Origin of the sequence: Microbacterium sp. NPDC090281 (assembly GCF_044769635.1) — a bacterium.
Lineage (GTDB): Bacteria > Actinomycetota > Actinomycetes > Actinomycetales > Microbacteriaceae > Microbacterium.
On the sequence record NZ_JBIVYH010000002.1, the window covers coordinates 504,928 to 560,298 of the forward strand.

General features: G+C 68.3%; 57 protein-coding genes (2 of these 57 cut by a window edge). 25 read left to right on the forward strand and 32 right to left on the reverse strand.

Annotated elements, in window-relative coordinates:
* Positions 1-83, reverse strand: partial view of a DUF2071 domain-containing protein gene (locus ACIQTX_RS16635; protein ID WP_402974147.1) — the beginning only. The gene continues 628 nt to the left of window position 1, outside the view; 83 of the gene's 711 nt are visible here — the first part of the coding sequence; the start codon lies at positions 81-83; its stop codon lies beyond the left edge, outside the window.
* Between the two features lie 71 nt (positions 84-154).
* Positions 155-571 (reverse strand): helix-turn-helix transcriptional regulator, encoded by a 417-nt coding sequence (locus ACIQTX_RS16640; RefSeq protein ID WP_028502160.1) that lies wholly within the window; start codon positions 569-571, stop codon positions 155-157.
* A 107-nt stretch (positions 572-678) separates the two neighbouring features.
* Between ACIQTX_RS16640 and ACIQTX_RS16645 the strand changes: the two genes are divergently transcribed.
* The 4 genes from ACIQTX_RS16645 (at position 679) to ACIQTX_RS16660 (ending at position 5,199) form a co-directional block, all read left to right on the forward strand.
* Positions 679-2,109, forward strand: coding sequence for a TrkH family potassium uptake protein (locus ACIQTX_RS16645; RefSeq protein WP_402974150.1), 1,431 nt, complete (start codon positions 679-681; stop codon positions 2,107-2,109).
* Positions 2,102-2,773 (forward strand): TrkA family potassium uptake protein, encoded by a 672-nt coding sequence (locus ACIQTX_RS16650; protein ID WP_028502158.1) that lies wholly within the window; start codon positions 2,102-2,104, stop codon positions 2,771-2,773. The genes ACIQTX_RS16645 and ACIQTX_RS16650 overlap by 8 nt, the downstream gene beginning before the upstream one ends.
* A 75-nt stretch (positions 2,774-2,848) precedes the next feature.
* Positions 2,849-3,625: an ABC transporter ATP-binding protein gene (locus tag ACIQTX_RS16655; protein ID WP_402974154.1), complete on the forward strand. Its 777-nt coding sequence runs from the start codon at positions 2,849-2,851 to the stop codon at positions 3,623-3,625.
* Positions 3,607-5,199 carry a hypothetical protein gene (locus ACIQTX_RS16660; RefSeq protein WP_402974157.1) on the forward strand — a complete coding sequence of 531 codons (1,593 nt, stop codon included), beginning with the start codon at positions 3,607-3,609 and terminating at the stop codon, positions 5,197-5,199. Before ACIQTX_RS16655 ends, ACIQTX_RS16660 begins: the two co-directional genes overlap by 19 nt.
* 30 nt (positions 5,200-5,229) lie before the next feature.
* Here ACIQTX_RS16660 and ACIQTX_RS16665 read toward each other — a convergent pair whose 3' ends face one another.
* A complete protein-coding gene (locus tag ACIQTX_RS16665; RefSeq protein WP_028502155.1) occupies positions 5,230-5,517 on the reverse strand; it encodes a DUF1905 domain-containing protein in 288 nt (95 codons plus the stop codon).
* A 4-nt stretch (positions 5,518-5,521) separates the two neighbouring features.
* Positions 5,522-6,361, reverse strand: coding sequence for a pyrroline-5-carboxylate reductase (gene proC, locus ACIQTX_RS16670; RefSeq protein WP_402974160.1), 840 nt, complete (start codon positions 6,359-6,361; stop codon positions 5,522-5,524).
* A 59-nt stretch (positions 6,362-6,420) separates the two neighbouring features.
* Here proC and ACIQTX_RS16675 point away from each other — a divergent pair, with 59 nt between their 5' ends.
* On the forward strand, positions 6,421-7,392 hold the full coding sequence (locus ACIQTX_RS16675) for a cation diffusion facilitator family transporter (protein ID WP_028502153.1): 972 nt from the start codon (positions 6,421-6,423) through the stop codon (positions 7,390-7,392).
* Between the two features lie 16 nt (positions 7,393-7,408).
* Here ACIQTX_RS16675 and tadA read toward each other — a convergent pair whose 3' ends face one another.
* Positions 7,409-7,864, reverse strand: a complete 456-nt coding sequence (tadA, locus tag ACIQTX_RS16680) for a tRNA adenosine(34) deaminase TadA (RefSeq protein ID WP_402974163.1) — start codon at positions 7,862-7,864, stop codon at positions 7,409-7,411.
* An 81-nt stretch (positions 7,865-7,945) separates the two neighbouring features.
* Between tadA and upp the strand changes: the two genes are divergently transcribed.
* Positions 7,946-8,578: a uracil phosphoribosyltransferase gene (upp, locus tag ACIQTX_RS16685; RefSeq protein ID WP_028502151.1), complete on the forward strand. Its 633-nt coding sequence runs from the start codon at positions 7,946-7,948 to the stop codon at positions 8,576-8,578.
* A 7-nt stretch (positions 8,579-8,585) separates the two neighbouring features.
* Here the strand turns inward: upp and ACIQTX_RS16690 are convergent, their stop codons facing one another.
* The 3 genes from ACIQTX_RS16690 to nadE form a co-directional block, all read right to left on the reverse strand.
* Positions 8,586-9,365, reverse strand: a complete 780-nt coding sequence (locus tag ACIQTX_RS16690; RefSeq protein ID WP_402974166.1) for a hypothetical protein — start codon at positions 9,363-9,365, stop codon at positions 8,586-8,588.
* The gene (locus ACIQTX_RS16695; protein ID WP_402974169.1) at positions 9,362-12,832 is read right to left on the reverse strand and encodes a TM0106 family RecB-like putative nuclease; all 3,471 of its coding nucleotides are present in this window, start codon (positions 12,830-12,832) and stop codon (positions 9,362-9,364) included. The genes ACIQTX_RS16690 and ACIQTX_RS16695 overlap by 4 nt, the downstream gene beginning before the upstream one ends.
* 83 nt (positions 12,833-12,915) lie before the next feature.
* Complete coding sequence (gene nadE / locus ACIQTX_RS16700; protein ID WP_402974172.1) at positions 12,916-13,734, reverse strand: ammonia-dependent NAD(+) synthetase; 819 nt, start codon at positions 13,732-13,734, stop codon at positions 12,916-12,918.
* A gap of 108 nt (positions 13,735-13,842) precedes the next feature.
* On the opposite strand from nadE, the gene ACIQTX_RS16705 reads away from it, so the two are divergent.
* Complete coding sequence (locus tag ACIQTX_RS16705) at positions 13,843-14,400, forward strand: nucleoside phosphorylase (protein ID WP_402974175.1); 558 nt, start codon at positions 13,843-13,845, stop codon at positions 14,398-14,400.
* 33 nt (positions 14,401-14,433) lie between these two features.
* Here the strand turns inward: ACIQTX_RS16705 and ACIQTX_RS16710 are convergent, their stop codons facing one another.
* From ACIQTX_RS16710 to ACIQTX_RS16730, 5 genes are all read right to left on the reverse strand, one after another.
* The gene (locus ACIQTX_RS16710) at positions 14,434-17,427 is read right to left on the reverse strand and encodes an AAA family ATPase (protein WP_402974178.1); all 2,994 of its coding nucleotides are present in this window, start codon (positions 17,425-17,427) and stop codon (positions 14,434-14,436) included.
* The gene (locus ACIQTX_RS16715) at positions 17,428-18,597 is read right to left on the reverse strand and encodes an exonuclease SbcCD subunit D (protein ID WP_402974181.1); all 1,170 of its coding nucleotides are present in this window, start codon (positions 18,595-18,597) and stop codon (positions 17,428-17,430) included.
* Positions 18,598-18,709: 112 nt separating this feature from the next.
* Positions 18,710-20,155, reverse strand: a complete 1,446-nt coding sequence (locus ACIQTX_RS16720; RefSeq protein ID WP_028502145.1) for a DHA2 family efflux MFS transporter permease subunit — start codon at positions 20,153-20,155, stop codon at positions 18,710-18,712.
* 309 nt (positions 20,156-20,464) lie between these two features.
* Positions 20,465-20,947 carry a DIP1984 family protein gene (locus ACIQTX_RS16725; RefSeq protein WP_028502144.1) on the reverse strand — a complete coding sequence of 161 codons (483 nt, stop codon included), beginning with the start codon at positions 20,945-20,947 and terminating at the stop codon, positions 20,465-20,467.
* A 52-nt stretch (positions 20,948-20,999) separates the two neighbouring features.
* Complete coding sequence (locus ACIQTX_RS16730; protein ID WP_402974185.1) at positions 21,000-21,308, reverse strand: GNAT family N-acetyltransferase; 309 nt, start codon at positions 21,306-21,308, stop codon at positions 21,000-21,002.
* A 331-nt stretch (positions 21,309-21,639) separates the two neighbouring features.
* On the opposite strand from ACIQTX_RS16730, the gene ACIQTX_RS16735 reads away from it, so the two are divergent.
* Genes ACIQTX_RS16735 through ACIQTX_RS16745 form a run of 3 tightly spaced genes read left to right on the forward strand, consistent with a single transcriptional unit; the run spans position 21,640 to position 23,568 of the window.
* The gene (locus ACIQTX_RS16735; protein ID WP_028502142.1) at positions 21,640-22,347 is read left to right on the forward strand and encodes a winged helix-turn-helix domain-containing protein; all 708 of its coding nucleotides are present in this window, start codon (positions 21,640-21,642) and stop codon (positions 22,345-22,347) included.
* Between the two features lie 43 nt (positions 22,348-22,390).
* Complete coding sequence (locus tag ACIQTX_RS16740) at positions 22,391-23,350, forward strand: DNA-3-methyladenine glycosylase family protein (protein WP_402974188.1); 960 nt, start codon at positions 22,391-22,393, stop codon at positions 23,348-23,350.
* Between the two features lie 20 nt (positions 23,351-23,370).
* A complete protein-coding gene (locus ACIQTX_RS16745; RefSeq protein ID WP_028502140.1) occupies positions 23,371-23,568 on the forward strand; it encodes a hypothetical protein in 198 nt (65 codons plus the stop codon).
* Between the two features lie 12 nt (positions 23,569-23,580).
* On the opposite strand, the gene ACIQTX_RS16750 is transcribed toward ACIQTX_RS16745, so the two are convergent.
* The 4 genes from ACIQTX_RS16750 to ACIQTX_RS16765 are packed head-to-tail and all read right to left on the reverse strand — an operon-like array spanning position 23,581 to position 27,396.
* Positions 23,581-24,336: an ABC transporter ATP-binding protein gene (locus ACIQTX_RS16750; protein ID WP_402974191.1), complete on the reverse strand. Its 756-nt coding sequence runs from the start codon at positions 24,334-24,336 to the stop codon at positions 23,581-23,583.
* Positions 24,333-25,361, reverse strand: coding sequence for an iron chelate uptake ABC transporter family permease subunit (locus ACIQTX_RS16755; RefSeq protein ID WP_402974194.1), 1,029 nt, complete (start codon positions 25,359-25,361; stop codon positions 24,333-24,335). The genes ACIQTX_RS16750 and ACIQTX_RS16755 overlap by 4 nt, the downstream gene beginning before the upstream one ends.
* Before the next feature lie 4 nt (positions 25,362-25,365).
* The gene (locus tag ACIQTX_RS16760; protein ID WP_402974197.1) at positions 25,366-26,352 is read right to left on the reverse strand and encodes an ABC transporter permease; all 987 of its coding nucleotides are present in this window, start codon (positions 26,350-26,352) and stop codon (positions 25,366-25,368) included.
* A 48-nt stretch (positions 26,353-26,400) separates the two neighbouring features.
* A complete protein-coding gene (locus ACIQTX_RS16765; protein WP_402974200.1) occupies positions 26,401-27,396 on the reverse strand; it encodes a siderophore ABC transporter substrate-binding protein in 996 nt (331 codons plus the stop codon).
* A 101-nt stretch (positions 27,397-27,497) separates the two neighbouring features.
* Here ACIQTX_RS16765 and ACIQTX_RS16770 point away from each other — a divergent pair, with 101 nt between their 5' ends.
* The 5 genes from ACIQTX_RS16770 to ACIQTX_RS16790 all read left to right on the forward strand — a co-directional run bounded on the left by ACIQTX_RS16770 (position 27,498) and on the right by ACIQTX_RS16790 (position 31,440).
* Complete coding sequence (locus tag ACIQTX_RS16770; RefSeq protein WP_105527780.1) at positions 27,498-28,265, forward strand: siderophore-interacting protein; 768 nt, start codon at positions 27,498-27,500, stop codon at positions 28,263-28,265.
* A gap of 33 nt (positions 28,266-28,298) precedes the next feature.
* On the forward strand, positions 28,299-28,703 hold the full coding sequence (locus ACIQTX_RS16775) for a VOC family protein (protein WP_402974203.1): 405 nt from the start codon (positions 28,299-28,301) through the stop codon (positions 28,701-28,703).
* 274 nt (positions 28,704-28,977) lie between these two features.
* Entirely contained in the window at positions 28,978-30,147 is a 1,170-nt protein-coding gene (locus tag ACIQTX_RS16780) for an RtcB family protein (RefSeq protein WP_402974206.1), read from the forward strand.
* Between the two features lie 208 nt (positions 30,148-30,355).
* Positions 30,356-30,613: a hypothetical protein gene (locus ACIQTX_RS16785; RefSeq protein ID WP_258131470.1), complete on the forward strand. Its 258-nt coding sequence runs from the start codon at positions 30,356-30,358 to the stop codon at positions 30,611-30,613.
* Complete coding sequence (locus ACIQTX_RS16790) at positions 30,610-31,440, forward strand: acyl-CoA thioester hydrolase/BAAT C-terminal domain-containing protein (RefSeq protein ID WP_402974209.1); 831 nt, start codon at positions 30,610-30,612, stop codon at positions 31,438-31,440. Before ACIQTX_RS16785 ends, ACIQTX_RS16790 begins: the two co-directional genes overlap by 4 nt.
* A 3-nt stretch (positions 31,441-31,443) precedes the next feature.
* Here ACIQTX_RS16790 and ACIQTX_RS16795 read toward each other — a convergent pair whose 3' ends face one another.
* The gene (locus tag ACIQTX_RS16795) at positions 31,444-32,904 is read right to left on the reverse strand and encodes an MFS transporter (RefSeq protein ID WP_402974212.1); all 1,461 of its coding nucleotides are present in this window, start codon (positions 32,902-32,904) and stop codon (positions 31,444-31,446) included.
* 55 nt (positions 32,905-32,959) lie between these two features.
* Complete coding sequence (locus tag ACIQTX_RS16800; protein ID WP_402974215.1) at positions 32,960-34,309, reverse strand: M20/M25/M40 family metallo-hydrolase; 1,350 nt, start codon at positions 34,307-34,309, stop codon at positions 32,960-32,962.
* 150 nt (positions 34,310-34,459) lie between these two features.
* Between ACIQTX_RS16800 and ACIQTX_RS16805 the strand changes: the two genes are divergently transcribed.
* From ACIQTX_RS16805 to ACIQTX_RS16820, 4 genes are all read left to right on the forward strand, one after another.
* On the forward strand, positions 34,460-35,200 hold the full coding sequence (locus tag ACIQTX_RS16805) for an SDR family oxidoreductase (protein WP_402974218.1): 741 nt from the start codon (positions 34,460-34,462) through the stop codon (positions 35,198-35,200).
* A 124-nt stretch (positions 35,201-35,324) separates the two neighbouring features.
* Positions 35,325-35,666, forward strand: a complete 342-nt coding sequence (locus ACIQTX_RS16810) for a hypothetical protein (protein WP_402975571.1) — start codon at positions 35,325-35,327, stop codon at positions 35,664-35,666.
* 132 nt (positions 35,667-35,798) lie between these two features.
* Positions 35,799-36,065 carry a glutaredoxin domain-containing protein gene (locus ACIQTX_RS16815; RefSeq protein ID WP_028502126.1) on the forward strand — a complete coding sequence of 89 codons (267 nt, stop codon included), beginning with the start codon at positions 35,799-35,801 and terminating at the stop codon, positions 36,063-36,065.
* Positions 36,066-36,182: 117 nt separating this feature from the next.
* Positions 36,183-36,596: a VOC family protein gene (locus tag ACIQTX_RS16820; protein WP_402974221.1), complete on the forward strand. Its 414-nt coding sequence runs from the start codon at positions 36,183-36,185 to the stop codon at positions 36,594-36,596.
* A 12-nt stretch (positions 36,597-36,608) separates the two neighbouring features.
* Here ACIQTX_RS16820 and ACIQTX_RS16825 read toward each other — a convergent pair whose 3' ends face one another.
* The 9 genes from ACIQTX_RS16825 to ACIQTX_RS16865 all read right to left on the reverse strand — a co-directional run bounded on the left by ACIQTX_RS16825 (position 36,609) and on the right by ACIQTX_RS16865 (position 47,483).
* Positions 36,609-38,123 (reverse strand): PucR family transcriptional regulator, encoded by a 1,515-nt coding sequence (locus ACIQTX_RS16825; RefSeq protein WP_402974224.1) that lies wholly within the window; start codon positions 38,121-38,123, stop codon positions 36,609-36,611.
* The gene (locus ACIQTX_RS16830) at positions 38,120-39,154 is read right to left on the reverse strand and encodes a DUF917 family protein (RefSeq protein ID WP_105527792.1); all 1,035 of its coding nucleotides are present in this window, start codon (positions 39,152-39,154) and stop codon (positions 38,120-38,122) included. Before ACIQTX_RS16830 ends, ACIQTX_RS16825 begins: the two co-directional genes overlap by 4 nt.
* Positions 39,155-39,164: 10 nt before the next feature.
* Positions 39,165-40,283, reverse strand: a complete 1,119-nt coding sequence (locus tag ACIQTX_RS16835) for a DUF917 domain-containing protein (protein WP_402974228.1) — start codon at positions 40,281-40,283, stop codon at positions 39,165-39,167.
* The gene (locus ACIQTX_RS16840; RefSeq protein WP_402974231.1) at positions 40,280-41,380 is read right to left on the reverse strand and encodes a DUF917 domain-containing protein; all 1,101 of its coding nucleotides are present in this window, start codon (positions 41,378-41,380) and stop codon (positions 40,280-40,282) included. Before ACIQTX_RS16840 ends, ACIQTX_RS16835 begins: the two co-directional genes overlap by 4 nt.
* 1 nt (position 41,381) lies before the next feature.
* Positions 41,382-42,929, reverse strand: coding sequence for a hydantoinase/oxoprolinase N-terminal domain-containing protein (locus ACIQTX_RS16845; protein WP_105527795.1), 1,548 nt, complete (start codon positions 42,927-42,929; stop codon positions 41,382-41,384).
* A gap of 39 nt (positions 42,930-42,968) precedes the next feature.
* The gene (locus tag ACIQTX_RS16850) at positions 42,969-44,306 is read right to left on the reverse strand and encodes a cytosine permease (protein WP_105527796.1); all 1,338 of its coding nucleotides are present in this window, start codon (positions 44,304-44,306) and stop codon (positions 42,969-42,971) included.
* Between the two features lie 213 nt (positions 44,307-44,519).
* Positions 44,520-45,923 carry a threonine synthase gene (gene thrC / locus ACIQTX_RS16855; RefSeq protein WP_402974236.1) on the reverse strand — a complete coding sequence of 468 codons (1,404 nt, stop codon included), beginning with the start codon at positions 45,921-45,923 and terminating at the stop codon, positions 44,520-44,522.
* A gap of 91 nt (positions 45,924-46,014) precedes the next feature.
* Positions 46,015-46,509 (reverse strand): methylated-DNA--[protein]-cysteine S-methyltransferase, encoded by a 495-nt coding sequence (locus ACIQTX_RS16860; RefSeq protein WP_402974239.1) that lies wholly within the window; start codon positions 46,507-46,509, stop codon positions 46,015-46,017.
* A gap of 35 nt (positions 46,510-46,544) precedes the next feature.
* Positions 46,545-47,483 (reverse strand): LysR family transcriptional regulator, encoded by a 939-nt coding sequence (locus tag ACIQTX_RS16865; protein ID WP_402974242.1) that lies wholly within the window; start codon positions 47,481-47,483, stop codon positions 46,545-46,547.
* Between the two features lie 141 nt (positions 47,484-47,624).
* Here ACIQTX_RS16865 and ACIQTX_RS16870 point away from each other — a divergent pair, with 141 nt between their 5' ends.
* A complete protein-coding gene (locus tag ACIQTX_RS16870) occupies positions 47,625-48,437 on the forward strand; it encodes an alpha/beta fold hydrolase (RefSeq protein ID WP_402974245.1) in 813 nt (270 codons plus the stop codon).
* A gap of 68 nt (positions 48,438-48,505) precedes the next feature.
* On the opposite strand, the gene erm is transcribed toward ACIQTX_RS16870, so the two are convergent.
* The 3 genes from erm to ACIQTX_RS16885 form a co-directional block, all read right to left on the reverse strand.
* A complete protein-coding gene (gene erm / locus ACIQTX_RS16875; protein ID WP_402974248.1) occupies positions 48,506-49,270 on the reverse strand; it encodes a 23S ribosomal RNA methyltransferase Erm in 765 nt (254 codons plus the stop codon).
* Positions 49,271-49,495: 225 nt separating this feature from the next.
* Positions 49,496-50,098, reverse strand: coding sequence for a response regulator transcription factor (locus ACIQTX_RS16880; RefSeq protein WP_105526483.1), 603 nt, complete (start codon positions 50,096-50,098; stop codon positions 49,496-49,498).
* Complete coding sequence (locus ACIQTX_RS16885) at positions 50,095-51,294, reverse strand: sensor histidine kinase (RefSeq protein WP_402974252.1); 1,200 nt, start codon at positions 51,292-51,294, stop codon at positions 50,095-50,097. Before ACIQTX_RS16885 ends, ACIQTX_RS16880 begins: the two co-directional genes overlap by 4 nt.
* Before the next feature lie 155 nt (positions 51,295-51,449).
* Here ACIQTX_RS16885 and ACIQTX_RS16890 point away from each other — a divergent pair, with 155 nt between their 5' ends.
* The 5 genes from ACIQTX_RS16890 (at position 51,450) to ACIQTX_RS16910 (ending at position 54,958) form a co-directional block, all read left to right on the forward strand.
* Positions 51,450-51,992 carry a small multidrug efflux protein gene (locus ACIQTX_RS16890; RefSeq protein ID WP_402974254.1) on the forward strand — a complete coding sequence of 181 codons (543 nt, stop codon included), beginning with the start codon at positions 51,450-51,452 and terminating at the stop codon, positions 51,990-51,992.
* Positions 51,993-52,056: 64 nt separating this feature from the next.
* The gene (locus ACIQTX_RS16895; RefSeq protein ID WP_028502111.1) at positions 52,057-52,392 is read left to right on the forward strand and encodes a helix-turn-helix transcriptional regulator; all 336 of its coding nucleotides are present in this window, start codon (positions 52,057-52,059) and stop codon (positions 52,390-52,392) included.
* Entirely contained in the window at positions 52,392-53,069 is a 678-nt protein-coding gene (locus ACIQTX_RS16900; RefSeq protein WP_402974257.1) for a cation transporter, read from the forward strand. The genes ACIQTX_RS16895 and ACIQTX_RS16900 overlap by 1 nt, the downstream gene beginning before the upstream one ends.
* Before the next feature lie 34 nt (positions 53,070-53,103).
* On the forward strand, positions 53,104-54,012 hold the full coding sequence (locus tag ACIQTX_RS16905; protein WP_402974259.1) for an SDR family NAD(P)-dependent oxidoreductase: 909 nt from the start codon (positions 53,104-53,106) through the stop codon (positions 54,010-54,012).
* 40 nt (positions 54,013-54,052) lie between these two features.
* Positions 54,053-54,958, forward strand: a complete 906-nt coding sequence (locus ACIQTX_RS16910) for an arginase family protein (RefSeq protein WP_402974262.1) — start codon at positions 54,053-54,055, stop codon at positions 54,956-54,958.
* A 39-nt stretch (positions 54,959-54,997) separates the two neighbouring features.
* Here the strand turns inward: ACIQTX_RS16910 and ACIQTX_RS16915 are convergent, their stop codons facing one another.
* Positions 54,998-55,371, reverse strand: the final stretch of a protein-coding gene (locus ACIQTX_RS16915) for a hemolysin family protein (protein WP_105526477.1). The gene runs 910 nt beyond the window's last position; the window shows 374 of its 1,284 coding nt (coding positions 911-1,284); the start codon falls outside the window, past its right edge; the stop codon is at positions 54,998-55,000.

Genomic DNA, 55,371 nt, shown 5'->3' on the forward strand with positions numbered 1-55,371 from the left:
CGCGCCACTGTTGGATCCACTCGATACGTCAACAGCAGTCGACGCCGCATGCGGCCACGGATCGTGCTCATCGAAATGCTCATGAGCTCAATTTAACAGTTTCGCTAAATAGCTACAAGCCTCTGCGAGTGCTGCTCTCCGACATTGCGATGGGTCAGGCGCCCAGCCTCTTGAGGGCGGTCGCGACCACATGTTTGGCCGAGGCTGCCGCACGACCGACGACCTCAGCGGCATGCGCCGCGCTGTCGGGGAGCGGGATGCCCGGGTAGTCGATGTCCGGCGCACCGTTGCCGAACGCGTCGACCAGGAACGGCACCAGCCAGTCGTCGACGACCTCGAGCGGCTCGACGGCGAGACTGTAGAACCGGCGCTGCCCGTCTTCGCGGACGGTGACCAGCTCGGCATCGCGCAGCACCTTCAGATGCTTCGACACCGTGGGCTGACTGATGCCGAGGTCGGCCACGATCTGGCTGACGCTGGTGCCGGTCTCGCCTTCGGCCGTGCGTCGCAGCAGGAGCTGGAGGATGTCTCGCCTCGTACCGTCTGCGATCACGTCGAAGATGTCCGTCATGAGATCAGGGTAGTCGTCCCCGGCACGGAGTACCATGACGAAGGCTCGGCGACAGACGTCGCGAGACCGCTTGCGCGGATGAGGCAGGAACGAAAAGGGGGGAAGCGATGTCGGGCATCGTTTCGGCGTCGTCCCCGCGGCAGAGCCTCAAGAGTGCCGCCGGCTGGGTGAAGCACCTCGTCACCTCGTCGCCCTCGCGCTTCGCGATCGTCATCTTCGCTCTGCTCATCCTCGTCTTCACAGTGCTGCTTTCGCTGCCGATCGCCTCCGCCAGCGGCACGGTCACCCCGCTGAGCGACGCGCTCTTCACAGCCGTCTCCACCATCTGCGTCACCGGGCTCGCGACGGTCGACATGGCGAACTACTGGTCACCGTTCGGGCATGTCCTCATCTTCCTCGGCGTGAACATCGGCGCTCTCGGCGTCCTCACACTCGCCTCCCTCATGGGCATGCTGATCTCGAAGCGCCTCGGGTTGCGCGCCAAGCTGATGGCAGCCGGCGACACCAATCCGATGCGCGCGCACGGCGGCGTGGTCAACGAGAGTCAGACCGTGCGGCTGGGCGAAGTCGGCCAGCTGCTGACAACGGTCGCCGTCTCCGCGCTGATCATCGAAGCCTCGCTGGCGATCCTCCTGTACCCCGCGCTCGTGATGGCGAATGTCCACCCGATCGCGGCGCTCTGGGAGGCCCCCTACTTCGCCGCGATGGCTTTCACGAACACGGGCTTCGCCCCGAACGACGGCGGCGTCGCCGTGTTCGCCGACGACTATCTCGTGCTCTCCCTCCTCATGGTGGGCGTCTTCCTCGGCAGCATCGGCTTCCCCGTCATCTACACCCTCGCCAAGCACGTCTGGCACGTGAAGCGCTGGTCGCTGCATACCAAGCTCACCCTCGTCACGACCGTGCTGCTGTTCTTCCTCGGCGCCGTGGTGTTCGTCGTCCTCGAGTTCAACAACCCGAAGACCTTCGGCTCCATGGATGCCGCCGACACCACGTTCCAAGCGTTCTTCCTCTCGGCGATGACCAGATCCGGTGGCTTCAACGTGATCGAGATGGACGACCTGAACGGCTCGTCCCTGCTCGCCGCCAGCATGCTGATGTTCGTCGGCGGCGGTTCCGCCTCGACCGCCGGCGGCATCAAGGTCACAACCCTGGCCGTGCTGGCGATCGCCGTCTGGTCGGAGGCGAAGGGCCGCCAGTCGGTCGAGGCCTTCGGTCGCCGCATCCCGAGCGACGTACAGCGCGTGGCCCTCAGCGTCGTCGCATGGGGTGCGACCATCGTCGCGCTCTCGACGATCGTGATCGCCCAGATCACGAAAGCCGACATCAGTCATGTCCTTTTCGATGTGATCTCGGCATTCGGCACGGTCGGTCTGTCGACCGGGCTCACAGCGGAGCTCCCCGATTCGGCGTCGTACGTCATGGCCGCGACCATCTTCATGGGGCGCGTTGGTACAGTGACACTCGCCGCGGCAGTCGCCGCGACATCACGAACGCAGTACTACTCACTGCCCGTGGAAAGGCCGATCGTTGGTTGAAGTCCTCCGGGGCGATGCGCCCGTCCTCGTCATCGGCCTCGGTCGGTTCGGTGCTGCCTGCGCCGGAGAGCTCGATCGCCTCGAGCGCGAGGTGCTCGCGATCGACGACAACCTCGAGCTCGTGCAGAAGTGGTCCGATCGGGTCACGCACACCGTGCAGGGTGACGCGAAGAACATCGATGCACTGCGGCAGATCGGTGCGCAGGACTTCCAGGTCGCCGTGGTCGCGGTCGGCTCCTCGATCGAGGCCTCTGTGCTCATCACCGCGAACCTGGTCGACCTCAAGGTCCCCCAGATCTGGGCCAAGGCCGTCTCGCAGTCGCACGGCAAGATCCTCGCCCGTGTCGGGGCGAACCACGTCATCTACCCCGAGCGCGAAGCCGGCGAACGCGTGGCGCACCTCGTGAGCGGACGGATGCTCGACTTCATCCGCTTCGACGACGACTTCGTGCTGGCCAAGATGTACCCGCCGAAGTTCATCCGCGGCGTCGGTCTGAACGAGTCCGGCGTGCGCTCGAAGTACAAGGTCACCGTCGTGGGTGTGAAGAGCCCGGGCAAGCCGTTCCGCTACGCCGAGGCGAACACCATCGTCACGAACCACGACCTCATCATCGTGTCGGGCACCAACAGCGACATCGAGCGCTTCGCCGGGCTCGACCGCTGACACCGCACCGCCGGTTTCCGCCCTCCCCCTCGCGGCGGATGTGCCGGCTTCCGCCGTCGTGGTGGGATGGGAGCCATGACCGACCCCACAGCGGCCCCGCCCGTCCTCGCCCTTCGCGGGCTTCACAAGCAGTACGGGCAGAAGGTCGCCGTCGACAATCTCTCCCTCGACGTGCCGGCCGGATCCATGTTGGGCCTGCTCGGTCCCAACGGTGCGGGCAAGACGACGACGCTCGCCATGACGACGGGCCTGCTGCGCCCTGATGCCGGCACAGCCTGGGTGCTCGGCGCGGATGTCTGGCACGACCCCGCACAGGCGAAGGCGCGCATGGGCGTGCTTCCCGACGGCATCCGCATGCTCGACCGGCTCACGGGAGCCGAGCTGCTGCGGTACACCGGCCTGCTGCGAGGTATGGCCGAGGCCGAGGTCGTCTCCCGGAGCGGTGACCTCCTCGAAGCGCTGGGGCTCGCCGACGCGCGGGACACGCTCGTCGTCGACTACTCCGCCGGCATGCGCAAGAAGATCGGTCTCGCCTGTGCGCTGATCCACGCACCCCGGCTGCTCATCCTCGACGAGCCGCTCGAGGCCGTCGATCCGGTGTCGGGAGAGACGATCCGCCAGATCCTGCGATCGTTCGTCGACGGCGGTGGCACCGTGGTCCTCTCCAGCCATGTGATGGAGCTCGTTGAATCGCTGTGCGATCGGGTCGCCATCGTCGCCGAAGGGCGCTTGCTCGCGCACGGCACCCTCGACGAAGTGCGCGCCGGGCTGTCGTTGCAGCAGCGCTTCCTCACGCTCGTGGGAGCACACGACCTCGGAACGGAGACGCTCGCGTGGTTGCGCTCCTCGTAGGCCTGCGCTGGCGCCAGCTGCGCCATCAGCTGTCACGGAACCCCTGGATGCTCGTCACCCTGATCATCACCGGGATGGTCGCTCTGGGATTCCTCGCCGGTCTGACGGCGGGTCTCGTCGCCCTGCGATTCGCGGCGCCGGATGGCGCGGTCACCGCCATCGTGCTCGCAGGGTCCGTGATCGTGCTCGCGTGGTGGGTCGGCTCGATCCTGGTCAGCGCAGACGATTCACTCGCCCCCGAGCGCTTCGCGCTGCTGCCGGTGACCGCACGATCGCTGCTGCCGGGATTCGTGGTGGCCGGGGCGACGACCATCGGCGGCATCGGCACGGCGTCCGCTCTGGTGCTGATGCTCCTCGGCTGGTCGGTGAGTCTGCCGGCGATGCTCACCGCTCTGATCATGATCCCCGTCACCGTCGTCACCTGTGTGCTCGGCGCCCGCGTCGTGAGTGGCGTCCTCGCGGGGTGGCTGGCCCGACGCAGCACCCGCGACCTGGTGGTGACGCTCGGCATCGTGCTCTTGGCATCCTCGGGGCTTCTGCTCAATCTCGGAATCGGGGCGCTGTCCAGAGTGGGCGACATCGGCGAAGCGCTCACCAGGATCGCCGACGTCGTCGGCTGGACACCGGTCGGTGCGGTGTTCGGCGTTTCGGCATCCGTCGCGCAGGGCGACCTCCTCGCCGCCGCGTTGCGTCTGCTGGTCACCCTCGCCACGGTCGTCGCCCTGTGGTTCGCAGCGCAGGCGCTGCTCGCCGCACGTCTCGTCTCGCCGATCCAGAGCAGCGGTGGTGGACGAGTGCGATCGGGCGGTCTGCTCGATCGCATGCTGCCGGCCAGCCGGACGGGGGCGATCGCCGCCCGGACCCTCCGATACTTCCGGCGAGACCCCCGCCAGGTGGTGAACATCGTGATGCTTCTGCTGCTGCCGGCGATCTTCATCGGACTCGCCCTCATGAACGGGTTGCAGGAGCCGTCGGTCGGCCTCGGCCCCGCCATCGTCCTGATCCCGGCCATCAACGCTCTGCTCACCGGAACGATCATGCAGATGGCGATCGCCTACGACAACGACGCGATCGCAGCCCACATCCTGGCCGGCGTGAGCGGCGCAGCAGACCGTGCCGGGCGCCTGCTCGGCTTCGGGTTGGTGGCCGTGCCGGTGACCATCGCGCTGTGCGTGGCGACCTGCCTCATCGCCGGACGGCCGGATCTGCTGCCGGGCAGCCTGGGCGCAGGGCTCGGCATGACCGCGATCGCGGCAGCCGCCGGAGTCTGGGTGGGCAGCTTCCTTCCCGGCCGTGCACCCGCACCGGAGGCCAATCCGCTCGGTCGCGGTTCATCCGGCGGAGTGCAGTCGCTGCTCGCGATGATCATCGTGGGACCGATCACGCTCGTGCTCGGTGCTCCGGCACTCGGATTCGCGATCGCCTCGATCTGGAATCCCGCCCTCGGATGGGTCAGCCTCGCGTGCGGTGTCGTCTTCGGCGCGCTCGCTCTGTGGGGCGGCACGGTACTCGGGGGAAGCATCCTCGACCGTCGCTGGCCCGAGGTGCTCGCCGAAGTGTCCAGCGAGAGCTGACCGCCAAGCCGGGCGCGACAGGGCGTGCGCTCAGGCGTCGATGTCGAGGAGAAGGTCCACGACATCATCGACGCCGAGGCCCTCGCGATCCTGGAGCGCCTTCTTGATCGGCACGATGTACCCGCCGTCCTTGGGCCAGAGGGCCGTGGTCACGGTGGTGGAGCCGATCGTGACGGATGCCGGGATCATCCCCCAGCCGTAGGTGACGACCGAGGCGATGTCGTGGATCATGTCGCTCTCGACCGGCGGCACGGTCACGAAGTGGAACGGCGCGGGGCCGCGCCAGAACCAGATCGCCCCTTCGATGCGCAACTGCATGGGCTCAGGATCCGGCGGCGAGTTCCTTCGCCCTGGCGAGGGCGGCGGCTGCGGCGTCGGCGAACGTGCGGTCGAGGTGAGCGTCCTGAAGCACGGCGACCGCGCGCTCCGTCGTGCCCTTCGGACTCGTGACACGGCGGCGCAGTTCGGCGGGGTCCTCGCCCGAGGCATCGAGCAGTGCGGTCGCGCCGATGAAGGTCTGCTCCACCATCAGCCGGGCGTCTGCATCAGTGAACCCCATGCCGACAGCGGCCTTCGTGAACTCCTCGATCAGCAGGTACACATACGCAGGGCCGGATCCCGAGATCGTGGAGAGTGCGTCGATCTGCGACTCCGGAACCTCGACGACCGCGCCGACGGTCTCGAACAGGCGGCGGACGAGAGCGAGGTCTTCAGCCGTCGTCGCGGCACCGGCGGCGAGACCGGTGACGCCCTTGCGCACGGTCGACGGAGTGTTCGGCATGGAACGGATGACACGGGCCTCCGCCCCGAGCACATCGGCGAAGGTCTGCAGAGTGACGCCGGCCGCGACACTCACCACGATCGCATCGGTCGCCAGGTGCGGGGCGATCTCGCGGAGCAGGTCGGGCACCATCGCCGGCTTCACACCGACCAGCACGATATGTGCCCCCGCGGCCGCTTCGACGTTGCCCTCCGGCTGCTCGGCGAGCGCGATGCTCGTGACGCCGTCGAGGTCGGAAAACGCCTCGGCCTTCTCCGCGGTGCGGTTGGTCGCGGTGATCCCGCCATCGATCCGAATGCCGGACGCGAGGACTCCGCGGAGGATCGCACCGCCCATGGAGCCTGCACCGAGGAAAGCGAGAGAAGGAAGCGAGTCAGCCATGTCGTCATCCTACGGCGGGCACTCCCGCATCCTCGGGCACGCGGTTCTAGACTCGTTCCATGAGTGCATCCGGAGGCAACAAGGCCATCGTCGCGGCGTTCCTGGCGAACATGGGCATCGCGCTCGCGAAGCTCGTCGCCTGGGCGCTCTCCGGGTCAGCATCGATGCTCGCTGAGGCGATCCACTCCATCGCCGACTCCGGCAACCAGCTGCTGCTGATGCTCGGCGGACGCAAGGCCCGCCGTGAAGCCGACCGCGCACACCCGTTCGGATACGGCCGTGAGCGCTACGTGTACGCGTTCGTCGTCTCGATCATCCTCTTCTCCGTCGGTGGTCTCTTCGCGATCTACGAGGGCGTCGAGAAGCTCACCAACCCGCATGAGCTCGACAAGACCTGGTGGTGGCTGCCGCTCGTCGTGCTCGTCGTCGCGATCGGACTCGAATCGTTCTCGCTGCGCACGGCCGTGCGCGAGAGCAACCTCGTGCGCGAGAAGGGCCAGTCGTGGGTGTCGTTCGTGCGTCGCGCGAAGGCTCCTGAGCTTCCGGTGGTGCTGCTCGAAGACGTCGGCGCGCTGACCGGCCTCACCTTCGCTCTGCTCGGCGTCGGTCTCACCCTGATCACCGGAAACCCGATGTTCGATGCCCTCGGAACCGTGATGATCGGTGTGCTGCTGGTGCTGATCGCGATCGTGCTGGGCGTCGAGACGAAGAGCCTCCTGGTCGGTGAGGGCGCTACCCAGGCCGACCACGACCGGATCGTCGACGCCATCAATGCGGGGGACGAGATCGAGAAGATCATCCACATGAAGACCCTCTACCTCGGACCCGACGAGCTCATGGTCGCCGCGAAGATCGCCCTCAACGCCGACAAGCCGCTGCGCGAAGCGGCCGACGACATCGACGCCATCGAGGCGCGGATCCGTGAGGCCGTACCTGTCGCGCGGGTCGTCTACATCGAGCCGGACATCTATCGCCCGGCGATCGACCCCGAGCCCTCGACCGACGTGTTCGTGCTCAAGTCTTCGGACTGACCTTCAGCCGGCGGGCTCAGCGGCGCTGTTCGAAGAACGTGCGCAGCAGCGCCGTCGATGCATCGACCTCGACGCCACCGATCACCTCGGCGCGATAGGGCAGCCGTCGGTCGCGCAGCACGTCGTACATCGACCCCGCGGCCCCCGCCTTGTCGTCCCACGCGCCGAACACCACACGGCCGATGCGCGCCTGCAGGATCGCTCCCGCGCACATGATGCACGGCTCGAGGGTCACGACGAGCGTGTGCCCCTCGAGGTTCCAGGAACCTACGGATGCCGCGGCACGACGCAGCGCCTCGATCTCGGCGTGACCGGTCGGATCATGAGTCGCCTCGCGGGTGTTGCGCCCTTCGGCGATGATGTGTCCTTCGCCATCGAGCACCACCGCGCCGACCGGTATCTCGGAGGCCGCTGCAGCCTCAGCAGCGAGAGCGAGCGCACGCTGCATCGCAAGGTCGTCGGCAGCGGTCATGCGTCGAGCCTACGACAGCCGCCGAACGCGGCAGGGGTTTCCGATGTCGTACCAGGCCGCGCCGCGCATTACCCTGTATCCATGCGTGTTCACGTGGCCGACCACCCTCTCATCACTCACAAGCTCTCGGTGTTGCGCGACGTGCGCACCCCGTCGCCGGTCTTCCGGCAACTGACGGAAGAGCTCGTCACGCTGCTCGCGTACGAGGCGACGCGCAACGTGAAGGTCAGCCCGGTCGAGATCACGACGCCGGTGACCAAGACGATGGGCGTGAAGATCTCGGAGCCGCGCCCGATCGTGGTGCCCATCCTCCGTGCCGGCCTCGGCATGCTCGAGGGCCTCGTCAAGTTGCTTCCGACCGCGGAGGTCGGCTTCCTCGGAATGGTCCGCGACGAGACGACCTTCGAGCCGACGACCTACGCCGAGCGTCTCCCGGACGACCTGAGCGACCGCCAGTGCTTCGCGATCGACCCGATGCTCGCCACCGGAGGCTCGCTCGCAGCCGCGATCCAGTTCCTGTTCGACCGCGGCGCGAAAGACGTCACCGCGATCTGCCTGCTCGGCACCCCCGAGGGCGTCGCGGCGATCGAGGCGATGGCGGGTGACCGCGACGTCACGCTCGTGCTCGGCGCGCTCGACGAGCGCCTGAACGAGAAGGGGTACATCGTGCCCGGTCTCGGTGACGCCGGCGATCGGCTGTACGGAACGGTCTGATTCAGACCTACTCCTCGAGAGTCAGGCGGTAGGCGCGCTCGTCTCCGTAGTGGGTGAAGCCGGCGCGCGCCAGGATCGGCGCCGACGTCGAGATGCGTCCTTTGACGAGCGCCGTCTTCGCACCCCAGGCGGCGCTCTGCCGGAGGCGCTCCGCGAGGACGGCGCGGTAGGCCCCGCGCCCACGGTCTCCCTCGAGTGTGGACGCGCCCCAGAGCCGGACGAATCCGTCGTCGATCGTGCACCCTCCCGTGCTGACCGCACGGCCGCCGATCCGCGCGAGAACCCGGAAGCCCTCGCGAGCCTCGAGTGCCGCGCTCACTTCGGCGAACTCGGCCTGCTGCCCTTCCGCATCGAGTGGCTGCTGCTGCCACACCGGCACATTGACGGCGTCGACGTCGAGTACCTGTCCGAGCGTGCGCACGACCTCGACCGTCACATCGTCTGGCACCTCGACCGCTGCGTCGTCGAGAGGACGTGCGAACACCGCCACCGTGTCGATGTGCTCCGCACCACGCCTGCGCAGCTCGTCTTCGAGATCCGGCCGGTCAGCAGAGCTCGTCCAGAACGTGAGTCGAGGCGCGCCCCATGCTTTCGTCCTCGCCAGAGCACGGTCGACCACTCCAGCGGGGTCGAGGCGCGAATCCACCTGAGAACCGCGCACTCCGCCGCCGAACCTCTCCGGGTCTCGCACGAGCAACAGATCTTCACGTTCGTGCTCGCTGTCGCGGGGGAACCATACCCACGCCGCCGCCGCGCGCAGGATCTCGTCGACCGTGTGGGCGCTCACTCCGCCGCTCCGACCAGGCGGGCGAAGGCGCTGAGCCGGGCGACTCCTTCCGGCGTGTACGGCAGATCATCGAGAAGCGCCGGCGAATGGACCAGGTAGGCGACGACCTGGGCTCGGGATATCGCCACGTTGAGCCGATTCTGCAGCAACAGGAACTCCGGGCCGCGAGGTGCATCTCGGCCACTCGACGCCGCGAGCGATGTGATCGAGACGACCGCCTCCTTGCCCTGGAAGTTGTCGACCGTGCCCACGGGCACCTCGGGGAAGCCCGCGTCGGCGAGCGCATCGAGTACCAGTTGACGCTGGGCGTTGTAGGGCGTGACGACGATGATGTCGGACTGCATCAGCGCTCTCGTCGAGGCCTCTGAATCGTTGTCGGTGAAGGCTCGACCGATCAGATCTCGCACGAGATGTACGACCTCGGCTGCCTCTTCCGGTGACTGCGTGGCGTTGCCGCGATGTCGGAGCGGCACGACCTTCAGCCCCGGGTCGATGCCGTCGACGGATCGAAGCTCGGTACCGGGTGCCGATGCGAGCTGTCCGGCGTAGGCGAGCTTCGACACCGGAGCGGCCACGAACGGATGCATCCGCCACGACCGGGCCAGGAAGTAGCCGTACTCGGGGCGCACGACCGGATCGCCGTCCATCACCCAGCCGAGGGCGGAGGTGTCGACCGGCTCCGGGTGGGCGCCCTGGCTCACCTGCGGGAGCTGCTGCGGATCGCCGAGGAGCAGGAGCCGCTTCGCCCCTGCCGCGACGGCGATCGTCGAGGCGAGCGAGAACTGTCCTGCCTCGTCGATCACGAGGAGGTCGAGTCCTGCGCGGGCAACCCTCTGGATGTTGCTGAAGTCCCAGGCCGTGCCGCCGACGACGGCGCCTTCTCCCGGGTGCTCAGCGAGGAAAGACGCCATCCCGTTCTTCGGAATCACCGTGTACGGCGGCTCGGCTTCGGGGTCCTTCGGCGCCTTCGCGACCTGCGCGGGCGCGACACCGTCGGCGACGACGCGCGCGAGGAGCGTCTCGATGATCGCGTGCGACTGCGCGACGACTCCGATCTTGAAGCCATGCTCGTTCACGAGACGTGCGATCACCCGGGAACCCGTGTAGGTCTTCCCCGTCCCCGGAGGACCCTGCACCGCGAGATAACTGCGGTCGAGGTCGAGGATGCCGCGCACGATCGCGTCGATGGTGTCATCTCCGGCATCGGGCAGCGCGCTCCCCGAGACCGTGCGCGGAGGGAGGCGACGCAGGATGTCGGTCGCAGCATCCGCGGGGAAGTCCGGAGCAGCTGCGTGCACGGTATCGGCCCACTCGTCGATCGCGCCCTGCAGCGACACCACGCGCGGAGGGGCAGCCGGCGTGAGGGCGAGCGGCAGCTCGTCCCACGTCTGCCCCTGTACAGCGGACTCGGTGACGAGATAGCCGTCGTCGAGCACCTGGGTCACCGTGACCGTATGCGGAACGTGAACCGCTCGCGACGGCACCTCGGTGTCGAAAGGGGCAGGAACCTCGTAGAGGGCGAAGGGTTGGGCCCCCGGGCCGAAGGTGGTCCCCGGCGACACTTCTCCCCGGATCTCGATATCGCGTGACATCACCCGACGCCCCTCGCCGATGCTCCAGTCACGGCGGACAGTCGACGACGGGCGGTCGATCCGCACCACGTCACGAGTGCCGTCCCACATCGTCACCGGCTCACGGAGTCGCTGGAAGTGCGACACCCAGAAGCTCTTCGCCTCTCGCGGGAAGTAGTCGATCGCAGCGGCGGCGATCCGGTGCACCAGCCCGTCGCTGCCGGCCTCTACAGCACGCTCCGCATCGGCGAGCAGCGCGACCGATCGGGGCGACGGCTCGTAGATGACCTCGTCCGCATCGTCGGGCGGCGCGGGAGCGACACCCTTCGCCCTGGCGATGTCGATGAGCCAGTTGCGCAGCCGCCGTGTCGACACGCAGTCGTACCTGTTGTAGTCCGCGAGGTCGGCGAAGACCGCATCTGCCTCGCTCTGCTCCCCTGCGGCCGCGAGCTCCCGTGCCGCGACGTACTGCACGATCGAGTCGTCGCCCTTCTGCACGTCGCTCGTGCGCACGTCTTCGCCCATGTAGAGCGGCTCGAGCTTCTTGATCGAGTAGGACCGGGAACCGACGCGGACCGTGCGCAGCACCAGCGGGTAGAGGTCGACGAACACTCCTTCTCTCAGGAGCCTGTCGACCTCTCCCTCGCGCACGCCGTGGCGAGCCGCCATCGCCACGAGGTGCGAGGTCTCGTACGGCGCGTAGTGGTAGATGTGCATGCCTGGGTGAGCGGCCCTGCGCACATTCACGAAGTCGAGGAACGTCTCGAGAGCGCGCTTCTCGTCTGCGAAGGTGTGCGCCCACAGCGCCGAGTACTGATCGGCGTTGTCGACCCAGCCGAAGAGGTAATCGATCCCCCAGTGCGCCTCGCCATCGGGGGCGGGCTCGGTGTAGAGGGGATCGCCTTCGAAGTCGAAGAAGATGTCACCGTGACTGGGCAACGGGAGCGTGTGGATCGCCGGGGCGTAGTGCACGTCGTAAGTCGGTACGCCCTCTGCATCAGCGCGCAGCTGCAACCGCGCCTGCGCGCGAAGGGTCTCGAACGTGTCGACGTTCATGCCCTCCGGCGCCTCGGAGGCAGCGGCAAGCCCATCGATCGTCTCGATTCCGGCTGCCCGAAGACGCGCCCTCTGCACCGGACGCATGCGTGCGACCATCAGCAGATCCCGGTGCGCGAGCACCTGCTCCTCGCAGGTCGCGCAACGACCGCAGGCCACCACCTGCAGATCGCCTCGGTCGTCGCCCCAGGCGAGAGGAGCGCCTGCTGCACCATCGGCGATGCGGCGATCTGCGATGAGCGCGCGCAGCCGCGCCCGACGCACCTGGAACAGCGGAAGCAGATCATCGACGGCGTGGGTGCTGAGCGTGCTGTCGCCGAGGATGAGGTCGACCTCATCGGAGCGAGGAATGCCCAGACGGTCGAGCTGATCGACATATGCCGCGAGCTGCATGAGTGCGGTGACTCGGGCCTTGCGTGCGAGCTTCGAGTCCTGAACACGCCACCGCCCGTCGTCGTCCTTACGCAGGAAGTCGGCGAACCCCACGAACTCCTCGGTCGCGAACGCCGCCTGGAAGACCACCTGCACGTCGGAGCGGAGTGCCGCCACCGTCTCGTCGATCGCGGCGGCCAGAGCCTCGGCATCGACGGAGGACACCTTCTCGACGCGATGGACGTTCTCGTCGCCGAGATCTTCGATGTAGCGGGCGAGCACGTTCTGCTCATGCACGTCACCGAGCTGTGCGGCCCGCTTCAGCGTCGCATCTTCGGGTTCTTCGACGGCGGGCACCCTGCCCAGCTTCGCGTCGATCACCCGACACCACGCGAACTCGCATTCCGCGGCCGCCTTGAGGTCGCTCGCGCTCCAGATGACGCGCTGCGCCTGAGTGTCGATCCGCACGATGCTCCCGTTCTGTCGGATGCTTCGACACTATCCGCGGCATCCGACACGGGCGAAAGCGTGTGGCTCTCGAAGGCGCGAGGTCAGCGCCACCAGGTGTCGTCGGGAGTTACAGGGAGGTGGCGCTTGTGCTGCGTCGCCAGGTACCTCGCCTCGATACGACCGGCGACCTCGGGGTCGACCTGACGGCCTTCGAGGAAGTCGTCGATCTGCTCGTAGGTGAGGCCGAGCTCGTCCTCATCAGCCCGGCCGGGCTGACCGTCGAGGAGATCTGCGGTGGGCACCTTGAACGCGAGACGATCCGGCGCGTCGAGGAACTGCAGCAGCGAACGCCCCTGCCGCTTGCTGAGCCCCGACAGCGGGAGGATATCGGCCGCACCGTCGCCGAACTTCGTGTAGAAGCCGGTCACCGCCTCGGCGGCGTGGTCGGTGCCGATCACCAGCATCCCGTCGTGGCCTGCGAGCGCGTACTGCGTGACCATGCGCACGCGTGCCTTGATGTTGCCCCGGTTGAAGTCGCTGATGTCGCTCGTGACCGCGAACTCGATGTCTTCCTCGACACCGTCGACCCCGTTCTGGATGTTGACCTCGACCGAGGAGTCGGGCGCGATGAAATCGAGCGCGGCCTCGGCATCTGCGGCATCGTGCTGCACCCGGTAGGGCAGTCGCACCGCGAGGAACTTCGCCTCTCCTCCCTCGGCTCGCACCCGCTCCACCGCGAGCTGCGCGAGGCGGCCCGCCAGCGTGGAGTCCTGCCCGCCGGAGATGCCGAGCACATAGCCCTTGGCTCCGGTCGTGCGGAGGTAATCGGTGAGGAACCCGACCCGGCGCTCGATCTCGGCCTCGGGGTCGATCTCGGGCCTGACGCCGAGGTCTTCAGAGATCTGCTTCTGCAACGACATGTCATCCTCCGTCTTGTCCTCGAATCAGTATCGCCCTTCCGTGTTACACCCGGGTGACGCCGCGGCGTTCGTATGCTCCTGCCAGCGAAGACCTGAGAGAATGGGGCAGTGAAACTTCTCGTCGCTGCCCTCGAATCCGAACTGACCGCATTTCCGGAGGAGCTCGACGGCTTCGACCGCCTCGTGACCGGGCCGGGGAAGCTGCAGGCGGCGTATGGGCTGACCCGCGCACTCGACGCGAATGTCTACGACGAGATCGTGGTCGTCGGCACCGCCGGAGCGATCGATCCTGACCTCGAGGCGACAGTGCACGAGGTCGGCACCGCGTTCCAGCACGACGTCACCGACCTCGACGGCGTCTCGGGGCAGCACGTGTCTCTGCCGGCGCGCGTCAGCACCGGGCGCGACGGCGTGCTGATCGCGACGGGCGACCACTTCGTCGAGGACGCCGAGGTCACCTCCTTGATCCGTCCGTCAGGCGCGGCCCTGGTCGACATGGAGACCTACGCCTACATCTGGGTGGCTGGGCAGTTCGATGTGCCGATCCGCGTGTTCCGCGCAGTGTCCGACCAGGCCGAGGACGGCGCACTGACGGACTGGCGCGACGCAGTCGCACGCTGCAGCGTTCAGCTGCGCGACTTCATCCTCAGCGAATACGGAGTCTGAGCAGGCGGCACTCCCGCCGCCCTCCCCATGACGTCAGCGGGCCTCGATCACGCTGGGCCCATTCGGCAGCGCTCGCACGGTGAGCTGAGCCGGGATCTGCTCCTGCATGGCTTCGACGTGGCTGATAACGCCGACCGTACGACCGCCCTGCCGCAGTTCATCGAGCGTGCGCATGGCCACGTCGAGCGTGTCACCGTCGAGCGAGCCGAAGCCCTCGTCGATGAAGAGCGTGTCGAGACGGATACCGCCCGCGCGCGCCGTCACGACCTCGGCGAGGCCCAGGGCGAGGGCGAGGGAGGTGAGGAATGTCTCGCCTCCGGAGAGTGACTGCGGCGGCCGCGTCTGCCCGGTGAAGGCGTCGGACACGACGATGCCGAGACCGCTCGCCGCACCGCGAGCGGCGAGCGCGTCGGAATGCTGCAGCTGATAGCGGCCGGTCGACATGTCATGCAGTCGGCGGTTGGCAGCCTGCACGATCTCTTCGAGCTCCGCAGCGAGGACGAAGGTCTCCAGCGTCATCTTGCGGGTGTTCGCTCCCCGGCCCGCGATCGTGTCCGCAAGGTTCTGCAGCACTTCGAACTCGGCGGCATCGCCGGCGGTTCGAGCCTGTTCTGCTGCGGCGGACTCGATCAGTCCTCCCAGTCGCTCGGCGGCGCCGGCAGCCCGAGCCGCCTCGTCGACCGAGGCTGTCCAGATCACCCTGGCGGCAGCCGCGGCCTGCTCGGCGGGAGCGAGATCGATCGGGTCTTCCGGCAGCGTCCGAAGTTCGAGATCGAACAGGACTGCCCGTTCCTTCTCCCGCTGCACGGCGTGCTGCGAGATCCGCGAGTCGAGCGCTTCCTGCGCCGCCACATCTCGCAGTGCCTGTTCGACGGCGGCCGCATCGTCGAAGGCCGAACCGGCGAGTGCCGCATCACGCTCGGTCTCCGACTCGAGGAGCACCTTCATTCTGCGGGTGCGCTCCGCGATCGCATCGGCGAGGGCACCGGCCGCTGCGATCCTCGCCGTGGTGGCTGCGAGTCGTGCTGCGACGGTATCGAATCCGCCGCGGGCTTCGGCTATCAGCGAATGCGCCTCGATGCTCCGCTGTCGCAGCAGCGCGTGATTCTCCCGCGCGTCGGCGAAAGCCGTCGCGTCATCGGAACGCTCGGCATCGAGCCGGCCGATACGGGCGACGAGTTCGTCCAGCTGCGCATCGATGGTTGTGAGTTCTTCGCCAGCCGCGAGGCTGCGGGCGTGGAGCGCAGTGGCCTCGGCGCACTCGCGCTCCGCCTGTTCGACGCTGCGCCCATCGGCCCGAGCAGTGACGGCGGCGAGCTCGGCGCGCACTGCCGAGGCGGTCGACGAGAGCTCCCGCTCTCGCTGCGCCGCCGCATCGCGGGCTTCTTCGGCGTGATCGATGTCTTCAGGCGAGACCGGATCCGAATGCGTGGCAGGAGCTGGATGCTCGAGAGATCCACAGACGGGGCAGGGGTGCTCGTCCCGCAAGGTCGAAGCCAGCTCGCCGGCCATGCCGTCTGTTCGGCGCTGCCGCAGTCGAGCGAGCGTCGTCTGCGCCGCGGCATGCCGTGCGGTGGCCGCGGCGAGCTCGACCTCGGCCGACGTCTGCGCCGCGTGCAACCGCTCGCCCTCACTCGCCGCAGCACGTCGAGCCTCAGCCGCCTCGCGCGCCACCTTCAGGTCATCGGCGCGGTCGGCGAGGCGACGTCTCTCGTCACGCACGGCCGTCAGCGCGGCGGTCGCCGCAGGTAGGGATGCCCGCTCCGCTTCCCCGGCCTCGATGCGTGCGGACACCGCGGCGACGGACTGCTCCGCAGACCGCAGTTCGGCGTCGAGCGTCGGCGCGTTCTCCTCGAGCTCGCGCGCCCGAACCCAGGAGCCGCTCTCCCTGGTGCGCTCAGCGGCCCAGACCGCGAGATCTCCGTCGACGGAGATCTGGAACACCTCCCACGCTTCGCGCGCAGCATCCTCGTCTGCAGAAGCTTCGAGAAGCGCGGTCTGCGCTCGCGCAGCAGCGGTGATCGTCGCCCGCAGCACCTCAGCCGCACGGGCGGCTGCGAGCTCGGCGCGAGCCTCGTCGATCAACGGCATCTCCGCGTCGAGGCGCGCGAGGGCCGCTCGTGCACGGTCGCGTTCGCGCTGCGCACGCTGCTCCTCACGGGTCGCCGCGAGCACTGCGTCGGCATCCGCCGATCGCTTCTCCGCGTCTGCCCGCTCCGAAGCGCGACGCTCGGCGCGATACTCGGCACGCGCTTTCGCCCGCCGAAGGGCTTCGAGACGGTCGTCGATCGATGACGGCACCGGCTGCCCCTCCGCCGGTACCGAAGCCTCGCCTTCCGCTTCTCCCGACAGCCCACCGGCGATCACGAGTCGCTCAGCCTCGTCGACACGCGCTTCGACTGCCGCCAGCCGGGAGCCGAGCGCCTGCTCCGCGGCCCGGCGATGCTCGTCGAATCGCGCCTGCACGTCTTCGAATCGCTGGGTACCGAACAGGCGACGCAGCAGCACCTGACGGTCACGGCTTCCCGCGAGCAGGAACTCCGAGAAGCGGTTCTGCGCAAGCAGGATGACCTGCAGGAACTGTTCGCGGCTGAGCTGCAGGATCTCGTCGAGCTCGTTTCCCACGTCGACCGCTCGCGCGGCCCGCCCGATCCAGCCGGCATCCGTCCACTCGTCGAGCGCGACGGCCGACGCCTGCTTCGTCATCCCCCCGCCACGCTTGGCCGGACGCAGATACTCAGGCGACCGGGTCACACGGAAACGACCGGTCGGGGTGCTGAACTCGACCACCACCTCGGAAGGGTCGTCGGGTTCGCAGTGGTCGCTGCGAAGGCGCTTCTCGCCGCCGTCGTAACGCGGCACTCCCCCGTAGAGCCCGAAGCAGACCGCATCGAGGATGCTCGACTTGCCCGCACCGGTGCGCCCTGCGATCAGGAAGATCCCGTCATCGGCGAAGGCATCGAAATCGACCGTCTGCCGAGACCGGAAGGGACCGAAGCCTTCGACCTCCAGGCGATGGAGACGCATCTAGACGAGCGCCTCGGCACGCACGCGCTCATCGAGCACCGCGCGGATCAACTCTGCCTCAGCCTCTGTCGGCCCGTGCCCCGCCCGCACATGCTCGAGGAAGGCTTCGATGCGGTCGGCGTCGGTGACCGCGGCGCGCAGACGCTGCACATACGACCTTTCATCGGCTGCTGCTGCGACCGCAGGCTGGTGCTGCACCATGGCGCAGTGCGGGTAGTTCTCGCGAAGGCGGCGCATCGGCTCGGTCTGCGGCACCGCGTCGGTGTAGATCGCGCAGACCCAGTCTTCCGCGTGCTCGGCGACGAGATCGGCGGACAACAGCTCTTCGAGGGTCCCCGTGAGGGTGACGAGGCGGCGCGGCACAGGCAGCTCCAGCCACTCGACCGCGGCGAGCCCCGCGGGGTCGATGTCGACGAGCCAGGAGCCACGCGGCTTGTGCTGCTCTCCGAAGCTGTAGTGCAGAGGCGACCCCGCATAACGAACCCGATCGCTGAGCTGTTGACGCCCGTGGATGTGGCCGAGCGCCACATAGTCAGGCCCGTCGAAGACGCTCAGCGGCACCACGTCGAGGCCTCCCTGTCGCACCTCACGCTCGAGTCCGGCGGTGGCGTCGACACCCGCGGCGAAGCAGTGCGCGATCGCCACCGAGCGCCCTGCGTGCTGCTCGATGCCGGCGCGCACCAGGTCCATCGCGTGAGCCATGGTCTGCGCCTGAGTGCGCAGCTGGCGCCCGGAGCTGTCACCCTCGGGCCAGTGCTGACGGACGATCGCCGGCTCTAGATAGGGAATGCCGAAGAAGTGCACCGGGCCGTCGGCATCCGACACCGTCACGGGCACGCCGACCGCGAGCGGGTCGGTCAGCACGTGGATGCCCTCGCGCAGCAGCCGAGCCTGGAACCCGAGTCGCGCGGCCGAATCGTGGTTGCCACTCGTCACGATGACGCGGGCACCCGTGTCATGCAGAGCCACCAGCGCATCACCGAGGAGCGTGTAGGCGGCACCCGACGGGGTCGCGGAGTCGAACACGTCGCCCGCGACGACCACGACATCGACATCATTCTCGCGAACCTGCTCGGTGAGCGCCCCGAGCACCTCGGCGAGGGCGTCCATGGTCGAGTTGCCATGGAACGTCCGGCCGATGTGCCAGTCGGATGTGTGCAGGATCCGCATACTCACACGGTACGAACCCCCTCCGACATTCCGTCCGAGGCGTGCCGCGGCATCCGTTCCTGATCCGACGATCTGCCGACCTTCCTCCGGGAACGGCTGCCGCGGCACCGATTCAGTGCGCGGCGAGAACCGGAACGTTCTGCGCCGGAAGCAGCTCCTCCTTGGTGCCGCGGACCATGGTTGCAGCGATGATCGACGCCGCGATCATGAGGATCGCTCCCACGATGAAGGTCAGCCCATAGGCATCGCTGAGCTGCTGCGGCGAGACGTCAGCCTGTGCATGACCGCCGACGGATGCCGCGTACACCGCCGTGAACACCGACAGGCCGATCGAGCCGCCGATCTGCATCGCCGAGTTCGCGACCGCCGACGTCACCCCGGCGTCGTGCGGAGCGACGCGTGCCAGCGCCAGGTTCTGCAGCGGGATGAAGACGAACCCCATGCCGATGCCCAGGAGCACCAGGCCGGGAGCGATCTGCACGAAGTAGGCACCGTCCGGGGTGATGCCGGAGAGCAGGAAGAGCCCGACCGCAGCGATCAGCGGTCCGACGATCAGCTGCGGTCGCGGGCCGATCACGGGCAGCAACTTGGTCGCGATCGGAGCCAGAACCATGGTCGCGATCGGCAGAGGGAGGCTCGCCAGGCCTGCCTGCAGCGCTCCCATGCCCAGCACGAACTGCAGGTGGAAGGTCAGATAGATCGTCGATCCGATCATGATCGCGCCGGCGACGCCCTGGATGAGGAAGGCTCCACCTCGCACCCGGTCGGCCACGACACGCAGCGGCAGCAGCGGCTGCGACACCCGACTCTCCACCCACACGAACACGGCGAGGAGCACGACTCCGGCGCCGAGGAACGCGATCGTCGACGGATCACCCCACCCGTTCTCAGCGAGGCTGAAGCCGTAGACCAGGGCGCCGAGTCCGAGGGTCACGAAGATCGCTCCCCAGAAGTCGTAGCGGTTGTCGCCCTCCGCCTTGCTCTCAGTCAGGAAGATCGCACCCCCGATCACGCCGATCGCGACGAAGAAGAGGTTCACCAGCAGGCACCAGCGCCAGTCGGCGAACTCCGTGAGCACGCCGCCGAGAAGCAGTCCGACCGCGGCGCCGGTGCCGGCCACGGTTCCGAAGACGGCGAACGCGGTGTTCCGATCGCGACCTGAGGGGAACGTGACGGTGAGCAACGCGAGTGCGGCGGGGGCGAGAAGTGCGGCGAACGCGCCCTGCAACCCACGGGCGAGGATCAGCTCCCATCCCTGCTGCGCGAGTCCGCCGTAGAGCGACGCCGCACCGAAGCCGATCATGCCGACGATGAAGATGCGCTTACGCCCGACGTAGTCGGCGATGCGGCCGCCGAGCAGAAGCAGTGCTCCGAATGCGAGAGCGTAGGCCGTGACGACCCACTGGCGCTGCCCGTCGGTGAGCCCGAGGGCTGCCTGGGCGCGTGGCAACGCGATGTTCACGATCGTGCCGTCGAGGACGACGACCAGTTGCGTGAGGGAGAGGACGATGAGTGCCCACCACCGGGATCGGGGAAGGGCGCGCAGGGACGACGACATGGAAAAACCTCCGGTGTCTGTTGAGGATGCCGGAGGTTTCGAGCCTCGGATCAGTGCGTTTGTGGACGCCTGACCACCTCAGCCGACGGGGCTGAGCAGGCCTCCATTGTGCCACAGCTGCTCGAGGAGGATGCGGAAGGTCCCCTGACCCACCCTCGTCACGATGATCGGCACGCGGTGATGCGAGATGCTCAGTGCACCTTCACCTGTGCGGCATGCGGGGCTGCGCGATGCGATTTCCGGGCTGCCCTCCGCCCAACAGGTGCCGGCTTGCCCCGCCGGCTGAGGGTTGTGCCCGCCTCGTCGTGACTACCGACTTCCGCTCTCCTCCTCGAGGTCGTTCGACCAGTTCGCCTGCTGGATCCGGTTGTCGAGCTCACGAAGCTCCTGCGCGACGGCATCGGCCCTCGAGCGCAACTGCGCGACCGGAAGTGCGGAGACCTGCCGCAGTTCCGAGCGCATCTGACGCATGAACTGGTCGTTCGCCCCGGATGCCGCGGCCGCGGCATCGGTCAGTACCGAGTGCCGCAGGCGCAGCACGTCGCGGGCGGCGAGGGCATCGGTCATCGTGCCGTCGGCGCCCAGTTCGAGACGCGCGTTCGTGGCGTTGATGCGCCGGATGAGGTCGCGCAACTGCGTCAGCGCGGCATCCGCTTCGACGATCAGTGCGGCCGCATCCTCCGCCGGTTCCTCACCCTCCTGGTACCGGGCGTTCGCGACGATGCGCGCCCGCAGCTGCTCGATGCGGCGCTGCAGATCGGCGCGTGCGGTGAGGGCTTCGGCGAGTTTCATGGCCTCATCCTGGCAGGCGGCGGCCGTAACACTTCGTCACATCGCCGGAGAGTCAGCGTGTGCGAAGCAGAGCGGATTTCTCGGGGTGGGCGGAGAACCAGTCGACCACGTACCAGCACACGGCGTCGACCTTGCGGTCGCCGCGCTCCTCGATGTCGGCGACTGCTCCCTCCACGACCTTCCCCGCATAGCCGTTGCCGCGGAATGTCGGGATCGTGAAGGCTCTGGTGAGCGCGATCGTGTGACCGTCGTCGCGGTAGTCGAGGACGCTCACCAGCTTGCCGTCGCGCATGAGCGTGTAGCGCGACGCATCCTTCTCATCGGTCAGGATGAAACCGCCGACAGTGTGCGAGATCGTCATTCGCTCCACGTTACGCCCGCTGGAGACGCCGGGGCGTTTTGACATGAGGGGTCACGGTCGGACATAATCCCCCCATGACCACCAACGCAAGCCCTTTGTCCGCCCAGGAGGCGAACAGGACTGCCGGGATGATGATGCCCGGTCGCGTTGGCATGTGTTGCCGAATGTGTCGCTGAACGAACAGCCACCCCGCCTGACCTGACTTCTCGCGATCTGCGAGGCCAGTGTCACCGAGCATCCACCCTTGCTCGCTTCCCGGCTCCGCCGGTCATTCATGCAACGCATCAGAGCCCCGCTCGATTCGGGCTCACGTCCTGAGGACTTCATCATCATGTCGAACACCGCACTTCTCGAGCGTCCCGCCACCACCGCCGCGATCCGCACGCAGCCGGAGGGCGCAGCACCGCTGGCCACCGCCGGAGCCGACCTCCCCGCCGTCCGCTCTCCCCGCGGCTTCGCCCTCTACGTCGGACTCGACGAGATCAAGGCAGCCGAGGCCGGAGTCAGCCTTCCCCTCCTCGTCGACGCCCTGCGTCGCACCCTCGCCGAGCTCGCTCCGGGCGCCGAGACCCACGCCACGGTCGCTCTCGCACCTCACGGCTCGGGAGGCCGCGACCTCGACGTCGTCCGACTGGCGCTGCAGGAGCCGGGTGCGATCGCGCGCACCAAGGCCGCCGCTGAAGAGGACATCACCGAAGAGGAGAGCGGCGTCACCGTCGACATCTCCCGCAAGCGCGTGCTGATCGACGGCGAGTCCGCCGCGTTCACCTACAAGGAGTTCGAGCTCCTGCAGTACCTCGTGCTCCGCGAGGGTCGCACGATCGAGCGCAGCGAGCTGGTCTCGGCGCTCTGGCAGGCGCAGGACGACGAGACGCCCGGCGAGCGCACGATCGACGTCCACGTGCGTCGCCTCCGCGCCAAGCTCGGCCGCTACGAGGACATCGTCCGCACCGTGCGCGGCATCGGCTACCGATTCGACCGTCACGCCGACGTCGTCATCCGCTACGGTCACGGCACCCCCTCTCCCGACCGCTTCTGAGCCGTCGGGAGCCGGTGTCAGGACCGGCGCGTAGGGTGGGCGCATGACCCTGGCAGCGGACTCGAAAGCGGCAGACGCCGCTCGCACGGCCCCCGCTCACGACACCGTCTACCGCCCGCCGCACGAGCTCGATCTCGGCCGCACCGTCGGCATGCTCCGTCGCGGGCGCACCGATCCGACGATGGTCATCGACGGCGCCGTCATCTGGCGCGCGATGCGCACGCCCCCCGGACCGACGACACTTGCGCTGCGCATGACCGGCGGCGAAGTGCGCGCGACCGCGTGGGGCCCCGGAGCGGACTTCGCACTCGATCTCGTGCCCGCACTCTGCGGTGCCCGCGACGATGCCGGAGACTTCGACGCGTCGCTGCATCCCCTCATCGCCGAATCCGCGCGACGTCACCCCGGCCTGCGGCTCACCCGCACCGACGAGGTTTTCGACGCGCTCGCCTGCGCGATCATCGAGCAGAAGGTCACCGGCATGCAGGCCTTCGGCGCCTGGCGATGGCTGGTGTCACGCTTCGGCGAACGCACACCCGGCCCGACGCCGCGACCGATGTTCGTGCCGCCCTCCCCCGAGCAGTGGTACCGCATTCCCTCGTGGGCCTGGCACCGCGCCGGAGTCGAACCGCCGCAATCCCGCACCATCGTGCGCGCAGCCGAGCGCGGCGACCGCATCGCGCGTGCCGTGCATGCGGCCGCCACCGGGGTCGACCGCGACCGCATCCTCACGAGCCTTCCCGGCGTGGGGGCGTGGACATCGGCTGAGACCCGCATCCGCGCCCTCGGTGATCCGGATGCGGTCAGCGTCGGCGACTTCCACCTCGCACACGAAGTGGGCTTCGCGCTGACGGGGACGCGCACCGACGATGCCGGGATGATCGAACTGCTCACGCCGTGGGCGGGCCAGCGGCAGCGCGTCATCCGCCTCATCTTCGCCAGCGGGGTGCAAGAACCGCGTCGCGGACCTCGTCTCGCCCCCGAGAACCATCGCGACCACTGACGCGGCCTATGCTGGGGGCCATGTCCCGCACCGCACTGCGTATCTTCGTCACCGTCGGCCTGCTGATCGTCGGAGTCGTTGTCGGACTGATCTTCCAGAACGTCTGGCTCGGTGTGCTCCTCGCCGCGATCGTGTGGCTGGGCTGGTTCCTCGGCTACGAATCGCGCCGCGGCAACAACGCCGGCGTGAACGACGAAGACCACGGCATCGAGCTCTGAGCGAAGACTCCCTCAGTAGTAGACGGCGAGCGGCCCCGACGGCCCATCGACCACGCGCACCGGGGTCTCGAACACCCGCGTGAGCACGTCGTCGGTCATGATCGTGGCGGGCGTTCCGAACTCCACCACCGCACCGTCCTTCATGGCGCAGATGTGGTCGGCGTAGTGACCTGCGAAATTGATGTCGTGCAGCACGATGACGATCGTCCGTCCGAGCTCTTCCGCTGCCCGTCGCAGGTGCTTCATCATCTGCACGGCGTGCCGCATGTCGAGGTTGTTCAGCGGCTCGTCGAGCAGCACGAACTCGGTGTCCTGAGCGAGCACCATGGCGACATACGCGCGCTGGCGCTGCCCGCCGGAGAGCTCGTCCAGATAACGGCTCTCCAAGGCGCCGAGCTCGAGGAAGTCGATCGCCCGACTGATGATCTCCTCGTCGGACCTGTTCAGCCTGCCCTTCGAATGCGGGAAGCGTCCGAAGCCGACGAGCTGGCGCACGGTGAGGCGGGTGACGAAGTGGTTCTCCTGGCGAAGGATGGACACGACCTTCGCCAGATCCTTCGACTTGGTCGAGGCCACGTCGAGTCCCGCGATCTCGATGGCACCGGCATCCATCCCGCTCAGGCGGCCGATCATCGTGAGCAGCGTGGACTTGCCCGCGCCGTTCGGACCGATCAGCGCGGTGATCCCGCCGGCGGGTATCTCGAGGTCGACCGGGCCGATCGCGACCTCGCTGCTGTAGTCCCGGCGGACGCCTTCGAGTGCGATCACAGCCTGCCCTTTCTGAGGATGACGATGAGGAACACGGTGCCGCCGACGAGCTCGATCAGGATCGACACCATCCCCTGCGCGTAGAACACGTTCTTCATCACGAAGTACGCGCCGGCGAGGATCGTGAAGGCGGTGAGCACCGCGACGGGGAAGATCAGCCGGTGGTCGTACGTGTCGGCGAACTGGTACGCGAGTGTCGCCACCAGAAAGCCGAGGAATGTCATCGGTCCCACCAGCGCCGTCGAAGTCGCCATCAGCACGGCGAGGAGGAACAGCACGATGAACAACTCCCTACGGTGGTCGACGCCGAGCGAGCGGGCGGCGTCGGGGCCGAGCGCCATCAGGTTGAGTCGCCGGGAGCGCAGCCACAGCAGCGCGGATGCCGCCACTACGAGCGGGATCGCCAGCGGCAGGTAGGAAGGGTCGGCGTTCGAGACGTTGCCGAACAGACGCGCGGCCAGCACGTCGAACTCGCTCGGGGTGAGCAGCCGCTGCATGAATGTGGCGATCGCCCCGAGACCGCCGCCGATCACGATGCCGACCAGGAGCATGATCTGCAGGTTGCCGTAGCGCCCCGAGAGCAGCCACCCGTACAGCGCCACCGCGAGGGCGACCATGATCGCCACCTGGATCGCGAACTGTCCGATGCCTTGGATCGCCACGATTCCGGCGACCCCGAACAGGTACACGGTCGAGGTCTGCACGACCCGGTACAGCGATTCGAAGCCCATGATCGAGGGCGTGATGATGCGGTTGTTGGTGACGGTCTGAAAGCTCACCGTGGCGACGGCCTGGGCGACCGCGACGAGCGCCATCACGGTGACGTCGGTCGCGCGGTGCTGAGCGATGCGCCAGAACCCCGTCGAGCCGACCGGCATCGGATTCGCCCACGCCAGCAGGCCGAAGCCGGAGACGACGGAGAGGACGACGAGGATGCCGAGCACGACGAAGTAGCGCCCACGCGCACGCGGGGTCGTGAACGCCCCCGCGGATCGTGTCGAAACCGGAACTGCCACGCCGCTCACCCCGCTAGCCACGTCGACGCTGCCTGAGTAGGAGGAGCACGAACACCACGGCGCCGACGACCCCGAGGATAAGCGACACCGGCACCTCGAACGGCATGATGATCGTGCGGCCGATGATGTCGCAGACGGTGACGATCGCGATGCCGAGCAGGCACACCCACGGCAGGTTGCTGCGCAGATCGTCGCCGCGCACCATCGAGACGATGTTCGGCACGATCAACCCGAGGAACGGGAGGTTTCCGACGACCACCGTCACGACTCCCGTGGTGACGGCGATGAGCACTGTGCCCAGCAGGATGATGCGGTTGTAGTTCACGCCGACGTTGGTGGCGATCTCCTCCCCCGGTCCTGCGATCGTCAGTCGGTCGGCGACGACGAAGACGATCACGCCGATGAGCGCCACGATCCAGAGCATCTCGTACTGCCCACGCATGACCGATGTGAAGCTGCCGGCGAACCAGACCCCCAGGATCTGCAGCGAGTTGGTGGCCAGGGCGAGGTATGTCGACAGCGCACCGACCACTGCCCCGAGCATGATCCCGACGATCGGCACGATGAGCGACGATTTGAGGGCGACGCGGCGGAGGAACGCGAAGAACACCATCGTGCCGATGAAGGCCGCGACCACGGCGCCCGCCATCCGCAGAGGGAGCGACGGCTGCGGCACGAGGATCATGACCAGGAGCAGCCCGAGCCCCGCCCATTCGGTGGTGCCGGTGGTGGTCGGCTCGACGAAGCGGTTCTGGGTGAGCAGCTGCATCACGAGACCGGCCATCGCCATCGAGGCGCCGGCGAGCACGAGCGCGATCGTGCGGGGTATGCGCGTGATCTGGAACATCTGCGCGCCGTCTTCCGCCCCGGTGACGTCGTACACACCCGTGAAGAGCGAGATCACGAGCAGCGCGGCGACGACGAGCACGCCGATGAGCAGTTTCATGTCGAAGAGCCGCCCGGCGTAGCGGGGCGGCTGGGTGATGTCGGTGGAGACCATGATGGCGATGCGGCGGCACCCGGATCATCCGGATGCCGCCGCACGATGTCAGTTCTTCGCGCTCGTCTCGAGGGCGTCGGCGAAGTCGTTGAGGAACGTCGTGTACGTCTGAATGCCCTCGTTCAGGTAGGTGTCGGTGGGCATGTAGACGATCTGCTTCTCCTTCACGGCGGTGACACCGGCCAGCGCCTCGGAGTTCTCGAGGATCTCGGCTGCCTGCACGTAGTCGGGGGTATCGGCGGCGAACACGGCGTCGCGGTCGAGCACCAGGACCCAGTCGGGGTTCGAGGCCGCGATCGCCTCGACTGAGATGTCGTCACCCTGGTGGTCGTCGGTCGCTTCGTCTACCTCGAGCGCCGGGGTGAGGCCGAGAATGTCGTAGATCGGGCCGAGCGAGCGTCCGACGGTCGGCGCGAGGTAGCCGATGGCTCCGCCCGAGGTGTTCACGGCCATGACGGTGTCGGCGTCGTCATACGCTGCCTTGGCGCGCTCGACGGCGGCATCGAAGTCGTCGACGAGCTTCTTCGCCTCGTCCTGCTTGCCGAAGATCTCGCCGAGCACGGTGACCTGACGCTTGAGCTCGTCATCGAAGGGCTCGCCATCGCGCGGCTCGAGGTCGATGATCGTGGCGTCCGGCACGAGGTCGGCGATCGCGGTGTTGTGCTGTGTGAACCGCTGGCCGCTGATGATGAGGTCCGGCTCCACGGCGACCACTGCTTCGAGGTCGGGCTCGCTGTGGAGCCCGATGTCGACGATCGCGTCATCCTTCACGTACGACACGGTCTCCGGCATGAGCGCCACGGCGCCGGCCGAGAGCTCGACGCCCCAGTCGGAGAGCGTCTGGAACGTGCGGTTGTCGAGGGCGACGACAGATGTCGGAGGGGTCGCGATCTCGTGCGTGCCGGTGTTGTCCTCGATCGTGACGGATGCTGCTGCGGGTTCGGTCTTCTCCGGTTCAGCCGTGCTGCCGGACGCGCAGCCGGCGAGGGCGAGGAGGCCGACGAGAGCGACGCTCGTGGCGGTGAGGGTTCTGGGCACGGACATGGAGAGACTCCTGTTCTGCGGGGCTGTGTGCACACTCTGCGGGTGCGGGAACGGCGAAGTTAGGGTGACCTTCCCTCCTGCATTTAGGTTAGCCTTACTTCATGAGCGATACGAAATCCGGTTTCTCGATCGAGCGTCGCGGCCTCGAGCTGCGCTTCCGCAATGTCACACTGAGCGCCCGCGAATGGCTGGCCCCAGACTTCGTACGCGTGCGCCTGACAGGCTCCGACCTCGCCGGCTTCGATTCCCTCGGCTCTGACGACCACATGCGTCTGTTCTTCCCCGCAGGCCCCACGAACTCGGTCGAGGAGCTGCGCGCCTCGCCGAGCCGTGAGTACACCCCGCTCGCCTGGGGCGAGGACTGGCTCGATGTCGAGTTCGCGGTGCACGGAGACCAGGGCGTCGCGGCCCCTTGGGCGGCGACCGCTCCCCTCGGATCCACGATCGGCGTCGGCGGCCCTCGCGGATCAGCGGTGCTGGTGGGCGAGCCCGGGTCTTGGCTGCTGGTCGGCGACGAGACGGCCATCCCCGCGATCCGCCGCTTCGCGGCACTCATCCCCGACGGCATCCCCGCCCGCATCGTGATCGAGACCGTGAACCAGGGGCGCGAGTTCGAGATCGAGACTCCGGTGGACGTCGAGTGGCTGCATCGCGGCGAGGCTCCCTCCGGCTCCGCCCTCATCGCATTCCTTGAAGGGCTGAGCGCCGAGGACACCGTGGGGGCCGACCCGTTCGTCTTCATCGCCGCCGAGCAGTCGATCGTCAAGCCGGGCCGAGCACTGCTCGAGCGATGGGGCGTCGACACTGCGAACGCGGTCGTGAAGGGCTACTGGAAGCGCGGCGAAGCCGAGTACCACGCCCCGCACTAGTGCGACGTCAGCCGTTGCTGGAAGACTCGGCACATGGCACTTCTCGACCACCTGGGCATCACCGTCGACGACCTCGAGCGCGGACGGGCGCAGTTTCACCCCGTCCTCACCGCTCTCGGGTATCGGAGCGGTGGCGCGAACGACCATTCGATCTCGTGGAACAACGGCGACGAGACCGAGATCATCCTCTACACCTGGGATGAGGACTCCACCCCGCACCGTCACGGTCGCATCGGCTGGCAGCACATCGCCTTCGCGGTGCCCACACGCGAGCAGGTCGAGCACCTGCACGCGGTCGCGGTCGAGGCCGGGTGGACTGCCGTCCGCGAGCCCAAGGAGTACCCGCGCTACTCGGAGCGCTACTACGCCTCGTTCGTCGAGGACACCGACGGCATCCGGGTCGAGTTCATGTACAACCCGCCCCGCGAGACGGCTTGACTCCCGGGCGTGTCGCCCCCTAGGGTTGCAAAGCTGTGCCGATCGGCGCAGCACACCAGCCGAGGAGTCGACGGATGACCGCGCAGCGGAACCTTCCCATCGCAGCGGTGTTGCAGCTTCAGCAGAAGCGCAATGACCGCTACGAGTCGTACCCGCCGGCACGCGCCGTGTGACAGCATCCGCTCTCGCAACGCCCCGTACCGACAGGTCCGGGGCGTTTTCCGTTGGAGACTCCCCTGACCTGTGGCTGGACACCACCACAAGGAAAGGAATCATGGAGAGGCTCTCCACACGGCTGCTGTCGTGGGCATCGCTGATCGACGAGAAGACACTCGCTCAGGCGTACACCACGGCCCGCATGCCGTTCATCCACCCGCACCTGGCGCTGATGCCGGATGCACATCTCGGCAAGGGGGCGACGGTCGGCTCGGTCATCCCGACGCTCGGCGCGATCATCCCCGCGGCCGTCGGCGTTGACATCGGCTGCGGCATGATCGCCGTCCGCACCCGGTTCACGAGGAGCGACCTCGAAGGTCGCGACCTCGCTGAGCTCCGGGAGCAGATCGAGCGCGCCATCCCGCTGTCGGCCGGTCGGTACAACAACAAGGTCGTCGCGACCGCCGAGCCGCGCATCGCTGAGCTCGAAGCACTCGCCGAGAAGAACGGCTTCGACCCAGCGCAGTACGCCGGGAACTGGCGCCTTCAGCTGGGCACGCTCGGCTCGGGCAACCACTTCATCGAGGTGTCGGTCGACGAGCTCGACCGGGTCTGGCTGTTCCTGCACTCGGGCTCGCGAGGAGTCGGCAACAAGATCGCCATGAAGCACATCTCGGTCGCGCAGCGGCTATGCAAGCAGTGGTGGATCGACCTCCCCGACCCCGACCTGGCGTACCTGGTCGAGGGCACACCGGAATTCACCCGGTACATCCGGGAGCTGCGGTGGGCCCAGCACTTCGCCCTGCTGAACCGGGAGGAGATGATGGATCGGGTGATCCGTCAGGTGTCCGAGTTCCTCGGCAGCACTGTCGACGAGCAGGAGCGCATCAACTGCCACCACAACTTCACCGAATCGGAGAAGCACTACGGCAAGCAGGTGTGGGTGTCGCGGAAGGGCGCCATCCAGGCGGATGCCGGTCGGCCGGGGCTCATCCCCGGATCGATGGGAACCGCCTCGTACGTGGTGGAGGGACTCGGCGACCCGCAGTCGCTGAACTCTTCACCGCACGGCGCCGGACGGGAGTACTCCCGGTCGGCGGCGCGGAAGACGTTCACGCACGATGAGCTGCGGGAGGCGATGACGGGCATCGAGTTCCGTGACACCGCTGCCTTCATCGACGAGATCCCGCAGGCGTACAAGCCGATCGACCAGGTGATGGCGGATGCCGCGAGCCTCGTGTCGATCCGGCACACGCTGCGGCAGCTCGTGAACGTGAAGGGCGATTGAACAGGACCGGGCGGCGGAGTCCCCGCCGCCCGGTGCTGTTCTCGATGTGCGGCTCGAGTTCCTGCACAACCCGCAGGGATGGGGGTGACTTCTCCTCCCCCGGGATGCGCGAAAACGTGTTGTCCCCATCTCCTGCGCAACCGATATCTTCGTCTCGCGCGCTCTGGCAGGCTCGCCTGATCGATGCGACGATGAGGGAGTGGGATTCATGAATGACGCGCAGATCTGGACCATGATCGGGTCTTTCACGGTACTGATGTTCAGCACGCTCACGGTCGTCTCGACCCTGTTCGTGCGGATCGTCCGCAGCGAGATCGGCGGACTTCGCACCGAGATGAACGGACAGATCGGCGGCCTGCGCACTGAGATGAACGCGCGCTTCGACGCCGTGAACACCCGCATCGACGGTCTCGACCGCGACGTGCAGGCCATTGTGAAGCGCACGTTCGGGCTCGATCGGGAATGATGGCGGCGCCTGGCCGCAGAACCTCGATCGACCGGGCCGACTCGCATGACGCCTTCCCCGAAGTCGCCTGCGGCACAGCCGTCCTGCTCCTCGCCGGCTCCAGCGGGCGCGTGGAGACCGAACGGGCGGAGCTGCTGGCGCGGCGCGGCGCCCGCGTCCGTGCCATCCGCTGGTTCGGCGGCGTCGGCCAGCGCCCTGCCCCGCACGAGGTGCCGATCGAGACGTTCATCGACCAGCTGGATCTGCTGCGCGCCGACGCCGACCGCGTCGCGGTCTTCGGGACATCCTTCGGAGCTGAGGCGGCCCTGGTGACGGCATCCCTTCACCCGGTCGATGCGACTGTGGCGGTAGCTCCGTCATCCGTGGTCTGGGCGGGGATCGCAGACGGAAACTGGTCGTCGCACTGGACCCACCAGGGTGTTCCACTCCCCGCCGTGCCGTTCGATCCCACCTGGTCGCCGTTGACCGAGCCGCCCGAGTACCGATCACTGTACGCATCGAGCCTCGATCGCGACCCGGACGGCGCCGCCGCGGCAGCGATCCGCGCCGAGAGGATCTCCGGTGACGTCGTCCTGGTCGCCGGAGGCGATGACCGCGTATGGCCGAGTGACAGATTCGCCTCGGAGATCGCACGGCGCCGTACGATTCACGGGCGACGGACGATCGTCGTCACCCACCCGACCGCCGGACACCGGATGACTCTGCCCGGCGAATCTGCCACCAGCGGCGGTGTCGCCATGGCGCGAGGAGGCACCCCATCGGCCGATGCTGCACTCGGCGCGCTCGCCTGGCCCGAGATCCTGAGGGTGCTCGAGCTGCGCGAGTGACTCTCAGAGCGCCGGCGCGGCCTCGGTTTCGACCGACCGGTCGGTGAACGCAGTCTTCGGGACGAACACGAGGATCACCGCGGCGACGAGCGCTGTCACGCCGCAGACGATCCACACGGTGAAGTAGCCGGCGAGCGAACCGGCGGTCCCCTCGGTCGCACCCGCTGTACTCGCCACCCCGTGCAGGAGAGCGATGCCGAACACGCACGACGCGATCGCACCACCCACGGTCTTCACCGAGTTGGTCAGCCCCGTCGCGACGCCGGTCTGTGTCGCCGGAGCCGCGGATGCCGCTGCGGCGGGAAGCGCCGCGACCAGCGCGCCGGACCCGAGACCCACGACCACCATGTTCGTGATGACCTGCGCGTAGGTGTCGTGGAACGGGAGGAACAGGAGGAAGCCGACACCGACCAGCACCGACGCCCCCATCAGCGTCAGACGTGGGGTGGCCCACCGCGCGATCGTCGGGAACAGCAGCGCACCCGCGATCATGGCGATCAGATAGACGCCGATGATCAGCGAGGTCGCGAAGCCGCTCGTACCGAGACCGTAGCCGTAGACCGTCGGATCGGTACGCGCGAACGTCGACAGAGGGGCCTGCGCGCCGAGCACGCTGACTCCGAAGAGTCCGGCCGTGAGGAACACCGGGCCGAGCGCGGGTGAGCGGAACATGCGCACGTCGATCAGCGGGTCATCGCAGCGGAGCTCCCAGAGCACGAACGGGATCACCAGCAGGACGCCGAGGACCACCACCGCCCAGGACCACGGGTTCATCAGACCGCCCTCGAGGCGGAGCAGGCTGAGACCACCGGTGAAGCAGACGAGGGCGAGGGAGATGAGCACGAGGCCGACCGTGTCGAAGATGCCACCCGTCGGCTCAGGCGACTCCTTGACGCCGAACAGGATCACGAAAAAGCACACCACGATCAGGACGGCCGGGATCAGCAGCACGACCGTGAGCGGGAGGACATCGATGAGGGCACCACCGACGAGCGCGCCGATGATCGCTCCGCCTTCGAGGGCGGCGACGAGGAGACCTGCCGCCTTGGCGGTGATCGTGGAACGGCCCTCCATCCGACGCGAGCGCGACCAGATCAACGCGATCTCCAGCGGAAGCCAGACCACGTAGAAGCCCATCAGCGCCCACGCTGCGAGGAAGACGGGGAACGAATCCGTGAAAGGCAGCACCAGGGCGGCCGCTGCGGTGACCGCGGTCGAGATCAGCAGCATCCGCTTGTGCCCGACCATGTCGCCGAGCTTCGCGAACGCCGGGACGACGAGCGCCGACAGCATCAGCTGCGTGCCCTCGAGCCAGTTCACGTCGGCGTCGTGGATCCCGAGGTGACGGGCGATGTCGGTGAGCATCGGGGTGTAGTACCCCTGCAGCACGCCGCTCGTGAATTCCACGAAGGCGAGGAAGCCGACGACGGCGGCGAGGGTGCCCAGCGTGCGGGTGCGCGTCATCGCGTCTCCTGCTTCTCGTTCGGGTCCTCCAGCGCACGGCCGGAGGCGGGTGAGATCACCCTAGCCGTTCGAGAAGCGCCCGATGGAATCGCTCCCCGCGCTCCAGGGCGGCGATCTCGACGCTCTCATCCACACCGTGGATCGAGGCGCGCTGCGCGTTCGACATGTCCAACGGCGCGAAGCGGTACACGGCCGGAGAGAAGCGGTGGAAGTGCCGAGAATCGGTGGCCGCCATCATCACGTAGGGCACGGCAGGGACGCCGGGATACGAGACGTCGAGTGCCGCCGCGAGCAGGGCGAACTGCGCGTTGTCGGTCGGCGATTCCGGCGACGGCTCGCTCGCCTCGACGACCTCCACGGTGACGAGCGGATCGCGGATGCGGCGGCGCACCCGGAACACCGTCTGCTGCGTCGTCTCCCCGAGCGCGATGCGCAGGTTGACGGTGGCGGATGCCTGCGACGGCAGCACGTTCGCCGCGGTGCCACCGGACTGCATGGTCGGGGCGACGGTGGTGCGCACGAGGGCCGCCGGCTCGCCGCCGAGTGCGGCGAAGACCTGTGCCGTCAGCAGAGGCGTCGACCCGAGAAGACGCAGCAGATGACGAGCGGGTCCGGGCGTCTGCGCGGCCAGCTGGGACAGCATCCGGAGGATCGCCTTCGAGGCGCGGGGGCGGAACATGGTCGGCCCCAGCCGATCCACGGCCCTGGCGATGCGCCGGACAGCGGTCAGCGACGGCGGCGCGGACGCGTGCCCGCCCTCACCACGCGCGGACAGCCGGAGCGTCATCACACCCTTCTCGCCGACACCGATCATCGCCGCACGACCAGGAACGAAGGGCAGGGGTGCGTCGACGACGGCCCCGCCCTCATCGATCACGAGCCAGGGGACGATGCCGCGTTCGCGCAGCACCCGAGCGATCTCCTCGGCTGCGCGGCCGTAGGTCTCCTCGTTGCCGCCGAAGGAGAGGTACACGTCACGGGGAGGGATGAAGCCGTCCACGAGCAGATTCTCGACCGCTTCGAGGACCACGATCAGTGGGCCCTTGTCGTCGAGGGCCCCGCGCCCGTACACCGAGCCGTCGGCGATCACCCCGGCGAAGGGCGGATGGGTCCAGGCGTCGCTCTCGTCGACGGGGACGACGTCGTAGTGCGCCATCAGCACGACGGGTTCATCGGATGCCGGGCCACTCCCCTGCCAATGGAACAGCAGCCCGAAGTCGGTGTGCCGTTCGAGGCGCAGCTTCTCGTGCGTCAACGGGTAGAGCTCGGCGATCAACGCGACGAACTCCTCGAACGGAGCCGAGCCGCGTTCGTCGAGCTCGGCCGAGACCGTCGGGATCCGGATCATCTGCGAAAGCCGCTCGGCGATGCCCGGGCGCACGGTCGATGTGGTCACAGTCGCCATCGTACCCAGCAGGGATCACGTCCACTGCGTGAGCCTGTCCGGATCGTGCAACGGGTGAGCGCATCGCCCTCTTTCGGCCGATACTTCACGATTCGGTCACCTGCATCGCCGAACTAGGAGAAGGATGTACGAGGACGAAGGAGAACACACATGAGGATCGCCGTCGCAGGAGGAACCGGGACCGTCGGTCGGCACACCGTCGAGGCGGTGCGCGCAGTCGGGCACGACGCGGTCGTCCTCAGCCGATCGCAGGGAGTCGACCTGGTGACCGGAAAGGGTCTGGACTATGCCCTGGCCGGCGCCGACGCCGTGATCGACGTCGCGAGCATCGAGACCCTCAAGGCGAGCGCGGCCATCGAGTTCTTCACCGCCGCGACCGGGAACCTCATCTCAGCGGCCGCGAATGCGGGGGTCGGACATGTCGTGCTGCTGTCGATCGTCGGGATCGACCGTATTCCCTACGACTACTACGCCGGCAAGATCGCCCAGGAGAAGATCGTCGAAGCATCGCGCGTGCCGTGGACGATCCTGCGGGCCACGCAGTTCCATGAGTTCGCGGGGCAGATGTTCGAACGCGCGAAACTGGGACCCGTGCACGTCGCCCCGAACGCGCGTACACAGCCCGTGGCCGCGAGCGAAGTGGGCGAGCGTCTCGCAGCACTCGCCGCCGCCGATCCGCAGGGACGCGTGCGTGACCTCGCCGGCCCCAGGGAAGAGCAGTTGTCTGACATGGTGCGCGCGTTCGCGCGGCGGACGGGATTCCGCGGATGGATACCGAGAATCAACGTGCCGGGGCCGCAGATGGCCGGCATGAGAGCGGGGCACGCTCTCCCCGGTCCCGACGCAGATCTCGGGCGTCAGAGCTTCACCGAATGGCTCGCCGCGCGCTAGCGTTGCCCGCGCTCCAGTCCCCCTCCACATATTGCTCCGAGACAGGTTTCTCCCCGCTCGCCGCATACTGGTTCGCGGTCTTGGCAGGATGAGATCATCCGACGAGAATGAGAGCGTGATCACCATGACCGAGCCGCAGATCTGGGCCATGATCGGCGCAGTCATCGCGCTGATGTTCGGGATGGTCACGGTCGTCTCGACCCTGTTCATCCGGGTGTTGCGGGCCGAGATCGGCGGCGTGAGGTCAGAGATCGACGGGATGAGCACGGGGATCGGCGCTCAGATCGGCGGGCTGCGCGCCGAGATGGTCGCGCGATTCGAGGCCGTCGACGCGCGCTTCGAAGCGGTCGATGCACGATTCGTCGCGGTGAACACTCGCATCGACGCCGTGGAGACCCGCATCGAAGGTCTCGACCGCGACGTGCGCGCCCTTGTGAAGCACACCTTCGGCCTAGACCGTGGATGACCTCCTGAGGCGGATCCGACCGGGCGTACGGCGTCCCGTCGTCTGAGCCCACCTCCGCCGTCTCACGGGAACACCACGAACCGGTTGCAGGTTGCAACTGTGGTGGCGCGACGGGCGCCCGAGGAGGCGCGCATGGAGTTGACCCTGGTGTCATCGTCGTTCTGCGGCGCCTGCGCACGCACACGGGCAGTGCTCGCCGAGGCCGTGCGATTCCTCCCCGATGCGACGGTCACCGAGATCGACGTCGCACAGGATCCGGATGCCGCCGAGAAGCTCGACATCGGGTTCACGCCGACCGTGATCATCCGCGATTCCGCCGGAGCCGAGGTTTTTCGCGCCACCGGGGTGCCGACTGTCCCCCAGGTGCTCACCGCCGCGGTCAAAGCTCTCCCGGTCTGACCCTTCCGCCTGGCTTCGCCGCCGCTCTCGATCCCTCTTGCGGGTCCCACGCCGCGGGCGCAGACTGAGGCTCAGCGGTGCCGGTCATGACACCTTTCACACACTCCTGGAGTCTTCATGCCTGCTCTCAACCCGTATCTGTCCTTCCGCACCGAAGCCCGCGAGGCGATGGAGTTCTATCAGAGCGTCCTCGGTGGCGAACTCGTGATCAACACCTTCGGGGAGTTCCCCGACATGGTGCAGGATCCGAGCCAGAAGGACCTCGTGATGCACGCCCAGTTGGACGCACCGGACGGCCTGGTGCTGATGGCATCCGACTCTCCCGATGGGATGCCGTACGAGAAGCCGCAAGGGTTCTCGGTGTCGTTGAGCGGCAACACTCAAGACGCGACGCGCGCGGTGTGGGACAAGCTGGCCGACGGCGCGACGGTCACGATGCCATTGGATGTGCCCCCGTGGGGTGGGCTCTTCGGGATGCTCGTCGATCGCTTCGGCATCCCGTGGATGCTGCACGGCGATCCGGAGGAATGAGGCAGGCTCCGCTCAGCGCGGCTGCACGGCACGACACGCGAGGTGCAGCGCCAGGCGGGCTTCGGGGTCGGTCATGTCGATGCCGAGGAGTTCCTGCACCCGCCTGATCCGCACGGTCACGGTGTTGCGGTGCAGACCGAGCGCCGTCGCAGTCGCGGCGATGCCCGACTCGTGGTCGAGGTAGGCGGAGAGGGTGGCGAGCAGTTCGCCGCCCCCTTCCCGCAACGGAGCGAGGAGCGATTCCGCTGCCGGCACGAACGTGTCGTTCCCCGTCCACGCGAGCAGCAGCTGTTCCAGACCGAGGCTGTCGACCCGGACGAACCACCCCGTCGCCGAGCGCGAGGCCGCTATGCGCGCCGCATCCCCTGCCTCGTCGAGCGTGCTGGCGAGTCCTTCCGATCCACCTTGCAGCGAGCCGACTCCGGTCGCGACCGCGAAGTCGCGCAATGCACCCAGGTGAAGCTCCCGCAGGGAGGCGACGGCCCTCTCCACCCGGTCCGGATCCGGTGACTCGGGGAACGTCAGCCATCCGGTCAGTCCACGGCCGGCAGTCGTCGCATGCGCATCACCGTCGATCGCGCTGAGCCCCGCACTGACCGATCGCAGCAGCGAGAAGGAGTCGAGTCGTCCTCTCGCCACCATCCGGAATCCGAGGTGATGACCTCCCGTGCGCCAACCACGCTCGGCCATCCGTCTCTCGACGTCGGCATCCGCCGCCCCGTGCAGGTCGACGAAGTCGCGCAGGAGTCCGGATGACACGGCGACGTCGTTCACGGCCGCCACCTCGTCGATCAGGATGCGCGCGGCGACCGCGGGCATGGCGACCTCGGCGGCCACGGAGAGCGACTGGAGCTGGGCCTCGCCGAGCCCACGCCCGAACAGCACCAGTCTCAGGCCGCTGCGCCCCGGGCTGTCGACCCGCACGGACGCGGCCGCCTCCTCACCGGCGCCGGCCCGATCGAGCCACGAGTCGAAGCCGATCGCGGCGTGCAGTCGTGCATCGAGATGAGCCCCTGCCTCCTGCAGCACCCCGGAGGAGTCGATGAGTGCCGCGCCGACGCCGAGGTTCGCGGCGATGTGCCCCAGAAGGTCGGCGAGGTCATCAGCGGCGTACTCGAACGACTGGGCGACCTTGCGAACCTGGCTGAGCGTCAGCGCGTCTCGGGCCTCGATCAGCATCCAGCACGCCTTCGCGAGTTGGATGGGTCGTTCGACGTCGAGCAGGCACAGACCGATCCGATCCGCGAGCCGGAACGCCCCCGCATCGAACCCGGCCGCGCCCGAGAGAGCGAGGCCGGTGTAGCCGCGGTCACGCAGCCGACGCAGCAACGCGTCCTGCTGCCAGGTCGAAGTCGGTGCCGCCGCTGTCACTATGGCGAGTCGATCGGCGTCGCCCTCGACGAGCTCCGCCTCTCCGGCACCGACGGCCACAGCCTCCCACGCGACGCTCTCGGGGCCGCCGACCCGCCGCAGCCCCCCGTTCTCGGGGTGGGCGAGCAGCGCGCTCAACTGCAGCCGCTCGTTCACGCCGCGTCCAGGTCATCGAGACCGTAAGCGGATGGCAGCACCTTCGCACGCCGATCGGGTCGGGCGTTCCACCATGCCGGGGCGGGGATGGCGAAGACCGCGACGTTGCGTGCCAGACGGAGCTCGGTGACCTCCAGGATCTCGCGGGACACGGCGTCGATGATCACGATGATGGTCGGAGCGGAGGCGACGAGCAGACCGTCGGTGAGCACGGCGAGCGTCTCCGAGCGGGTGACGATGCGGTGCACGGCACCGGCGAGCCCACTGATCTCGACGGCGTTCACGTGGGGGTCCTTCGCGAACGGGGCGACCGACACGATGCGCCCCTCTGCGAGGAGCTCCGCCCCCAGCACCTCGGCCAGCAGCGGCAGCGGGAGCGGCGCGGCGACTGACGCGAGATATGCCCTGCCTAGCTCGAGCGCATGTTCGAGATGACCGCCGATCGCGTGCTCGCGCAGGTCGCCGACCGTGAAGCCGCCGAGCACCGCACAGCCGACCCCGCCGGCCTGGACGATCGCCGAGCGCACGACTCGCTCGGCGTCGATCGCCCGGTGCGCCTCGACGAGTGCGACTCCGTCTGCACCGGTGTCGCACGCGAACACGAGACCAGGGACGCGGTCGACGAAGAGTGACATCTGGTCGAGCCCTGGCAACGCACGGCCGGTGCAGTCCGCATCGACCACGATGTGAGACTCGGACAGGGTGAGCGGCGCGAGGCCGTTCATTCCGCCGCCTTCGAGGGAGCAGACGGCGGGTACCGGGTGACCGATCCACCGTTCGACGGCGCTGAGGAGCCGAGCGAAGGGTTCTGCTCCCGGAAGCCGTTCCCCCAGCAGCATGGTCGAACCGACGAACGCGACGCCGAGGCAGGGCGTGGCAGGGTCGAGCGAGTCGATCGAGGAGACCTCCATCGGCCAATCCCCGGCTCCGGCGAGCATCAGCTCGAGCATGGTCGTCGAGCCCCCGCCGCCGGAGCCGAGCAGCGCGTAGCCGCGGGCGAGCGCCGTGAGGTCGTCGCGCTGCAGCATCATGCGCTCCAGCCTAGGGAGAAACGCCCTCGGTCGCCGCCAGCTCCTCGACGGGGATGAACTGCTCCCCCAACCCGAATGCCGAAGGGCCGAAGGCGGCGAGCGCGTCGGGGGTGCGCATCATCTCGGGCGTGGAGATGCCGAGCACCCGCACCCGCTGCCCGTAGCGAAGACCTTCAGTCGTGATCGGCTCGGCCGTCTCGTGGTCGACGACGCAGATCAGGTCGGGCACGATCGCCACGAGCGTCTCCCCGCGGTGCGCGATGAGGTTCTCATTCTGGAAGGAGATCTCGAACGTGTCACCCTCGTCGGCTCCGAGTGGTGCGATGACGGCACGCCCCTTGGCGAAGCCCTCGGTCGTGCGCCGTTCGACGTCGATGACCTTGCCGACGCAGAGCTCGCGCAGGTGCGGGTAGAGGGTGCTCGAGAGGGTCTCGGCGATCGCGTCGAACGGCGAGCGGTGCTCCTCACGGGCGATGCGGATGGCGCGGCCCAGCGCGAGCGCCATCGAGATCGTGCGCGGAACGGCCGTTCGTCGGACGTCGGCTCCGGTCATCGCGTACTCGGCGATGTGCCCGACTCCGCCGAGACGGATGGTGATCCCACGGGCGAGCCATTCCATCTGCCGGTCGTCGTCGCCCGTGTCGATCACGACCTTCTCACCGCGTTCTCCGGCGAGCGCGAGGGGCGACCCGTGCACGCCGTACACGGCGAAGGTCTCCATCGACAGCTCGGGGAACGCACGGCCCATGCCGTCGGCGTCGACCACGGGCAGCCCGGTCTCGGCTGCGACGATGAGCGGGATCATCGAGTTGATGCCGCCGCACTCGATCGGCATCGTCGCATCCGCCTTTCTACCCAGGTGCTCCTCGAGAGTGCGCAGGGCGAGGGTGGGCTCGGTGCCTGCCGGGATCTTCTCGATCATCACGGTGGGCGCGCCCATCTGCGCGGTCGGGATCACGAACAGGTCGTCGGGGAGCTCGTCCGGGTCGAGGATCGTGATGCTTCCCGCTCCGAGCACGCGCTCGACGAGCATCTTGCCGATGTAGGGGTCTCCACCCCCGCCGGTACCGAGCAGCGTCGCGCCGCGGGCGAGGTCGGGGAGGTCGGCGGCGGTGAGCTGCCAGCTCATGCCGCAGCTCCCGCAGACACGGTTCCGTGGGAGATGCTGCCGTCGAAGCGGTGCGCTGCCATGTCGTAGCCGAAGTACCCGGGGCCGACCATGGCGAGTGCCGCGTCGGAGTGCCACCGCTCATCGGCCGGTGCCGCGATCACCCGCACCCGCTGCCCGTAGCGAAGTCCCTCGGTCGTGATCGGTTCACCGGACTCGCCGTCGAGCACCATGATCAGGTCGGGGGTGGTCGCGAGGACCACGCCGTCGGCCTCGGCCACCAGGTGCTCGTTCTGGAACTGCAGGGTCAGCGTCGCGCCGGCGTCTCCGTCGATGCGCGCACGTCCGCGGGCGAAGCCGGTCGTCGTGGCCCGGTGCACGTCGACGACTTTGCCGTCGAACAGCTCGCGACCGCCGAGAAGGTCGACCACAGCCTCGACGGGGTCGGTCTTCTCCTCCCGCGCAGAGGCGATGCGCTTCCCGATCTCGATGCAGCGGGAGAGCGAGCCCGAGACGAGAGACTCGCGGGCTGCGGTGCCCGACATCGAGAACCCGGAGATCATGACCGAGCAGCCCATCTCGACGCAGGCCACTCGGGCGATGCGCTCGGTCCACGAATTGTCGACCGTCTGCAGCACGCCGGTGTTGCCCTTCTCGTCGCTGAACGCGAGGGGCGAGGCGGTGACGCCGTAGAGCGTCGGGAGCACCATCTGGAGCTCGGGGAACGCACGCCCCATGCCGTCGGCGTCGACCAGCGGAAGACCGAGGGCTGCGGCCGCGGCGATCGGGATGGTCGAGTTCACCCCGCCCACCTCGGCGCACGCGATGTGGGTGATCGGGCGGCCCAGGTGGATGCTGAGCGCCTTGACCGGCTCGATGACCTCGGCGAGGCTCGGGAGCTTCTCGACCATGACGGTCGGCGCCCCCATCATCGCGACGAACAACACGAGTGCGTCATCGGGCACCTCGTCGAGGTCGACGACCGTGACATCTCCGGACGACAGCGCCTGGCGGGCGAGGAGCGCACCGATGTAGGGATCTCCTCCTCCTCCGGTGCCGAGGACGGCTGCGCCGCGGGCGAGTCCGTCGATGTGGGCGGGGGTGATGGTCCAGCTCATGTCACACTCCCATGTCGAGGTCGCCGACGGCCTTGACGCGGATTCGCGTCGCGTTGCCGGGGAGGTACGGGATCGGCACCTCGTCGAAGTCGATGATCGACACGGTCGACGGCTTGGCGCCAGCGGCGATCGCCTTGTCCACCGCCTCTGCCCGCACCTCGGCGAGCGTCTCCTCGCGACGACCGGGCTCGATCGCATAGACCTTGTCGATCTCGCCGCCGACCTGAGCGATCGAGGCGCCGATGGCGTTGGCGACCGCGTAGTTCTCGGGGCGATGCACCGTGCCGAACAACGGCAGCTCATCCGGGAGCAGGATGGATCCGCCGCCGACAGCGACCACCGCGATGGGCTCGGGTGAGGTGCGCATGCGGTCGACGGCCTCGGAGACGCGCTCGGCGATGCGGGCGAGAACCCGCTCGACGAACACGGGATCGAGATGGGCGACCTTGCTCGCATCGCCGATCTGCGCACGACCTGCCGCGACGGCGATGTCGGTGGCGGTCAGGATCGAGCCGCCGAAGACGAGGGCATCCGTGGTCAGTCTGTAGCCGACGGATGCCGGTCCGACCTCCGCGGTCTCCTCGTCGACGATGCTGCCGCCGCCGATGCCGAGCGAGAGCACGTCGGGCATCCGGAAGTTGGTGCGGATACCGGCGACCTTGACCTCGTTCGCCGTCTCACGTGGGAAGCCGTTGATCAGCAGACCGATGTCGGCCGTGGTGCCACCCACGTCGATCACCGCGCAGTCGTCGAGGCCGCTCGTGGCCGCCGCCCCGCGCATCGAGTTCGTCGGCCCGGAGGCGAAGGTCGCGACCGGGTAGCGGCGCACGTATTCCTCATCCATCAGCGTGCCGTCGTTCTGGCTGAGGAAGATCGGTGCCTCGATTCCCTGGGCCCGCACGGCTGAAGTCAGCCCATCGACGATCTCGGAGGCCAGCTCGCGCAGAGCGGCGTTGATGATCGTCGCGTTCTCGCGCTCCAGGAGCCCGATGCGCCCGATCTCGTGCGACAGCGAGATCGCGGCATCCGCGCCGAGCACCTCCGCGACGATCTCCGCCGCCCGCACCTCGAGGTCGTGGTTCACCGGGCTGAACACCGAGGAGATGGCGACCGAGCGGATGCCGTGAGCTTTCATGTCCTCCGCGTGCGCCCGGATCTCGTCCGGGTCGAGCGGCGAGATCGGGCGTCCGTCGAACTCGTATCCGCCGTGCGCGAGGTAGCTGCGCGCCTGCGTCGCCTCGACCAGCACCTCGGGCCAGTCGATCAGCGGCGGTAGCGCGCGCGTGGCGGGGAGGCCGAGTCGGAGGGCGGCGACCGGTGCAAGGCGAGTGGCCTGCACGAGCGCGTTGATGAAGTGCGTCGTGCCGATCATGACGGCGTCGATGTCGGTGCCCTCGAAGGCGTGTCCGGCTCGCAGATCCTCGATCGCCTGGATGATGCCACTGGTGACATCGGGGGTGGTCGAGTGCTTCACTCCCGCCAGCGTGCGGGTGCCGTCCATGAGGACTGCGTCGGTGTTGGTGCCGCCGACGTCGATGCCGATATGCATGATTCTCGCTTTCCTGTGGTGGATGTGTGTCTCGGCGGCTCAGGCCGCTGCGGTCTCTTCGACCGGATTCGCCTGGCGGGTGGTGGCGACGCCGACGCCGCGCACCCAGCCGAGCTTGCCCGCCACGATGTACAGCGCCATCGAGAGGAAGAGGCTGAGCAGCGACGGGATGCCCCAGGTCACGAAGTAGCCGACCAGCGCGGAGACCAGCCAGACGATGATCGTCGCCGGCACGATACGCGGAGCGGTTGCCGGGAGGGTGCCCGCTTCACGGGTCGCGTCGAGCTCGGGACGCCACCGTCGCACGATGTAGTACTCGGCGACCATGATGCCCGCGATCGGCGGGAACGCGACGCTCAGCACGATCAGGAACTCGGTGAACTGACCGAGGATGCCGACTGCGGCGAGCACCGATCCGACGATGCCCAGCACGATCGTCGTGGTGACGCGGTGGAGGTTCTTTCCGAAAGCCGTGGAGATGAAGTTCACGAGCCCGAGGGTGGAGGAGTACAGGTTCCAGTCGTTGATCTTCAGTGTGCCGGTGAGCACGATGAACAGGCCGATGAACCCGACCGACGAGGTCACGATCGCGACGATGTCGCCGCTGGCGGCCGCGTGGGCGAGGAGCACACCGGCGAGGCCGATCACGAACTCGCCGAGCGAGACGCCGAGGACGGTCTGCTTGATCACGTCGGCGCGCGAGCGGTTGAAGCGGGTCATGTCGCCGGTGATGATCGCACCGACGATGAGGCCACCGGCGACGATGCCGGTGCCGGCCCAGACGCTCATGGTCGGGCCGGGAGCAGGCCCTGTGAGCAGTTCGCCGATGTCGTGACGGGTGAGCTCGGAGATGACCGACCAGCCGACCAGGATGAGGAACAGCGGGACCGTGATGTTCGCGAGCCACTGCATCCCGACGAACCCGAAGGCCACGATCGCGGTGACCGCGAGGCCGAAGATGAGGCTCCACGCCCAGACCGGCAGGGCACCGGGCATGAGGGCGTCGAGCGATTGCGCGGAGATCGCCGACTGGATGCCGAACCAGCCGATCAGGCTGATGCCGATCGCGAGGCCGACCAGCGAGGCGCCGATCTCGCCGAAGCCGGTCCAGCGGGCCAGCAGTGCGGTGTTGAGGCCCTCGCGCTGGCCGATGAAGCCGACCACGCACATGATCACCTCGAGGATGAGCGAGCCGAAGAGGAAGGCGAGGACGGCCTCGCCGAAAGTCATGCTGTAACCGAGGGTCGCGCCGAGGAGGAACTGCGAGAGAGCCGAGACCTGTCCGAATCGCTGCACGGCGATTCCGAACCAGGGTTTGCGGGCCTCCGGAGTCACTCGGGAGAGCGCGAAGTCGTCTGCGTGCGCCGTGCGTGCCATGAGGATCCTTCGGGAGGAGGGAACGGGTTGTGCGCCACAGTAGCGACGCCTGGCACGCCACCGACATGTGCATATCGCACGAGCATCCCCCACAGATGTGCATGTCGCACATTTGCTAACTCGGTATCGAATCCCTCACAAACGCCGAAACCCACCCCCGCCGACGTGGGCAGGAGTGGGTCTCGGTGCGGAACGTGTTTCCGGCGACCGGCGTCAGTGCAACGCGTTCGTCTCGATGAAGGCGCGGAGCGCGTTCTCGTCGTCGCCCATCTCGGTCACGTGCTGCGGTGCGTCGAGCATCTCCTGCAGCTCCGGCGCGTAGCCCAGCTCGACGCCGATGGCCTCGTGAATCGTCTCGGCGAACTTCTCGGGCTTCGCGGTCTCGAGCACGAGCATCGGCACACCGGGCTCGACGTATTCGCGCGCGACCTTGACGCCGTCGGCTGTGTGCGGGTCGATCACCTCGCCCGTCGTCTCGTACACCGAACGGATGGTCGCCAGGCGGTCCTCGTGCGTCGAGGTGCCGCTGACGATGCCGAATTCCTCGAGGAAGCGCTCCTGCTCGGCCGAGAAGTCGAAGTACCCCTGTGCTTCGAGGTCGTCCCATGCGCCGACGACCCTGGCCGGGTCACGGCCGACCAGCTCGAAGATGAAGCGCTCGAGGTTCGACGCCTTGGAGATGTCCATCGACGGGCTCGAGGTCGCGAGCGTCTGGGCGGCGCTGCGCGGGCGGTAGACGCCGGTGCGGAAGAACTCGTCCAGCACGTTGTTCTCGTTCGCAGCGAGCACGAGGCGACGGATCGGCAGCCCCATCTGCTTCGCGAAGAGCCCGGAGAGGATGTTGCCGAAGTTGCCGGAGGGCACGGTGAACGACAACTCGGTCCAGCCACCGGCATCCGTCGCCCGCAGCCAGGCCCAGAAGTAGTAGACGGTCTGCGCCGTGATGCGCGCGAGGTTGATGGAGTTCACCGCTCCCAGGTGCTGGGCGCGCTTGAAGTCGAGGTCACCGGCGAGCTTCTTCACCAGGTTCTGGCAGTCGTCGAAGACACCCTCGACCGCGATGTTGTGCACGTTCGCGTCGTCGAGGGAGAACATCTGTGCGCGCTGGAAGGCGCTCATGCGCCCCTGCGGCGAGAGCATGAACACCGCGACCCGCTCCTTGCCGCGCAGGGCGTGCTCGGCGGCCGAGCCGGTGTCGCCCGACGTGGCGCCGAGGATGTTGAGCACCGCGTCGTTGCGCTCCAGCGTGTACTCGAGCACCTGGCCGAGGAACTGCATGGCCATGTCCTTGAACGCGAGCGTCGGCCCCTCGGAGAGTCCGACGAGCGTCAGCTCGTCGTCGATCGCCCGCAGCGGCACGACGCCGTCGGGGAAGTCGGCGTAGGCCGCATCCGTCATCCGGGCAAGGTCCGCGCGCGGGATGTCGGTCGCGAACAGGCCCAGCACCTCCGCCGCCAGCTGCGGGTAGGTCAGCGCACGCCAGCGCTCGAGCGTCTCACCGTCGACCGTCGGCATGACCTCGGGCACTGCCAGGCCGCCGTCGGGCGCGAGGCCCTCCAACAGCGTCTCGCTGAACGGCTGCGGCTGCATGCCGCCGCGGGTGGAGATGAACTGCACGTTGGCTCCTCGGCTCGGGACTCGGCACGTCCATTCTCGCAGGGTGTTCCCCGCCGTATTGACGCGATGACGGCTGCCCTCGTCCCAGGGGTCAGAACAGCGAGGTCGGCAACGCCCCTTCGTGTTCCAACAGCCAACGCTTGGTCTCGAGACCGTGCCCCGCGTCTCCCCCGGAGTAGCCGCCGAGACCGTCGCCGGCCACGACGCGGTGGCAGGGCACGATCAGCGGGACGGGGTTCGCACCCATGATCGACCCGATCCCCCTCGCCGGCACTTCGGTGCCACTGCGGGCGGCGAGTCCGCCATAGGTGATCGTCTCGCCATGCGCGACCGTCTCGTAGAGGGCCGTGAGAACGGCGCGCGTCGCCACGGTCTGGTCGCCGAGGTCGACCGGCAGGTCGAAGTGCTGCAGGGTGCCGTCGAAGTAGGCGGTGAGCTGCGCGAGCGCTTCGGTGAGCAACGGGTCGGAGGCGACGACGGCTCCCTCTGGCGGCGTCGAACGCCATGAGACCCTGGTGATCGCCACTCCGTCGCTCACGACGCCGATGACTCCGACCGGAGTCGGCAGCGTGGCGAAGGCGGACATGCGTCGAGGCTACTCCGGTGCACCGACACCAGGGATCAGGGCGCGGAGACCGCTCGACTCTCGGGCGACGGCAGCCATGCGTCGTCAGGCACCTCCAGCCAGCCCCGCTCCTCCGCCAGCGCGGCAGCCGTCGCCCGCAGCTCGTGCAGCGCAGGGTGCACGAGACCTGCACGCCAGACCATCGCCCAGGGAAACAACGGGACCGGGTCGACGACCGGGAGGAGCACGGCACCGTCGACCGGAGGTTGCGACACGAGTGTGAGGATCGGGGCGCTGCGCAGTCGCAGGTGCTGCGCCAGCTCCTCCCCTCCCGGCACCAACGGGTGTCCGATGGCCGGGTCGATGCCGAACGGAGCGAGCAGCTGCGCGGTGGCATCCAGCCACCCCGGCGTGACCTGGGCGCCGGCGCGGGAGCACACCCGGGTCTCACGCAGCGCCTCGAGCGGGACCACGTCTCGCTCAGCCAGCGGGTGCCCCTCGAGGATCAGGACGGCCAGCGGTTCGTAGCGCACGAGCTGAGAGGCGACTTCGGCAGAGGCCCGCGTCAGTCGGTCGAAGACCACATCCGTCGTCGACCCCGACGACACCGCACCGCCGGGGCCGCCGAAGCGCGCGAAGAACTCACGGTCCGGCGCCCGACGCCGTGCCGCGTCCAGCACCAGCGCCGGCGTCAATGCAGGGTCGACGACGTCGACGATCAGCGGTTCCTCCTCGAGGATCTCCCGCAGGGCCAGGTCGTGCAGTGCGAGCATCTCCTTCGCCCGCGGGAGCAGCCGACGCCCTGCTTCGGTCAGCTCGACACTGCGGGTCGAACGAGTCAGCAGCGGCACGCCGAGGCGATCTTCCAGGCGGCGGATGTCGCGGCTGAGCGCCTGCTGGGCGATGTAGAGCCGCTGCGCGGCACGGCTGAAGTGCAGCTCCTCCGCCACCGTGACGAAGTGCCGCAGCAGACGCAGCTCCAGCTCATCAGCCATGCAACGGTTATACCCGATTCACAACAGAAATGCGTCAATCCGGATTCAACGGGTGTTGGCATCGCGGCCCTTTCGGAGCGAACCTGTGTGCAGGACACGGCGGCGCACGGCACGACCGCCTCGATGACAAGGGAGCACGCCATGAACACGACGACCGCCGCACTCGATCTGCCCGATGCCCACCTCCACTACGAACTCCGCGGCGACGGACCGCTGATCGCCCTGATCGGCGCCCCCATGGATGCCGACGCCTTCGCAGCGTTCGCCGACGAGCTCGCCACCGACCACACGGTGCTCACCACCGACCCGCGCGGCATCAAGCGGAGCATCCTCCACGACCCCTCCCAGGGCTCCACCCCCGAGCGCCGTGCAGCCGACCTCGCCGCACTCATCGAGCACATCGATGCCGGCCCCGCGATCGTCTTCGGGTCGAGCGGCGGCGCGGTGACCTCCTTGGCCCTCGCGCAGTCCCGCCCCGACCTGGCACCGACGGTCATCGCCCACGAACCGCCGCTCCTCGAACTGCTTCCCGACCGTGTTGAGCAGCGACGGCTCACCGACGAGCTCACGACGGCCGCTCTCTCAGGCGATCGGGTCGGCGCGTGGCGGCTGTTCTTCGCGCAGGCCAACATCACGATGCCGGAGGAGATGCTCGTCCAGTGGTTCGGCGGCGAGGTCGACCCCCGGAACCACGCCGACGAGCAGTTCTGGTTCCGCTACGAGCTGCCGGCGAGCGTGCGGTGGGAGCCCGACATCGAGGCTCTGCGTGCGCGCGCCGGCAACCTCGTGCTCGGGATCGGTGAGGAGTCGGTCGACCAGCTCTGCGAGCGCACGACGACCGAACTCGGGGCGCAGCTCGGCATCGAGCCGACCCGCTTCCCCGGCGACCACACCGGATTCGTCGATCACCCCACCGAATTCGCAGCACGTCTGCGCGAGGTGCTCGCACCCTGAGGGGCGCCGGGAGACGACACGACCGCGAGGCCGCCGAGCGAAATCCGCTGCTCGACGGCCTCGCGCCGTCATCTCCGCGAGATCTGACGCCAGAGCGCGGCCCAGTGCTCCGGACGCAGATCGCGCGGAAGCCTCTGATCCGTCGCGCCGGCAGCTGCCACCACGCGTCGAGCTCGGGACATCGGGATGCTCGCCGCCGCCGCCACGACAGCGGGGAGGTTCGCTCCTCTCCCCGTGAACATCGCGCGGACGAACGCCTCATACGCTCGCCGTTCGGATCCCGGAACGAGCGGTGAGCCCCGGCGCGTGATCGTGAGCAGCCCGCCGTCCACGCTCGGCTGCGGTGAGAACCCCCACGCCGGAACCCGGCCTTCGAGGGAGAACTCGAACCACGGCGCCGACTGCGCGGTCATCATGGTGCCGCCGCCGACGCCGGCGCGTTTGCGCGCCACTTCCCACTGCGTCAGCAGCACGGCCTCGCTCCACCGCTCGGTCGAGAGCAGCCGCCGGAGGATGGGCGTGGTCAGGTGGAACGGGATGTTGCCGACGACAACTTCGGCCGCGAGCGCGTGGTGCGTCGCATCCGCGATCTCGATGCGCACGCCGGGCAGCGTCTTTCGCAGTCGATGCACCCGGTGCTCGTCGATGTCGATCGCCGCGAGCGGTCTGCCCAGCTCCGCGAGCGAGCGGGTGAGGGCACCGTCACCGCAGCCGAGTTCGAGGATCGAGCCCGAGGTTCGTCGCACCAGCGCGGTGATGCGGGTGAGGGTGGGACGGTGGGTGAGGAAGTTCTGGCCGAGTTCGTGACGGCCGCCATGGGTTGAACGAGGCATGAGTGCGCTCCAGAAGAAGAATCGGAGCACCTCGAAGGAGGGGAGGACGCGAAGAGGCGTCAGTGAGGACTGCCCGTCCCGAGGTGCGATGACATCTCGGTGGACGGCGCGCAGATGCGTGCGGAGGGCGAGCGCGCCGTCAGGAGCGGCGGTCGCGGAACACGAGGTTGCGCCCCATCATGGGCGCTGCGCATATCGTTCCCATACCTGCCAGCATATCGGCCGTCAGATCCAGCCGCGCTCCTCGGCGATCAGCACCGCCTGCTGACGCGTGCCGACCGAGAGCTTCCCGAGGATGACGGAGATGTGGTTGCGCACGGTCCCGGGGGCGAGGGAGAGCGCCCGCGCGATCTGCCCGGTCGTCTCGCCTCGACGCCCGGCGCGCAGCACATCGAGCTCACGATCGGTGAGCGGTGAGCGCTCGTCACTCAGGGCGTCGGCCGCGATCTCGGGATCGACATAGCGGGCACCCGCCGCGACACGGCGGATGACCGCGGCGACCTCGTCGGCACCGCGGGACTTGGGCAGGAAGCCGGAGACGCCGGATGCCAGAGCGCGGCGCAGTACGCCGGGGCGCGCATGACGGGTGACGACCACGCATCGCGTCGCGATCAGCCTGTTCAGCTTCTCGGCCACCTGCACGCCATCGAGGCCCGGCATCTCGAGGTCGAGCAGGCAGACATCCGGTTGCAGACGCACGGCCTCGGCGACGGCCTGCTCGCCGTCCTCGCACTCGGCGATCACCTCGATGTCGTCTTCCAGTCGGAGGAGGGCTGCGAGCGCGGATCGGATCATCGCCTCGTCGTCGGCGATCAGCACGCGGATCATCGCGCGTCTCCCGTCTGAGCCGGCACCGTCACGACGACTACGAACTCGTCGGCATCGCGCCGCACCTCGAGGGAGCCGTATGCCTCCTCGACCCTGCGACGCACGCCCTCCAGACCGGAGCCGTCGTGCTCAACCTCGATGCCTGGCAACAGATCGTTCGCGATCTCATAGCGCCAGGCATCGGGGGTGCGGGTCAGCGCCAGGCGTGCGCGTCCGCCCGCGCCATGGCGGAGGACGTTGGTCGTCGTCTCCCTGATCACCGGTCCGAGAGCGGATGCCGGCGCGGAGTCGGCATCCGCATCGATCGCGGCCGCCACGTCGAGTCCAGCAGCCTTCAGAAGGTCGCGGGCGTTGGCGAGCTCGTCCCCCAGCGGCACCGAGCGAAAGCGCGTCGCGAGGTCTCTGGTTCCCTGACGGGCCTCGTCGACGCTGACCCGCGCGGCACGGAGCTGCTCCATCCCGGTGTCCGGATCGGCCGGCAGCAGCCGCTCGGCGAGTTCCAGCTGCAGCGCGATGACCTGGAGATGATGCCCTTGCAGGTCGTGCACGTCGGTCGCCACGCGCAGGCGCTCCTGCGTAGCGGCGAGTCGAGCCTCGGAGGCTCTGGCTCGATCGAGGGTGATCAGGACATCCCACCACCACAGCGAGGTGACCGTCATCACGGGGAGGAAGACGGTGTAAGCGGCGGTGAAGAGGAACGGAACCTCGGGTGAGACATCCAAGCTGGAATCGACGACCCCGAGAGTAGCCAGGAGGATCGTCGCGGCGATGACGACCTTGTACCGGACACCCGGCTGCCAGTTCAGCAGCACGACCGACTGCATGATGGGCATGAGGGCGAGCTGCCAGCTTCCGATCACGGCACCGGCCGCTGCTCCGTACGCGACCGCGACGAGGAGCGGCACAATCAGGCGCATCCAACGCACACCGGGCTCTGCATCCAGGCGATGACGGTAGTCGAGCAGCAGCGGAACGGTGGAGGCGACCCAGAGGAGTCCCCCTCCTCCGACGATCACGCCGCCGAACCCGCGGAGGTCGACCGCCAGCGTGGTGACCATCCAGGCGGCGACCAGCGCGAGCTCGAAGACGATCACCGCTGTCGCCGTGTACCACCAGGTAGCGGTGACACCCCGCGACAGCTGTCTCGCCCCTGGACTCGGTCCGACAGGGGCAGGAGGCTCGACTCGGCTGCTCACGCTCCCACGATACGGCCGTGACAGTTGTCACTGCTGCGTCATGCGATCCACCCGGAAAGCGGTGACGGCCCGACACTGCCGCCGCGAGCGAGGCTGGGGTGGACTGAGGACATCGCAGCGGAGACACCGTTCGCACCGACATCCGGGAGCATCCCATGAACCTCATCGAGACATTCCAGAACCTGGTCGCCCAGGTTCCAGAGCTCGTGCAGCCGCTCATCGTCGCCCTCGCCGGCGCGATCCCCTTCATCGAGGGCGAAGGAGCCGTGAGTATCGGCATCATCGGCGGCATCGCGCCGGTGGTCGCCGCGATCGCCGCGATCGTCGGCAACTTCCTCTGTGTCCTGGTGGTCGTGCTGGTGAGCTCGAGAGCGCGACAGGCCGTCGTCACTCGCTCCCGCGCCAAAACTGCTGCGCTCGCGGGTGGCGGCTCGGCCGAGATGACTGCTGCGGATGCGCCCGATACGGACCGCAGCACCGCACGTCGAGAGAAGTTCCAGCGCGCTTTCGAGCGCTACGGCGTCCCCGGGGTCAGCCTGCTCGGCCCGCTCCTGCTGCCGACCCAGTTCACCGCGACCATGCTCGCCGCTGCCGGCATCGGGAAGGCCCGCATCCTGTTCTGGCAGGCGCTGGCGATCATCGGGTGGACCACGATCGTCGCCGTCATCGTCGGCAGCGCGGTGTACGCGATCCGCTGATCCCTCACAGATGTGGCTGGATTCAAGGTTTCTTGAATTCAGCCTTTTCTGTACAGTGGAGTGCGTGACCACCGCTCTCGCCTCCCTCACCCATACGGCTGCCGTCGCCCGTCTCGGGCACGCACTGTCCGACCCCACCCGCGCCGGCGTTCTGCTCGCGCTGAGGGAAGCGCCCCGCTACCCCGCCGACCTGGCCGACGCGCTCGGCGTCTCACGCCAGACGATGTCGAACCACCTCGCCTGCCTCCGCGGATGCGGACTCGTCGAGAGCGTCCCCGACGGCCGCCGCAGCAGCTATCGACTCGCGGACCGCCACCTCGCGCCGGCACTCGACATGCTCATGCGGGTCACGCTCATCGTCGAGCCCGACTGCTGCTCCGGCGAAGGCTGCACCTGCTGATGACCACCACGGCACCGGCGCAGCGCCGCGAGATCCTCCACCGCCGCATCCGCCTCATCGTCGGCATCACGATCGGCTACAACCTGATCGAGGCGGTCATCGCGATCGCCGCCGGCTCGGTCGCGTCGTCCGCCGCACTCATCGGCTTCGGCCTGGACTCCACGATCGAGGTGCTGTCCGCCGCGGCCGTCGCCTGGCAATTCACCCGCCGCGATCCCGAGCGCTGGGAGAAGCCGACCCTGCGCGTGATCGCCATCGCGTTCTTCGCTCTCGCGATCTACGTCACGGCGACGTCCGTGACCGCGCTCGTCACGGCCGAGCGGCCCGAGCACAGCAGTATCGGCATCATCCTGACCGCGGTCAGCGTCGCCGTGATGCCGTTCCTGTCGCTCGCAGAACGTCGTGCGGGCAAGGAACTGGGGTCGGCCACAGCTGTCGCCGACTCGAAGCAGACGCTGATCTGCACCTACCTCTCCGCCGCCGTCCTGATCGGCCTGGTTGCCAACTCCCTGCTCGGCTGGTGGTGGGCCGATGCCGTCGCAGGGCTCGTCATCGCGGCCTTCGCGGTGCGCGAGGGGATCGAGGCGTGGAAGGGCGATGCGTGCGCGACCTCGGTCGGGATGCTCCTCGAAGACGACGATGAGCACGAAGGGCACGACCACGACCACGACCACTGACGCGAGCGGCATCCGTTCCGCCTAGGTTGGAGTGATGGATGCCGCCCCCGCTTCGCCGACGACCGAGCTGCAGGGTCGCACGGTGCTCGTCACCGGCGCGAACGCGGGCATCGGGTACTGGTGCGCTGAACAGCTCGCGACGCGTGGCGCACGGGTGATCCTCGGGTGCCGCTCCCCCGAGCGCGCCGAGACCGCGATCTCGGCGATCCGCGGCCAGGCTCCAGACGCCGACCTGCGGCTCGTCGCCCTTGACCTCGGCTCCCTCGACAGCGTCAGCCGAGCTGGTGCCGAGGTCGGCGAGCGCGTCGATGCGGTCATCTGCAACGCCGGCGTGAAGGCTGCCGACCCCACGGCGCGAACGAATGACGGCCTCGACCTCATGGTCGGGACGAACTTCCTCGGCCACTTCACCCTCGTGGCTCACCTCGAGCCGCTCCTCGCGCCGGATGCCCGCGTGGTCGCCGTCGGCTCGATCGCCCACCGCTTCGCACACCTCGATCCGGCACACATCGATGCTTCGTGGAACGGCTCGTCGCTCCGGCAGTACGGGCGATCGAAAGCGGCGCTCATGGCCTTCGCCTTCGAGCTGGCGCGGCGCTGGTCCGACACATCACGCGCAGCGGTGTGCGCACATCCGGGCTATGCGGTCGATCCGCTCACGCCGCAGCGCCCCGGCCTCGCCGAGGTGTCCGGCGTCATCCGGACCCTCGCCGCACCGACTCGCGCTCTCGTGCAGGGCAAGGACGGCGGCGCACTGCCGATCGTGCATGCAGCCACCGCAGCGGACGTCTCCACCGGGGACTACTGGGGTCCGGGAGGTCTGCTCGAGTTCCGCGGGGCGCCGAAGCACGTGGCCGCATCCGACGACGTCCGCTCCCCCGCTACGGGAACCGCGCTGTGGGCGGCGGCGGAGCGCATCACCGGGGCGCCCTTTCCGACCTGACCCGCGTCCGGATGTCCGACCCCCACGGCAGGATGAGGGCATGATCACGCTGCTGTCAGCTCCCTCCAACCTCGGTCTCCGCCCGCCCGAGCCCGGTAGCGTGCCCGGTGCGGCGAAAGCTCCTGAGGCTCTGCGCGAGGCCGGCCTCTTCGCGCGGTTCGCCGAGCTCGGGGCCACCGACTCCGGCATCGTGCTCGCCGGGCGCTACGTCGACGACGACGCCACGAGGCCATCCGGCCGGGTGCGCAACGAGAGCGCGATGATCGACCACTCGCAGCGCCTCGCCACGCGCATCGGCGTGGCCCTCGACCGCGGCGAGGCTCCCCTCGTAGTCGGCGGCGACTGTGCGATCCTCCTCGGTGCGGGCCTCGCGACCGCACGCCGCGGCGGTGTCGGCCTCGTGCACATCGACGGCCACACCGACTTCCGCCATCCCGGCAACAGCGACGAATGCGCGAGCGTGGCCGGAGAGGCCCTCGCTGCCGCGGTCGGGAAGCACTGGCCTGAGGTCGCCGACATCGACGGGCTCGGCCCGTACTTCTCTGCAGAGCACACCGCACACATCGGCCACCGCTCCGACGACGAGGAGCAAGAAGAAGTGCGTGGCATCTTGGGCAGGGTCACGCCCGCGGCCGATGTCGTATCCCTCGGTGCAACCAGAGTCGGCGCCGAGTCAGCCGCCGTGGCAGGGCCGGCCTACTGGCTGCAGGTCGATGTCGATGTGCTCGACCCCACGGTCATGCCTGCGGTCGACAGCCCCGATCCGGGCGGCATCAACGCGGCCGAGCTCACCGCACTCCTGCGAAAGCTCGCGCCGCATGCAGTCGGCGCGAGCGTCACGGTGTTCGACCCCGATCTCGATCCCGACGGACGCTATGCACGTCTGCTGGTCGAGGTGCTGAGCGAAGGGCTCGGTGCGCTCGGCAGCCGCGCGCACCGGCCCTGACCGCTCAACCGGGCCTCAGACTTCAGCCCCCCGGCCTCCTCAGGCCCCTGGCTCCGCCACGACCGCGTCTGTCGTGACCCGCACGCGAGAGATCCGTCGACGGTCCAACTCCGCGACCTGGATCGTCGCACCAGGCACCTCGACCGTGTCGCCGACGACCGCGAGGCGCCCCAGCTGCTCGGTCACGAACCCGGCGATGGTGTCGGACGAACCGCGAGGCATCGCCAGGCCGGTCGCCTCCTCGAAGTCCTGTAGGTTGAGTCGCCCGTCGAGTCCCTCGTCGGACGAGATGAACACTTCGGCGTCGTACTCGTCAAAGATCTCGCCGACGACTTCCTCGACGAGGTCTTCCAGGGTGACCAGTCCGTCGGTCCCGCCGTACTCATCGACGACCACCGCGATGTGATGCCCCT

Bases quoted from the DNA above. Each gene is read 5' to 3' on its own strand.
- ACIQTX_RS16640 (WP_028502160.1), bottom strand. From the start codon at position 571: ATGACGGACATCTTCGACGTGATCGCAGACGGTACGAGGCGAGACATC.
- ACIQTX_RS16645 (WP_402974150.1), top strand. From the start codon at position 679: ATGTCGGGCATCGTTTCGGCGTCGTCCCCGCGGCAGAGCCTCAAGAGT.
- ACIQTX_RS16655 (WP_402974154.1), top strand. From the start codon at position 2,849: ATGACCGACCCCACAGCGGCCCCGCCCGTCCTCGCCCTTCGCGGGCTT.
- ACIQTX_RS16665 (WP_028502155.1), bottom strand. From the start codon at position 5,517: ATGCAGTTGCGCATCGAAGGGGCGATCTGGTTCTGGCGCGGCCCCGCG.
- proC (WP_402974160.1), bottom strand. From the start codon at position 6,361: ATGGCTGACTCGCTTCCTTCTCTCGCTTTCCTCGGTGCAGGCTCCATG.
- ACIQTX_RS16675 (WP_028502153.1), top strand. From the start codon at position 6,421: ATGAGTGCATCCGGAGGCAACAAGGCCATCGTCGCGGCGTTCCTGGCG.
- tadA (WP_402974163.1), bottom strand. From the start codon at position 7,864: ATGACCGCTGCCGACGACCTTGCGATGCAGCGTGCGCTCGCTCTCGCT.
- upp (WP_028502151.1), top strand. From the start codon at position 7,946: ATGCGTGTTCACGTGGCCGACCACCCTCTCATCACTCACAAGCTCTCG.
- nadE (WP_402974172.1), bottom strand. From the start codon at position 13,734: ATGTCGTTGCAGAAGCAGATCTCTGAAGACCTCGGCGTCAGGCCCGAG.
- ACIQTX_RS16710 (WP_402974178.1), bottom strand. From the start codon at position 17,427: ATGCGTCTCCATCGCCTGGAGGTCGAAGGCTTCGGTCCCTTCCGGTCT.
- ACIQTX_RS16715 (WP_402974181.1), bottom strand. From the start codon at position 18,597: ATGCGGATCCTGCACACATCCGACTGGCACATCGGCCGGACGTTCCAT.
- ACIQTX_RS16720 (WP_028502145.1), bottom strand. From the start codon at position 20,155: ATGTCGTCGTCCCTGCGCGCCCTTCCCCGATCCCGGTGGTGGGCACTC.
- ACIQTX_RS16725 (WP_028502144.1), bottom strand. From the start codon at position 20,947: ATGAAACTCGCCGAAGCCCTCACCGCACGCGCCGATCTGCAGCGCCGC.
- ACIQTX_RS16730 (WP_402974185.1), bottom strand. From the start codon at position 21,308: ATGACGATCTCGCACACTGTCGGCGGTTTCATCCTGACCGATGAGAAG.
- ACIQTX_RS16735 (WP_028502142.1), top strand. From the start codon at position 21,640: ATGTCGAACACCGCACTTCTCGAGCGTCCCGCCACCACCGCCGCGATC.
- ACIQTX_RS16740 (WP_402974188.1), top strand. From the start codon at position 22,391: ATGACCCTGGCAGCGGACTCGAAAGCGGCAGACGCCGCTCGCACGGCC.
- ACIQTX_RS16745 (WP_028502140.1), top strand. From the start codon at position 23,371: ATGTCCCGCACCGCACTGCGTATCTTCGTCACCGTCGGCCTGCTGATC.
- ACIQTX_RS16760 (WP_402974197.1), bottom strand. From the start codon at position 26,352: ATGGTCTCCACCGACATCACCCAGCCGCCCCGCTACGCCGGGCGGCTC.
- ACIQTX_RS16765 (WP_402974200.1), bottom strand. From the start codon at position 27,396: ATGTCCGTGCCCAGAACCCTCACCGCCACGAGCGTCGCTCTCGTCGGC.
- ACIQTX_RS16770 (WP_105527780.1), top strand. From the start codon at position 27,498: ATGAGCGATACGAAATCCGGTTTCTCGATCGAGCGTCGCGGCCTCGAG.
- ACIQTX_RS16775 (WP_402974203.1), top strand. From the start codon at position 28,299: ATGGCACTTCTCGACCACCTGGGCATCACCGTCGACGACCTCGAGCGC.
- ACIQTX_RS16780 (WP_402974206.1), top strand. From the start codon at position 28,978: ATGGAGAGGCTCTCCACACGGCTGCTGTCGTGGGCATCGCTGATCGAC.
- ACIQTX_RS16785 (WP_258131470.1), top strand. From the start codon at position 30,356: ATGAATGACGCGCAGATCTGGACCATGATCGGGTCTTTCACGGTACTG.
- ACIQTX_RS16790 (WP_402974209.1), top strand. From the start codon at position 30,610: ATGATGGCGGCGCCTGGCCGCAGAACCTCGATCGACCGGGCCGACTCG.
- ACIQTX_RS16795 (WP_402974212.1), bottom strand. From the start codon at position 32,904: ATGACGCGCACCCGCACGCTGGGCACCCTCGCCGCCGTCGTCGGCTTC.
- ACIQTX_RS16800 (WP_402974215.1), bottom strand. From the start codon at position 34,309: ATGGCGACTGTGACCACATCGACCGTGCGCCCGGGCATCGCCGAGCGG.
- ACIQTX_RS16805 (WP_402974218.1), top strand. From the start codon at position 34,460: ATGAGGATCGCCGTCGCAGGAGGAACCGGGACCGTCGGTCGGCACACC.
- ACIQTX_RS16810 (WP_402975571.1), top strand. From the start codon at position 35,325: ATGACCGAGCCGCAGATCTGGGCCATGATCGGCGCAGTCATCGCGCTG.
- ACIQTX_RS16815 (WP_028502126.1), top strand. From the start codon at position 35,799: ATGGAGTTGACCCTGGTGTCATCGTCGTTCTGCGGCGCCTGCGCACGC.
- ACIQTX_RS16820 (WP_402974221.1), top strand. From the start codon at position 36,183: ATGCCTGCTCTCAACCCGTATCTGTCCTTCCGCACCGAAGCCCGCGAG.
- ACIQTX_RS16830 (WP_105527792.1), bottom strand. From the start codon at position 39,154: ATGATGCTGCAGCGCGACGACCTCACGGCGCTCGCCCGCGGCTACGCG.
- ACIQTX_RS16835 (WP_402974228.1), bottom strand. From the start codon at position 40,283: ATGAGCTGGCAGCTCACCGCCGCCGACCTCCCCGACCTCGCCCGCGGC.
- ACIQTX_RS16840 (WP_402974231.1), bottom strand. From the start codon at position 41,380: ATGAGCTGGACCATCACCCCCGCCCACATCGACGGACTCGCCCGCGGC.
- ACIQTX_RS16845 (WP_105527795.1), bottom strand. From the start codon at position 42,929: ATGCATATCGGCATCGACGTCGGCGGCACCAACACCGACGCAGTCCTC.
- ACIQTX_RS16850 (WP_105527796.1), bottom strand. From the start codon at position 44,306: ATGGCACGCACGGCGCACGCAGACGACTTCGCGCTCTCCCGAGTGACT.
- ACIQTX_RS16860 (WP_402974239.1), bottom strand. From the start codon at position 46,509: ATGTCCGCCTTCGCCACGCTGCCGACTCCGGTCGGAGTCATCGGCGTC.
- ACIQTX_RS16865 (WP_402974242.1), bottom strand. From the start codon at position 47,483: ATGGCTGATGAGCTGGAGCTGCGTCTGCTGCGGCACTTCGTCACGGTG.
- ACIQTX_RS16870 (WP_402974245.1), top strand. From the start codon at position 47,625: ATGAACACGACGACCGCCGCACTCGATCTGCCCGATGCCCACCTCCAC.
- erm (WP_402974248.1), bottom strand. From the start codon at position 49,270: ATGCCTCGTTCAACCCATGGCGGCCGTCACGAACTCGGCCAGAACTTC.
- ACIQTX_RS16880 (WP_105526483.1), bottom strand. From the start codon at position 50,098: ATGATCCGCGTGCTGATCGCCGACGACGAGGCGATGATCCGATCCGCG.
- ACIQTX_RS16890 (WP_402974254.1), top strand. From the start codon at position 51,450: ATGAACCTCATCGAGACATTCCAGAACCTGGTCGCCCAGGTTCCAGAG.
- ACIQTX_RS16900 (WP_402974257.1), top strand. From the start codon at position 52,392: ATGACCACCACGGCACCGGCGCAGCGCCGCGAGATCCTCCACCGCCGC.
- ACIQTX_RS16905 (WP_402974259.1), top strand. From the start codon at position 53,104: ATGGATGCCGCCCCCGCTTCGCCGACGACCGAGCTGCAGGGTCGCACG.
- ACIQTX_RS16910 (WP_402974262.1), top strand. From the start codon at position 54,053: ATGATCACGCTGCTGTCAGCTCCCTCCAACCTCGGTCTCCGCCCGCCC.